This is a genomic window from Burkholderia sp. IO2, from assembly GCF_029522185.1.
Taxonomy (GTDB): domain Bacteria; phylum Pseudomonadota; class Gammaproteobacteria; order Burkholderiales; family Burkholderiaceae; genus Burkholderia; species Burkholderia cenocepacia.
Genome location: NZ_JAKWFH010000036.1, coordinates 1 through 57,671 on the forward strand (window position 1 = coordinate 1; position 57,671 = coordinate 57,671).

Annotated in this window: 45 protein-coding genes (1 of these 45 running past the window's edge); 14 read left to right on the plus strand and 31 right to left on the minus strand. The window is 67.6% G+C overall.

All coding sequences use genetic code 11. The features are described 5' to 3' along the window. Positions 1-280 precede the first annotated feature (280 nt). Positions 281-1,264 carry a FecR domain-containing protein gene (locus tag MMB92_RS22330; protein WP_077056255.1) on the minus strand — a complete coding sequence of 328 codons (984 nt, stop codon included), beginning with the start codon at positions 1,262-1,264 and terminating at the stop codon, positions 281-283. A 3-nt stretch (positions 1,265-1,267) separates the two neighbouring features. Beyond that, positions 1,268-1,777: a sigma-70 family RNA polymerase sigma factor gene (locus MMB92_RS22335; protein ID WP_077056254.1), complete on the minus strand. Its 510-nt coding sequence runs from the start codon at positions 1,775-1,777 to the stop codon at positions 1,268-1,270. 487 nt (positions 1,778-2,264) lie between these two features. On the opposite strand from MMB92_RS22335, the gene MMB92_RS22340 reads away from it, so the two are divergent. The 3 genes from MMB92_RS22340 to MMB92_RS22350 all read left to right on the plus strand — a co-directional run bounded on the left by MMB92_RS22340 (position 2,265) and on the right by MMB92_RS22350 (position 5,067). After that, entirely contained in the window at positions 2,265-3,425 is a 1,161-nt protein-coding gene (locus MMB92_RS22340; protein WP_034200718.1) for a porin, read from the plus strand. A 22-nt stretch (positions 3,426-3,447) separates the two neighbouring features. After that, the gene (locus MMB92_RS22345) at positions 3,448-3,750 is read left to right on the plus strand and encodes a hypothetical protein (protein WP_156908309.1); all 303 of its coding nucleotides are present in this window, start codon (positions 3,448-3,450) and stop codon (positions 3,748-3,750) included. Between the two features lie 87 nt (positions 3,751-3,837). Continuing rightward, on the plus strand, positions 3,838-5,067 hold the full coding sequence (locus MMB92_RS22350) for a transglycosylase SLT domain-containing protein (protein WP_006490616.1): 1,230 nt from the start codon (positions 3,838-3,840) through the stop codon (positions 5,065-5,067). 65 nt (positions 5,068-5,132) lie between these two features. Here the strand turns inward: MMB92_RS22350 and MMB92_RS22355 are convergent, their stop codons facing one another. From MMB92_RS22355 to MMB92_RS22410, 12 genes are all read right to left on the minus strand, one after another. Next, complete coding sequence (locus MMB92_RS22355; RefSeq protein WP_048989005.1) at positions 5,133-7,256, minus strand: DUF2235 domain-containing protein; 2,124 nt, start codon at positions 7,254-7,256, stop codon at positions 5,133-5,135. Between the two features lie 5 nt (positions 7,257-7,261). Then, on the minus strand, positions 7,262-7,741 hold the full coding sequence (locus MMB92_RS22360; RefSeq protein ID WP_048989006.1) for a DUF3304 domain-containing protein: 480 nt from the start codon (positions 7,739-7,741) through the stop codon (positions 7,262-7,264). An 8-nt stretch (positions 7,742-7,749) separates the two neighbouring features. Beyond that, entirely contained in the window at positions 7,750-8,124 is a 375-nt protein-coding gene (locus tag MMB92_RS22365) for a DUF805 domain-containing protein (protein ID WP_006497556.1), read from the minus strand. After that, positions 8,121-9,011, minus strand: coding sequence for a DUF4123 domain-containing protein (locus tag MMB92_RS22370; RefSeq protein WP_206532957.1), 891 nt, complete (start codon positions 9,009-9,011; stop codon positions 8,121-8,123). Before MMB92_RS22370 ends, MMB92_RS22365 begins: the two co-directional genes overlap by 4 nt. A 5-nt stretch (positions 9,012-9,016) precedes the next feature. Continuing rightward, positions 9,017-11,821 (minus strand): type VI secretion system tip protein VgrG, encoded by a 2,805-nt coding sequence (tssI, locus tag MMB92_RS22375; protein ID WP_196445982.1) that lies wholly within the window; start codon positions 11,819-11,821, stop codon positions 9,017-9,019. Positions 11,822-11,890: 69 nt separating this feature from the next. After that, entirely contained in the window at positions 11,891-12,907 is a 1,017-nt protein-coding gene (locus MMB92_RS22380) for a hypothetical protein (RefSeq protein ID WP_230205680.1), read from the minus strand. Between the two features lies 1 nt (position 12,908). Continuing rightward, entirely contained in the window at positions 12,909-13,880 is a 972-nt protein-coding gene (locus MMB92_RS22385; protein ID WP_277562932.1) for a hypothetical protein, read from the minus strand. Then, positions 13,835-17,569, minus strand: coding sequence for a type VI secretion system tip protein TssI/VgrG (tssI, locus tag MMB92_RS22390; RefSeq protein ID WP_277562934.1), 3,735 nt, complete (start codon positions 17,567-17,569; stop codon positions 13,835-13,837). The genes MMB92_RS22385 and tssI (MMB92_RS22390) overlap by 46 nt, the downstream gene beginning before the upstream one ends. Before the next feature lie 61 nt (positions 17,570-17,630). Continuing rightward, positions 17,631-20,030, minus strand: a complete 2,400-nt coding sequence (locus MMB92_RS22395) for a DUF2235 domain-containing protein (protein ID WP_034200727.1) — start codon at positions 20,028-20,030, stop codon at positions 17,631-17,633. Further along, a complete protein-coding gene (locus MMB92_RS22400) occupies positions 20,027-20,647 on the minus strand; it encodes a DUF3304 domain-containing protein (RefSeq protein WP_196445981.1) in 621 nt (206 codons plus the stop codon). Before MMB92_RS22400 ends, MMB92_RS22395 begins: the two co-directional genes overlap by 4 nt. Positions 20,648-20,731: 84 nt before the next feature. Further along, a complete protein-coding gene (locus MMB92_RS22405; RefSeq protein ID WP_034200729.1) occupies positions 20,732-21,586 on the minus strand; it encodes a DUF4123 domain-containing protein in 855 nt (284 codons plus the stop codon). Positions 21,587-21,588: 2 nt separating this feature from the next. Then, positions 21,589-24,384, minus strand: a complete 2,796-nt coding sequence (locus tag MMB92_RS22410) for a type VI secretion system Vgr family protein (protein WP_080331228.1) — start codon at positions 24,382-24,384, stop codon at positions 21,589-21,591. A gap of 477 nt (positions 24,385-24,861) precedes the next feature. On the opposite strand from MMB92_RS22410, the gene MMB92_RS22415 reads away from it, so the two are divergent. Next, positions 24,862-25,125, plus strand: coding sequence for a PAAR domain-containing protein (locus MMB92_RS22415; RefSeq protein WP_006497567.1), 264 nt, complete (start codon positions 24,862-24,864; stop codon positions 25,123-25,125). Between the two features lie 36 nt (positions 25,126-25,161). Continuing rightward, positions 25,162-26,559 (plus strand): hypothetical protein, encoded by a 1,398-nt coding sequence (locus MMB92_RS22420; RefSeq protein WP_200062606.1) that lies wholly within the window; start codon positions 25,162-25,164, stop codon positions 26,557-26,559. A 222-nt stretch (positions 26,560-26,781) separates the two neighbouring features. Here MMB92_RS22420 and MMB92_RS22425 read toward each other — a convergent pair whose 3' ends face one another. Together MMB92_RS22425 and MMB92_RS22430 are read right to left on the minus strand one after the other, a co-directional pair. Next, entirely contained in the window at positions 26,782-27,117 is a 336-nt protein-coding gene (locus MMB92_RS22425; RefSeq protein ID WP_012492516.1) for a hypothetical protein, read from the minus strand. Between the two features lie 273 nt (positions 27,118-27,390). Then, complete coding sequence (locus MMB92_RS22430; protein ID WP_069351984.1) at positions 27,391-28,137, minus strand: MipA/OmpV family protein; 747 nt, start codon at positions 28,135-28,137, stop codon at positions 27,391-27,393. Positions 28,138-28,379: 242 nt separating this feature from the next. On the opposite strand from MMB92_RS22430, the gene MMB92_RS22435 reads away from it, so the two are divergent. Further along, positions 28,380-29,105, plus strand: coding sequence for a response regulator (locus MMB92_RS22435; RefSeq protein ID WP_006490542.1), 726 nt, complete (start codon positions 28,380-28,382; stop codon positions 29,103-29,105). Further along, positions 29,106-30,491, plus strand: a complete 1,386-nt coding sequence (locus MMB92_RS22440) for an ATP-binding protein (RefSeq protein ID WP_200062608.1) — start codon at positions 29,106-29,108, stop codon at positions 30,489-30,491. Between the two features lie 46 nt (positions 30,492-30,537). Here MMB92_RS22440 and MMB92_RS22445 read toward each other — a convergent pair whose 3' ends face one another. From MMB92_RS22445 to MMB92_RS22470, 6 genes are all read right to left on the minus strand, one after another. After that, positions 30,538-31,578 carry an iron ABC transporter permease gene (locus MMB92_RS22445; protein ID WP_196445978.1) on the minus strand — a complete coding sequence of 347 codons (1,041 nt, stop codon included), beginning with the start codon at positions 31,576-31,578 and terminating at the stop codon, positions 30,538-30,540. Then, a complete protein-coding gene (locus tag MMB92_RS22450; RefSeq protein ID WP_006497573.1) occupies positions 31,575-32,555 on the minus strand; it encodes an ABC transporter substrate-binding protein in 981 nt (326 codons plus the stop codon). Before MMB92_RS22450 ends, MMB92_RS22445 begins: the two co-directional genes overlap by 4 nt. Positions 32,556-32,560: 5 nt before the next feature. After that, positions 32,561-33,346 carry an ABC transporter ATP-binding protein gene (locus MMB92_RS22455; RefSeq protein WP_043205766.1) on the minus strand — a complete coding sequence of 262 codons (786 nt, stop codon included), beginning with the start codon at positions 33,344-33,346 and terminating at the stop codon, positions 32,561-32,563. An 11-nt stretch (positions 33,347-33,357) separates the two neighbouring features. Beyond that, entirely contained in the window at positions 33,358-35,448 is a 2,091-nt protein-coding gene (locus MMB92_RS22460; RefSeq protein WP_196446010.1) for a TonB-dependent receptor, read from the minus strand. Positions 35,449-35,706: 258 nt separating this feature from the next. Beyond that, complete coding sequence (locus MMB92_RS22465) at positions 35,707-36,615, minus strand: transporter (RefSeq protein WP_006497575.1); 909 nt, start codon at positions 36,613-36,615, stop codon at positions 35,707-35,709. A 161-nt stretch (positions 36,616-36,776) separates the two neighbouring features. Further along, positions 36,777-37,700: a LysR family transcriptional regulator gene (locus MMB92_RS22470; RefSeq protein ID WP_006490514.1), complete on the minus strand. Its 924-nt coding sequence runs from the start codon at positions 37,698-37,700 to the stop codon at positions 36,777-36,779. A 119-nt stretch (positions 37,701-37,819) separates the two neighbouring features. Here MMB92_RS22470 and MMB92_RS22475 point away from each other — a divergent pair, with 119 nt between their 5' ends. Genes MMB92_RS22475 through MMB92_RS22495 form a run of 5 tightly spaced genes read left to right on the plus strand, consistent with a single transcriptional unit; the run spans position 37,820 to position 42,866 of the window. Then, positions 37,820-38,701, plus strand: coding sequence for an intradiol ring-cleavage dioxygenase (locus tag MMB92_RS22475; protein WP_006490560.1), 882 nt, complete (start codon positions 37,820-37,822; stop codon positions 38,699-38,701). Next, entirely contained in the window at positions 38,698-39,000 is a 303-nt protein-coding gene (locus MMB92_RS22480) for a Dabb family protein (protein WP_034200735.1), read from the plus strand. The genes MMB92_RS22475 and MMB92_RS22480 overlap by 4 nt, the downstream gene beginning before the upstream one ends. A 7-nt stretch (positions 39,001-39,007) precedes the next feature. Continuing rightward, complete coding sequence (locus MMB92_RS22485; protein ID WP_062884613.1) at positions 39,008-40,075, plus strand: maleylacetate reductase; 1,068 nt, start codon at positions 39,008-39,010, stop codon at positions 40,073-40,075. 36 nt (positions 40,076-40,111) lie between these two features. Next, a complete protein-coding gene (locus tag MMB92_RS22490) occupies positions 40,112-41,785 on the plus strand; it encodes a bifunctional 3-(3-hydroxy-phenyl)propionate/3-hydroxycinnamic acid hydroxylase (protein WP_277562933.1) in 1,674 nt (557 codons plus the stop codon). Positions 41,786-41,798: 13 nt separating this feature from the next. Further along, positions 41,799-42,866, plus strand: a complete 1,068-nt coding sequence (locus tag MMB92_RS22495) for an alpha/beta fold hydrolase (protein WP_034200738.1) — start codon at positions 41,799-41,801, stop codon at positions 42,864-42,866. A gap of 45 nt (positions 42,867-42,911) precedes the next feature. Here the strand turns inward: MMB92_RS22495 and MMB92_RS22500 are convergent, their stop codons facing one another. Both MMB92_RS22500 and MMB92_RS22505 read right to left on the minus strand, forming a co-directional pair. Continuing rightward, positions 42,912-43,352, minus strand: a complete 441-nt coding sequence (locus MMB92_RS22500) for a nuclear transport factor 2 family protein (RefSeq protein ID WP_034200739.1) — start codon at positions 43,350-43,352, stop codon at positions 42,912-42,914. A 47-nt stretch (positions 43,353-43,399) separates the two neighbouring features. Next, a complete protein-coding gene (locus MMB92_RS22505) occupies positions 43,400-45,424 on the minus strand; it encodes an NADPH-dependent 2,4-dienoyl-CoA reductase (RefSeq protein WP_196445977.1) in 2,025 nt (674 codons plus the stop codon). Between the two features lie 150 nt (positions 45,425-45,574). On the opposite strand from MMB92_RS22505, the gene MMB92_RS22510 reads away from it, so the two are divergent. Beyond that, positions 45,575-46,126 (plus strand): PadR family transcriptional regulator, encoded by a 552-nt coding sequence (locus MMB92_RS22510; RefSeq protein WP_181365717.1) that lies wholly within the window; start codon positions 45,575-45,577, stop codon positions 46,124-46,126. Positions 46,127-46,285: 159 nt separating this feature from the next. Here MMB92_RS22510 and MMB92_RS22515 read toward each other — a convergent pair whose 3' ends face one another. From MMB92_RS22515 to wecB, 7 genes are all read right to left on the minus strand, one after another. Beyond that, positions 46,286-47,266, minus strand: a complete 981-nt coding sequence (locus MMB92_RS22515; RefSeq protein ID WP_006490601.1) for an NADPH:quinone oxidoreductase family protein — start codon at positions 47,264-47,266, stop codon at positions 46,286-46,288. A gap of 139 nt (positions 47,267-47,405) precedes the next feature. Beyond that, on the minus strand, positions 47,406-49,235 hold the full coding sequence (locus MMB92_RS22520; protein ID WP_196445976.1) for an acyl-CoA dehydrogenase: 1,830 nt from the start codon (positions 49,233-49,235) through the stop codon (positions 47,406-47,408). Positions 49,236-49,344: 109 nt separating this feature from the next. Next, positions 49,345-50,112 (minus strand): class II aldolase/adducin family protein, encoded by a 768-nt coding sequence (locus MMB92_RS22525; RefSeq protein WP_006490608.1) that lies wholly within the window; start codon positions 50,110-50,112, stop codon positions 49,345-49,347. 73 nt (positions 50,113-50,185) lie between these two features. Next, positions 50,186-52,510 (minus strand): xanthine dehydrogenase family protein molybdopterin-binding subunit, encoded by a 2,325-nt coding sequence (locus tag MMB92_RS22530; protein WP_196445975.1) that lies wholly within the window; start codon positions 52,508-52,510, stop codon positions 50,186-50,188. Then, positions 52,507-52,968, minus strand: a complete 462-nt coding sequence (locus tag MMB92_RS22535) for a (2Fe-2S)-binding protein (protein WP_200062611.1) — start codon at positions 52,966-52,968, stop codon at positions 52,507-52,509. Before MMB92_RS22535 ends, MMB92_RS22530 begins: the two co-directional genes overlap by 4 nt. A 350-nt stretch (positions 52,969-53,318) precedes the next feature. Continuing rightward, a complete protein-coding gene (locus MMB92_RS22540; RefSeq protein ID WP_230878159.1) occupies positions 53,319-54,329 on the minus strand; it encodes a zinc-binding dehydrogenase in 1,011 nt (336 codons plus the stop codon). A 299-nt stretch (positions 54,330-54,628) separates the two neighbouring features. Then, the gene (gene wecB, locus MMB92_RS22545) at positions 54,629-55,846 is read right to left on the minus strand and encodes a UDP-N-acetylglucosamine 2-epimerase (non-hydrolyzing) (RefSeq protein WP_196445973.1); all 1,218 of its coding nucleotides are present in this window, start codon (positions 55,844-55,846) and stop codon (positions 54,629-54,631) included. Between the two features lie 1,178 nt (positions 55,847-57,024). Between wecB and MMB92_RS22550 the strand changes: the two genes are divergently transcribed. Next, positions 57,025-57,671: the beginning of a glycosyltransferase gene (locus MMB92_RS22550; RefSeq protein ID WP_058901331.1), read on the plus strand. It continues 916 nt past the right edge of the window; the window shows 647 of its 1,563 coding nt (coding positions 1-647); it begins with the start codon at positions 57,025-57,027; its stop codon lies beyond the right edge, outside the window.

The window sequence follows — 57,671 nt, forward strand, 5'->3', positions numbered from 1 at the left end:
CCGCGGGCGCCGCATCGGCGTCGGTGTCGGCCAGCGCGGGCAGCGGCAGCAGTGCCGACAGCAGGACCGCGCCGGCGAGCCGGCGGGCAAGACGGCCCGGCGCGGCCGGGCGCGACGCGCGCGGCAGATGACGGGCGGGCGCCGGACGGCGCCGATACGTGAGACGGATGGAAGCCATGATCGGAGAGTCGGTGGACGATGGGCCAGTGCTGCTTTCATGACCCATGTCACGCGAACATCGAGAAACAGCTCAGGTCGGCGAAAAAATTTTCCGGCGCGCTCACGAACGGGCCGGCACGACGGTCGCCCAGTAACGCGTCAGGTAGTGGACGTCGATCGGCAGCGTCGCCGCCAGCGTATCGAGCACGCGCTGCGGATCGTCGAGCGGATAGGTGCCCGACACGCGCAGCTCGGCCACGGCCGGATCGCAGCGCAGGCTGCCGCGGCGATGGCGGTCGAGCTCGGCGACGAGATCGGCCAGCCGCATGCGCGACGCGACGAGCATGCCGTTCGTCCATGCGGCGGCATACGGATCGAGCGGCGCCGGCGCGTCGATCGCATCGCGCGTGAAATCCGCGCCCTCCCCGGCCGCGATCACGCGCATGCCGGCCGACGCATCGACCGGCTGCACCTGGACGGCGCCGGCGAACACCTCGACGCGCGTCGCGCCGTCGCGCTGCCGCACCGCGAAGCGCGTGCCGAGCGGCCGCAGCTCGCCTTGCGCGGTCTCGACGACGAGCGGCCGCGCGGGCAGACGATCGTCGTGGCCGCTGGTCACCATGATCGTGCCGCGCAGCAGGCGCAGGCGGCGCGCCGCATCGTCGAAGCGCACGTCGAGCGCCGTGTCGGTATCGAGCACGACGACCGTGCGATCCGCGAGCGTCACCGTGCGCCGCTCGCCGACCGCCGTGCGCAGGTCGGCCGGCCAGATCGCCGCGCGCCGCGCGGGTTCGGCCATCCATGCGGCGCCGCCCGCGAACAGCAGCACGGCCAGCGCCTTCGCGGCCGCGCGGCGGCCTGCCCGCTTCGGCAACAGCGCCGCGTGCGCGGCCTGCGCATCGAGCCCGGCCGCCAGCCGGCCGAACCGGCCCTGCATCGCTTCGATGTGACGCCACGCCGCGTCGTGCGCCGGATCTTCCGCGCGCCAGCGCGCGAGCGCGGCGACGAATGCGTCGTCGGTACGGCCGGATTGCCGGTCGACCCACCATTCGACCGCGCGACGTGCAACGTGCGGCGGCACCGCCGGCGCTCCCGGGGCGGCCATCGGTCAGGCCGCCATCGCGAAAAAGCACTGCGTGCCGGCCTTCACGAGATAGCGCTTCACCGTCGCGAGCGATACGCCGAGTTCGCGCGCGATCTCGGCCTGCGTGAGCCCGTCGAGCTGCGCGAGCAGGAACGCGCGCTTCGCCGCGAGCGGCAGGCCGTCGAGCAGCCGGTCGATCTCGAGCAGCGTCTCGACGACGACGGCCCGCTCTTCCGGCGACGGCGCCACTGCTTCCGGGCGCTGCGCGAGCACGTCGAGATACGCGCGCTCGATCTGCTCGCGCCGCCAGTGGTTGCTCAGCACCCGCTGCGCGACGGTCGTCAGGAACGCGCGCGGCTCGTCGGCGCCGATCGGCTCGTCGCGCGCGAGCAAGCGTACGAACGTGTCATGCGCGAGGTCGGCGGCGCGGTGCGCGCACCCGAGCTTGCGGGCCAGCCAGCCGCGCAACCACGCGTGGTGGTCGGCATAGAGGGCGTCGATTTCTCGATGGAGGGACAGCTTGTCAGCGGACATGGCCGGGTTCCGGGGTGCGCGAGCATCAACCACTTTGTAAATGAGAATGATTATTATATACAAAAGTGAGATAGCGACCCCGGTTTCGGCACGAGGGTGACGCCGACGCCGCGACGCCTGGCGCAACCGCGATACCGCCGCCGGATGCGAACCGCCCGTTCGGTTATCACATTCGCTCCGGCCGGGCCAATTCGATTCGTTAAATAGTAATTTGACGGATCGATAACAATATTGGGATTGCGGTAAATCGCCCGACAATCACGCCGAATTATCACGGCACACGCAAAATGCAATGAAAAACCGATGGAATGACAACCCATTGATACGCGTCTATCAATAATGCAAATCCCTCAATGGTGAATTTCCAGGAACGTCCCTGTCTGCATCAGACCACAACGAAGAATTTCATTTTTGCCGTTTTAGTGCGGCTCTGTAGTCTCCTGCCATTCCGGATCACGAACCCACACCAATGCGCCAAGGAGATGACATGAAACGCACGACCCTCTCGCTGATTTCGCTCGCGTCGTTCGCGGCGATGCCCGTCGCGCATGCGCAGTCGAGCGTCACGCTGTATGGCGTGATCGACACGTCGATCACCTATGTGAACCATGAACAAGGCAAGGACAACGCGTGGATGCTCGGTAACAGCAGCGCGGGCAACCTCGCCGGCAGCCGCTGGGGCGTGAAAGGCACCGAGGATCTCGGCGGCGGGCTGAAGGCGCTGTTCCAGCTGGAGAACGGCTTCGATCCGAGCAACGGCCGGCAGGGTCAGGGCGGCCGCCTGTTCGGCCGGCAAGCGTTCGTCGGCCTGACGAGCGACCGCTACGGCACGCTCACGTTCGGCCGCCAGTACGACCCGCTCGTCGATCTCGTGCAGGGCATCACCGCCGACAACTATCTGGGCAGCGTGTTCGCGACGCCGGGCGACGTCGACAACTACGACAACAGCTTCCGCGTCGACAACGCGGTGAAGTACACGTCGGCCGTCTATTCGGGCCTGCAGTTCTCGGCGATGTATTCGTTCGGCGGCATCGCCGGCAGCACCGGCGCCGCGCAGTCGTACTCGGCCGCCGTGTCGTACAACAACGGGCCGTTCAGCGTCGCCGGCGGCTACTTTCACGCGACCAACAGCCCCGCGTCGGGCGGCCTGCGCACCGGCTGGACCAGCTCGTCGGACGGCACGTTCGACGGCCCGATCAACAACGGCTACGCGAGCGCGCACTCGATCGGCATCGGCCGCATCGCGGGCCAGTACGTCGCCGGCCCGTTCACGTTCGGCCTCGGCTACAGCAACGCGCAGTACCGCCGCGACGCCAGCTCGGTGTTCGGCTCGAACGAGCACTACAACACCGGGCAAGGCTTCGTGAACTACCAGGCGACGAATGCGCTGCTCGTCGGCGTCGGTTACAGCTACACGCGCTCGGGCGGCGACACGTCGGCAACCTATCACCAGGTCTCGGCCGGCGCCGACTACAGCCTGTCGAAGCGCACCGACGTCTACCTGACCGCCGCGTACCAGCACGCCAGCGGCCAGACCGGCGACGGCAAGGGCGGCTCGATGGCCGCGCAGGCGTCGATCGGTTCGTACGGCTATGCGGGCACGAGCTCGCAAACGATGGTCAACCTCGGCCTGCGTCACCGCTTCTGATCGCGCATCGCGATACCGGGAAATGGCTGGCCGCGCGCCGCGCGGCCGGTCGACTTCGGATTTCTCAGACGGCGGCTTCGGCCGCCAATTTTTTGTCGCTTTCTTTCGCTTCGGTGAACGGCCGACAAGCGATTTTCCCTTTCGCTCGCTCGATCTCCGGTTTCATCGCGCGAGTGACGTAATACGTCAGGTTTGGGACGCCACCATTGCAACGCTATTTGCGCAAATGCCGGCCGTTTTTACCGATCACGCATCGCCGCGGGCCGTGATCCGGCGCGATAAAAATGCGCGGCGAACGCGCCGGCAAATGCAAAGGAAAGTTTGACGCGAGCCATTTGCCCGCCCGCTATGGCACACTTCGCGTCTGCGTAATTTCCTTGCACCGGGCGGCCGGATTCCGCCCCAACCTGCCATGCCGCGTCATACTACTCGCCCGCTCAGCCGCGACACGCTGACCCTCGCCTCGACGATCGCGCTGTCGTGCGCGCTCTGCGGCGTCGCGCGGGCCGATTGCCTGGACGACGCGGCCGCGTTCCAGCACGTGAGCGTCAGTCTGATGCGCGGCATCGCGCAAGTCGAATCGGGGATGAATCCGAACGCGGTGAACACGAATACCAACGGCACGGTCGACATCGGGCTGATGCAGATCAACAGCACGTGGCTGCCGACGCTGGCGCGCGAAGGCATCACGCGGGAAAGCCTGTTCGATGCGTGCACGAACGCGTACGTCGGCGCGTGGATCCTGTCGCAGAACATCCGCCAGCTCGGCCCCAACTGGAACGCGATCGGCGCGTACAACTCCGCGTCGCCCGACAAGCGCCTCGCGTATGCGCGCAAGGTCTATGATGCAATCCGGACCATGCCGGATTCGCCGGATACTCCCATGCCCATCCTGCCACCGTCCTTTACGCCGCCGCAACAGGCGCAGACATACAACCCGTTCGCGAGCCTGAGCGTGTCGGCGCCGCCCGTCACGCGTGCGCGCACCGTATCGCCGGCCCCGCCGCCCCCGCCGCAGGGCGGCCCCGCCGGTCCGGCCGGCACGTACAACTTCGGCTGGACGGTCACCGGCGCCGACCAGGCCAAGCCGACCCAGGTGTTCGACGACGGCGCGCGAATCTATGTGCAGTTCAGCGACATGAAGCACGTGCCGGCGATCTTCACCGAGACGTCGGCCGGGCGCGTGCTGATGTCGTGGGAGCTGCAGTTTCCGTATGCCGTCGTGACGCGTCCCGCGCAAACGTTAATCTTCCAGCTCGGGCCGTTCGAAGCGCGCGCGCAGCGCGGCGCGGCAGCCGCGGGCATGACCGCGCAGGCCGGAACGGCGGGTGCGGCGACAGCCGGCGCATCGGCATCGGCATCGGCATCGAAGAAGTCGGCCGGTACGGCGGCGAATACGACGACGAACGCGGCAGCCAATACGGCCGCGAAACGCACGGCCTCGGCCGATGCGCTGTGGTACGTGAATACGCCGTCGACGTCGGGCACCGCGACGGCGTCGCCGTCGACCGCGAATGTTCCGGCCACGCTGCCGACGGCCGTCACGTCGAACACGCCGCCGCCCGCGCCGGCCCAAGCACCGGCCGCGGCCGCGCAGCCGTCGCGTGTCAGCGCGGATGCGCTGTGGTACATCTCGAAGTAGCGCGCGGGCCCGGCTGCCTTTAGGCAGCCGGCGTCGGCGAGCGGCGGACTGCCGGACGATCGGGCCTATCGAACGGCCGTCGTGCCGGACGGTGCCGATACGGTCGATACCAGCGACTGATACATGTCTGCGACGCGGTCCAGGAACGACTTGTCGGGTGCGGTCGCGATTTTCTGCATCGCCCTCGTGTTCAGGTAGTTCTTGATCGACACGAGGTGGCTCCACACCGCCTCGACATCGCTCTCGGCCATGCTGTCGTGCACGTGCTTCACGAACAGCGGATACATCGCCTCCACCTGGGGCAGGCGCTCGCCCGGATTGTTCCAGAGCCAGAACAGCGCCTGCGCCTGCGGATCGGTGTTGAATATCGACGGTGGCAACTCGCCGCCGAGCTGCTTCATTGCCTGCTTGCCATCGAACCCATATCCCGGGCGCGTACCGTGCTGCTTCTGGAAATCGATCTCGCGCACCAGCTTCTCGTAACGTCCGTACGCTAGCGGATTGGCCGCGCCGCCGAGCCAGCCCGGCTTGCGCTGCGCCGCGGCCGCGCGATTCTCGGCCTGGTCGTACCACATGCGCAGCCACTGGATATACACGACCATGTGGCCCTTGAGTTCGCCCTGGATGTCCTTCGGCAGATCGGTCACGACGATCGGGCGCGGCGGCGCCGGATCGGGCACGCGGCAACCGTCCGTCATGTCAGGCACGGGCTTCGGATTGAGGAAATCGAGCGGCCCGATCGACTGCTTGAGCGTCGCCGACGGATAGCCGATACCTGTGCCCAGCGGCGTGAGCGGCGGAATCTCGCGTGTCGTCGCCACGAGCTTCTTGACTGCCAGCCGGTAGTCGAGCTGGAAATTCTGGATCTCGGGCGGCGCGACGATCTGCTGATACAGCGCACCGTCCTCGTTGGCCAGCGCGGTCAGGCTGGGCATCGGAATGCCGGCGCCGTACGCGCGGTGGTACATCATCTCGAGCGGCACGCGCGCCAGCTTGTCGGAAATGCCGTCCTCGCCTTCGATCGCGCCGCCGCCCACGTCCACCTGCGCGCCGGGAAACAGGCGCTCCTGCCGCCGACCGCGCATGTCGGACGGGTCGACGCCGAGCATCGTCAGCGGCTTGTACACGCGCAGTTCGTGGGCGGCCGCGTAGTGCACGCATTTCTCGATGTCCGGCGACAGGATCAGGTCCGACGACACCGCGTTGCTCAGCGGGATGTAGCCCGTCAGCAGGTTGTCGTCGAAGCGGTTCGTCACGCAATCGAACAGCCCCATGAACTTGATCTTGACCGAAACGCCATCGTATTTCCCCCCCTTGGCCACCTCGTCGAGCAATTGCCTGGCAAAGGCGAGCGCAAGGCCGCCGCCCATGTCGTAGCCGAAGATCGCGACATGGATCTTGTTCACCGTGCCGGCTTGCTTCGCGCCGGCCACCGCCGCCTTGAAATCCTCTACCGCCGCCTTCAGGCGCGTATCCACGCCCGTATTGAATAGCGCGGCGCCCAGCTTCGTATCGCGCGTGAGCTGGAACGACTCGGCCGCCGCGCCCAGCGATTCCTTGCCGACCTCCTTCAGCACGGTTTTCGGAATCCGGTACGGATACTTGACGACATCGCGCCAGAAGCCCTTCCATTCGTGCCGCAGATAGCGCAGCGCACGATTCTTTTCCGACCCGGGCCGCTCGATCGCGCGCTCGATCCGCTTGCGCGCGTCGCCCAAGCCGTCTTTCGTCTTGCCGACCAGCGTGTCGAACGTGTCGCTCACGCGATTTCCGAACGTAGGATCACTGATCTTTCCACTCTGCTTCCACGCGTCCTCGGCGGCCTTCTGCGCCTTTTCCTTGACCTTGTCGACCGTCTGCTCCTTGAGCTTGTCGCCGGCTTTCTCGCTGACCGTATCCGTCGCCTTGTCCTTCAGGACCTCGCGCAGCACACCGGCCTCGGGGTCGAAATCCGCGCCGAGTCCCGGATAGTAGAAGCGCCGCATGTTCTTGTTCTTCTTGTCGTACGCGGCGTTGAACAGCTTCAGGATATTGGTTCGCGGACCGTCCTTCTCGCCGAAGCCGAATCCGTCGAAATAGAAGCTGACCCACAGCATGTGTTCGCATGCGGGACACATTTGCTCGGCCTCCGCCTTGACGCGGTCCGTCTCTGCGGAGACGGCGTCCTTCTTCAGATTGATTTCGGCCATGGCACTTACTTCTCCTGCGTCGGCTTGAGTTCAGGCGCGTTCATGTCGTCGACCCACTGCAGCTCGGCCGTGCCGTTCTTGCGGAAATACACACGCAGATAGCGCGACGTCGGCGATTCCGGCTGTGGAATGGTCACGTCGATCGTCTTGCGCTCGGGCTGGATGCCGCGCTGAATGTCGTCCAGCGGCTGCGCAAATTCCCAGAACAGCTTCACCTTCTGTCCCGGCGTTACCTTGCAACCACAGGCAAAGCCGCCGCCGCCGCCGAATGCCTCGCCGTCCTCGCGCGCCGACGGATTGCCGAAGCATCCCGACTTGTGCTCGTTGTCGAGCCAGAATTCGTGGAGCTTGCGCCCGTACTCGTTGTACCCGGTGACGCACACGTTATGCGGCTCCGCCGATACGTCGACACCGTGCTTGCTGCATGCGGCAAGCACGCCAAGCCCGACCAGCGCCACAACGTGCATCCCTGCTCTGAATTTCATCGATACCCTCACAAACTTGCGTCGTTGTTGCCTGCATCCGGCGATGGCGGACCGAACCGGTTGCGCGCGTCGTCCCCGCGATAGAACCCGTTCATCGCAATGGTGATGAACGCGCCTCCGACCGGGATCGCATGAAGAAGCGTCCACCATCCGGACTTGCCGATGTCGTGCCAGCGCCGCACCGACACCGCGACGAGCATCCAGATCATCACGATCGCGAATGCCCAGCCGACGACATCGACGAACGTCGCGATACGTTGCGCTGCAGGCAGGTCGGCGAGCACGTCGAACACGGAGCCCGCAATCAGCCACGGCACGGTCACGCCCCACCACTCGATGCGCCCGGCCCGGCCGCGGAACGAAAACAGGGCGGCCGCGTTCATTGCCGCGCCTCCTGTTTCGTCTCGGCATTCGCGGCATCGATCTCGATCAGGCGATCGAGCAATGCGTCGCACAACGCGTCGTGATCATGCCGATACGCAGCAATGCACTCGGCAACGACGCGCTCGTCGTCGAGCTCCACGTGGCCGACCATCGCCAGTGTCGCACCGATCCGGTAGGCAAGGCGGTCGTCACCCAATCCCTGCGCATCCAGCACGCCGATCAGACGACGCATGCGCGCGTAAGTATCGAACGGATCCGCGTCGACGGGGATCCGGCCGTTGCGTCGCAATTCGGCGAGCACGGCGTCCGGCCGGCTGCCGCGCCGCAAAGCGTCGAGCTCGCGTGCATCCACGCATGCGTAGAAGATTCGTTCGTGCCGGCGCGGATGTCGCACCGTACCGACGGTGCCATCGCGACGCACCCAGGTCCATGACACGCACGGCGACAACAGCGCCTGATAACGCGACTCGGACAGCGCGCCCGCCAGTGTCTGAAACACCGCCGCGTCGTAGAACCGCAGCAGTCCGTCGCGATCGTCGGGCAGCGTCACGCGCGTCCTGACGCCGAGTTTCGGCACGAGTTCATCGAGCGGATAGACGCTGACCAGCGACAGAAACGCGAACGGCCGCCGCGCGAGCTGCCGTTCGAGCAACGCCGGCACGTGCGGTGCACGATAGTCGCACACCAGCGCACAGACCTCCGGATTGCTCGCCTCGGGCTGGCCAGCCAGCACGTTGTGAACCTGTCCCGCCGCAATCAACTCGCGCCAGGGCGCCGCGTTGATCGGCAACTGCGACGCATCGGCCAACAGGTAGCGATGGGCATCCGGAAACGCTGCATGCTCGGCGGCCGCCGTCGTTTCCCATGTCTGGAGCAGCGCAGTCATCGTCGTCACCCGCGCGTGGCGATCGCTTCGTGGCGATGCGCGAGATCCCGCATGCATTCGACACATGCGGGCTTGTTCATCGACGGCAACTGGACGTTCGCGGATCGCGGGCCAGTCAGCGTGTGCTGGGCCGCATGGAACGTCGCTTTGCCCGGCGCGCCGATCACGATGTCGTTGCCTTCCATCTTCAGGAACGCGTTGGCCGCCGTCAGCAGCAGCCGCTTCGGCGACTGCAGCGCGACACTTGCCTTCGCGCTCGATACAGTCACCGCACGCTGCGCACTGGCGTCGAGCGTGCCGCCGTTCTGCGCCTGCACGGTGACGGCGCCCGTCGCAGCATGAAGCGCGATCCCGGCCGCCGGCACGGGACGGCTGCCGCCCGGGGTGCCGTGCGTGTATAGCGCGATGCCTTCCTTCGCGACGATGCTCGACTTGCCCTGGACCGTGACCTGCACGTCGCGTCCGGCGCTCAGTACGGTTTGCGTGCCCGACGTCCACACGTGGCTTTGCGCCGTCAGCGCGGCGACGCCGGCCGCGCCGTGCGCGACGAGATGCGGATGCTGCCACGCAACCGCACCGCCGCCGGCACCGCCCGCGCCACTGCCTTCGCGCGTTGCGCCGAGCGACACCTGGCTTTGCTGCAGGCCCTCGATCGCCACGAGCGGCGATGTCGTGTCGCCGACAGACGCGACACCATCGGGCTGCGCCGTGCTCGCGCCCGGCTCCGCACCCTGCTTGCGCGCGAATTTCGCGAGCCCCTGCAGCATCTCGCGTTGCTGCGCGAGCACCTGGCTCGCTGCACTCGCGTCCATCTGGTTCACGCCGGGCGCCGTGCTGATCAACAAGCCGGCGCCGGCGCGCAGCGCGGCGGCTGCCTGCGTCGACAGTTCGGCGCCGTAGCCGCGATCGGCCAGACGCCGGTTGTCCTGCACCTGCTTGATGTGCCCGAGCGTCAGGCCGCTGCCGTGATCGGTCGTATAAAGGCGCGCACTCGACTGCCCAGCCGTATCGTCAAGCATGAATTGTCGCGAGCCACCCGCGCCGGTCTGACTCGCATTCAGGTCCTGCGTCTTGAACCCGGTCAGCACGGCTGCGTGGTCGTTGCCGGCAAACCAGGCCGCCGCATTGGCCGTGCTGCCGCTCGGGCCGCCCGCCAGCGCATTGTGCTGCGCGTCCGCGTTGCCTTGCCCGTTGTACAGCGCGGCGACCGCGACCGGCCGGTCGGGCTGGCCTTCCAGCCATTCGGTCCAGACTTCCTGACCGACGCGTGGCACGCTCACGCCGCCCCAGTTGTCGCCGCCGACCGATGTCACCATGCGCGTCCAGGTGCCCGCGCCACGATCGGCCGGCGCGTTCGCCGCGCGCGGATGTTCGTCGCGACTCGCGGAATTCTGCCCGCGCTGCGCATGATGCTGGATCCGGATCCGGTGATCGCGTTCGGTATGAACCGGATCGCCCGCGCCAACCACGATGCTCGTCTGGGCGCCCGGCATCACCGCGACCGGATGCACGCGTGCGCCATGCCCGCTCGGCGCCAACGGCCGGTAAGCCTGGTCGAACGGCAGCGCGGCGAAGCGGTTCCGGTACACCTCGTCGCCGTCTACCAGCGCGCCGCCGGCGTGCGTCGTGGCGTCGAATGCCGCGTGCAGCGCCTGCGCGTCGTCCTGCTCGCCGGGCGCGATATCGAGTCCCGGCGGAATCGCGCCGAGCCGTTGCGCGATCGCGCCGTGCACGTCGGCGCTCACGTTCGCACGCGCGTCGTGCTCGACGCGCAGGCACACGAACGCGCGCGATGGATCGAGCGACGGATGCCGCGACATCGCGAAACGCAGCCCGGGCCGCAAATCGCGACGCGTGCCGCTGCCTTCGGTTTGCAGCGCCGGCACACGCTGCGCGTCGAGTTGCTGCTGCGCGCGCTGGTCGCCGATCGCGGCGGTCTGGAACGCGTACGGGCCTGCGACATCGCGATCCTCGCCCGGCGCGACCGCACCGCTCGCACGCACGCTGGACGGACGGGTCGACAGGCTTCGGTGATCCCAGCTTGCGCGTGCGACGCTGCCGATGCGCCAGCGGCGCGCATTCACGAATTGCCGAATGCCACCGCGCGGGTCGCCGTCGCTCGTCTGATGGAAACCGATGACTTCGGGTTCAGCCGGGGCGAAACGCTGGTTCGTATCGGCCAGCACGAGCGTGTGTTTGCCCAGGTCAGTCGAGTGCGCGTCGCCCTGGTGTTCGAACCAGTAGAAGATGCCCTCTTCCGCCCACAATCGTTCGAGAAACGCGAAATCCGATTCGCCGGCCTGTGCGGTCAGGCTGCGGTTCGCATATTTCGCCGGGTCGGCCAGCGCCCAGCGCCATGCCGGCGCGATCGCGCCACGCGCATAGTGCGCAAAGATCTGCTCGCTGATCTCGACCACGCTCGCGTTCACGAAGTTGTAGCTGTCGACGCGCTGATGCAGCAGCGCGAGCCACGGTTCGACGACGAGCCGCACACGCGCGAGCCCGCCGTTGTAGCCGACGCGTTCCGCGGCCGTCACATGGCCGTGGAACGGGCGTCGTGCGCCCTGCCCGTCCGCGACCTGCCATTCGATGAGGACCGACGCGCCGATCAGTTTGTCGAGCGGCAGGTCGGGCCGCTCGGTCAGCGCGGTGAGCTGAAACCGGAAGCCGCCGCGATCGAGCGACTCCCATCCTTGCAGGCTCTCGGCGACAAGCTTGTCCGCGCCGAGCGGCGTGGTCAGCCACAGAAACCGGTCATGCTGCGACCAGCCGCGGAAGAATGCCTGGATGAGATCGGATTGGGTCGACATGATGTTTGGCTCGGGGTTCGCTGGGAACGGTGTTTCTGATCAAGGCTTTCGGGATGCCCGAAGCCCGCATTAACGCTCGGTCAGTTCGACGGCCGGCAGCAGGTCCATCTGCGTAAACACCTTGCCCTTCATTTCGTCGGGCGACTCAATGTTGAAGTTGGCTGTGCCTACGAACCGGTACGTGCCCGAATGAATCCGTTGCGCGGACGAACCCGGATCGAATGTGAGCGCCGTGTAGGGCACGAGGAATGTGACCTTTACCGGCACTCCTGGTTTGACTGCAATCGTCGACGCATAAGGTCGGGAAGCGGCGCTCAGATACTTCTCATCCAGCCGGACCTCGAAGCCGACGCCGGAGTCGCTAAGCCCGCCGATCTGGACGTATTGCACGGTCGGGAGGGCAAGTAGCGGCGACCAATTCTCGACACCGTCAATGACAACGTCCTGTACGCCATCATTCTCGAACACGAGGTCAACCACCAGATTTCCCGACTCGGAATGCACTGCAAACACCGGATGCAGATTGATTTCCGGCGTGCCGTGGTCAAGCAGATCCTGCGCAAGGTCATAAAGAAACGCCAGCTTGCCGCTGATTTCGTCGCTGGATCGATACTGAAGGTCGCCCTGATAACGCCTTCCATTCAGATCGAACGAATACGCGAGGACCGATCCAATATTGCGGCCCGGCACCGAGGTGATCTCGTGATTGGCCAGCATCCGCTTCACCTGATCGATCTCCGTTCGATAGTGCCCGCTGAGCTTCGCCGAGTATTTTCCGACGCCCATATACTTCGCCGGCGGCATGATGTCCAGCTCTCGTCCGCGCGAATAGTAGGCAACGCGATCGCCGTCGAACGCGAAAGCCAGTGGAGGCGATGGTGCGATCTGGCCGGGGCTGCTCCGTATTTCGAAGTAGCCTCGGCCCGCTTCTGCCAAGGCGGCTTCCGTCACGCCGAACAGAAACACCGCCGCCAGAAAATATGGCGCACGTCGCCCGATTCCGCCCGTACGGCTTCCCGCTCGACGAACAACTTTTCGCTTCCCGATCATCGGTATCGCGCGTAGCGTGCGTTCAGTCCGGATCATGTCACTCCCGCGTCAAACCGATCGACGGCACCGGGTCCGTCCACGTCAAGAACCTGCCGGACATCTCGTCCGGTTTGTCGACATTGCCCTGCATGCGCCCGACAAAATCGTAGGTGCCTGTTTCCATGCGCTGAATGGGAGAGTCGCTGTCGAACGACAAAGCATCGTAGGGAACCGCGAACCCGAGCCGGGTCACGTCACCCGGCCTGACGGTGATCTCCCTGGCATAGCGGCGCGACGCGTCGATTAGATACTTGCTCCCCAGGCGGACCTTGAAGTCGGCACCTGCGCTGTTGCTTCCCCTCACTTCGACGTATTGCCGAGTCGGGATCGCAAGATTGTCCGTCCAGGTATCCGGACCATCGATGATGACCTCGTGCCGGCCCTCGTTCCGGAATTCGACTTCGACCAGCAAACGATTCGAGTCGGAACGAATCGACAACGCCGGATGAAGATTGATCTCGGGCTTTCCATGGCTCAGCAGTTCCTTCGCGAGCGAATACAATGCGATGATTTTGTCCTGTACCGGCTTTTCCGCCTGGTAGTTGAACGCACCTTCGTAGTGGTGTCCATCCATGTCGAACGAATAGGACAAAACCGGTCCCGCATTGACCGCGTCCCGGACCGCCGCATCGCGTTGGCTCAGCACGTGCCGGATTTCCGCGAGCTGCCCGGCATAGGCGTCGCTCGATTCGACCGTATATTTCCCGATGCCCAGATAGCGGCCCTGCGAACTGTGATCGAGATCCCTTCCGCGCGAATAGTAGGAAAGCGTCTTGCCGTCATCCTTGATCACCATCGTCGGCGCGGGATTGGTCTGTCCGGACCCGCTGCGGATTTCGAAATAGCCGCGCTCGTTTTTCGCAGACGCCATGTCCGTCACTCCAAGAATCAATGTCATCGCCATCAGGACCCGTGTAAAGCGCATCATTTCAGGACTTCCCACTCGATATTGGTTTTCTTCTGGAACCAATCGCGAAATCCGTACATGTAGTACTTCGGAATCTCGGGATTCGGCAGAAACATCCCCTCGCCCATCAGATTCGTCGAAGACGTACGCTGCCAATTATCCTGGAGCTGCGGCATCGCGACGTCGACGAGTTTCTGTGCATTGATATAGGCGCCGTAGACGGCCCCTTGATTCTCGAAGTACTCGTCCGGCCACCCATAGTGGTGTCCTGCCTCGTGAATAATGGCGTTTTGCGTAGCCTCACGCGTTGCCTTCTTCTTCACGGGATCCCACGTGACCTGCACCTCGCCCCAGTTCTCCGAATTTGCCCGCGCCTCCATCGGGTACAGACTGATGGTGCTGTGAAACCGTCCGGTCGTCGTGACGAATTCGATCTCCTGCTTCAACTTCACCTTGCAGGTGCAGTTCTTGCCGAGTGGGCATTTCTTCGGCTGCATGTAGTAGTGGTTTCGGTTCAGGCCGTTTTCGATCCGCCGCTTGAAACCCGCGAGATCGGCCGAACTCGCGGGCCGCTCGACCTTCTGCCAGACGACCTCGTCATCCCCCGGCCCATCGCCGTCGTACGGTATCGAAACCGGCTTACCGGTTTTCCTGTCCACCAGCAACCGGCCATTCGTAAACTCATGCTGATCCACGAGCACGACCCGAAGGCGAACCGTTGCGGTCAACGTGGCCGTTGCCGGCGTGTATTCGATGTCGTACATGCCGGTCGACCCGGAAAAGCGAAGCAGAATCGGATGCTGATCTTCGAGCACTGCACGGCCGTTCGCGTCAGTCTGATAGTAGTCGACAAGTCCCATATCCGGCCGATATTCAAGCTGCTTGAGCGGCGGCACATGAAGATTGCATGGGGCGATCGACGCGGCGGGGCCGCTCTTCGGTAGTCCCTCGAGTTCGTCCGACACCGGCACGGGAGCCGAATGTCCGAGTTGCGGCTCCCGCGACAACGTGGAGCCTGCTGAGCCAGGACCAACTGACACAGCCGGCTGAGCGGGGAGTGTCCGGGTCGAGATCGGCTGGCTCGATGCACTCTCGAACGTCTGCGCCGCGAGCGCGGCGCCACCCGCTCCCGATGCCGTCGCACCGACGATCGAACTCGCCGCACCCACCGAACTTCCGCCCCCCGCCACCGCCCCTCTCCCCGCCGGACTCGCCGCCAGCGCCTGCACGAGAAAGTCGCACGGATCGCCTTGCGGCAACACCGGCAGCGCCGGCAGCTTCACGCTCGTCGCCCGCGGCCCCGGGAACGGATGCCCGCCCGCCTTCACCGCGAATTGCCCCGGCGTCTCGACGACGATATCGCCACCCTTCAACGTGATCCGGTTCGGCCCCTGCTGCAGCACGATCGCGTCCTGCGCGAGCACGTCGACGCGCTCGTCGGTCGACGTCACGCGCACGGTCTGGTCCGCGAGAATCTCCATCGTCGACGCATGCGCCTCGACGCTCACCGGCCCTTCGCCCGCGATTGCCTTGAGCCCGCCCGCCACGCTGTACAAGCTCATCGCATCGCCCGTCGCCGCGGCCACGGTGGCACCGGCGCCCACATGCGCATCGCCTTGCGACGTCAGATGAACGTGCTGCGCCGCATACGACACCGCACTCTCCGGCGTCGTCACCACGATGTTCTCCGGCGACTCCATCAGCACCACGGGCGTCGCGAATCGCTCGACGGGATCGCCGCCGTCGCGCTGCGTCCCGGTCGGCTTGGTCGCGCTCTGACCATCCACGCTGCCCGCGTACTTGCCGTCCTGCGCAGGATCGATCGCCTTGAGGAAATCAGTCTGCGCCTTGTTCGCGCTCAGGCCGACCGCCTGCGCACCGGTCGCCGCCGTGTCGAGTTCCTGCGCCGTTTTCGCCGCGTCCTTCAATTGCTCCACGCGTTCGGCGACATCCATCTGCGTCGACGCGCCGAGCCGGCGCGCAGTACTCGACATCAGCACGCCCGCGCCGGCCCGCACGACACCCCATCCCTGCGTCGCCAGTTCGAAGCCTTCACCGCGATAGGCGCCGCGCATCGTGCCCTGCTGGTCGATCAGATAGCCCTGCGCGAGGCGCGTGTCGGCAGTCGAATTGCTCAGCTCGTGACGCAATTGTCCGGCCGCATCGTCCATTACCCAGCGACTGCCGGGTTGCCCATCGAGGGCTTGCGTCTGCAGGCCCGTCAGTGTTCCTGAATGATTCGCGTCGCTGCCTTCGCCCGCGGAGAACGGCGGACGCACACGCCCGCCGTATACCTGGCCGAGCACGACCGGCGCATCGATGTTGCCCGACTCGAAGCCGACCACCACTTCCGCCCCCACGCGCGGTACAAACGCATGACCGAAATTCGGCCCGGCCGCCTGTTCGGCGACGCGAACCAGAATGCCCGAACGGTGATCGCCCGGCGCGTGGCCGGTCGGATTGGACCGGCTTGCCGTATCCGTCAACCCGCCCGGCAGCGGCGCGACACCGCGCATCCACGGAAACTGGATGCGGACCTGGTGATCGCGCGTGCTGCTGACGCGCCCACCCGGCTCACCGACGACGATCGCAGTCTGCACCCCGTACACCGTCGGCCGGTCGCGGAACGGCGGCACGATCGGCGTGCCCTCCGGCACCGCGACGAAGCGGTTGCGATACAGCCCCTTGTCGAGCTCGCCGCGTCCGAACAGCTGGCCGATCTGCGCGCCGAGGTTGTTGACGGCCTCGTGCTCGATCGACAGCGGTACGAATCGCACGGTGCCGCCCAGATAGTCGTTCAGCGTATGGACCTTGCCGGTCTCGAGCGTGCGCGACGACCCGCCGCCACGGTAGACCCGTTTCGCGAGCTGCAGCGCGTCGAGACGCTGTTCGGCGTAACGCTGCGCATCGCCGCTCGTGTCGAAGCGGCCTGCGCGCTGGCCGTCGTAGATCTCCCGCACCGGCAGCAACGGCGCGTCGGCATCGGCGGGCTGTTGCGCATGGCCGGCAAGCGCATGAAGTTCGCTGGCTTTCCAGCTCGTCGCCACCACGCGATCCGGCACCAGCTGACGCCGATCGGAGAATTGCGTCATCACGCCGTCCGGATCGCCGACGTCCTGCGCATTGAATGCGATGGCGCTGCCGTCGGGCAGCCGCGCATGGCGGTCGAACACAACGACGGTATGGTCGCCCGACGGCGCCTTCCCCGCGTCCTGTCCGTGCTCGATGCGAAACGACAACCCGGCCTCGGACAACTGCCGCGACACGAAATCGAGATCGGTTTCGCGATACTGGCCGCGCAAGCGAAACGATCGCAGCGGCTCGACGAGTTCATAGCGCCAGTGCGCTTCCGGATAGTCGCCGAACACACGCTCGCAGATCCCCTCGGCATCGAGGTCGACGAAATAGAGGCAATTGCGGCGCAGCTTCAGCAGCGCGAGCCACGATTCCATCGTGAGCCGATAGCGCGTGAACTCGCCGTCGCTCTCCGCATAAGCGGCATGCGTGACGTAGCCGTTCCAGCATCGTTCGCCCGCCGCCGTCGCGAGACGCAGCCGCACGGCGCTGCCGATCAGCGGCGCGAGATCGAGAAACGGCTCGCTCGACAGCACGTCGATCTCGAACCGGAACGATTCGCTGATCCCTTCACGACCGTGAAAGCGCTCTACGACGAATGCGTCCGGCATCGCGGTATCGATCTGGATATGACGGGTCGCTTGCCCGTACCCCGTTAATGCGGCAACTAGATCCATGTCGTTTCTCGGCAATCGCGCGCGAATGCGTGTCGCGCCGGCTGGTTCGTATCCAATCGGTTCATCGGAACAGCTTGCTCATGTCGACGTTGCGCTGCATCTGCTGACGCATCGCCTCCATGTCTTCCTGCACGCTCGGCACATGGGGCGCGTCCCAGCGCACGCCGTTCACGTAGACGGTGCGCCAGCGCAGGTAGCCCCAGACGAACGAAAACTCGCGCCCTGAATCCTGCAGCGCGAGACCACCGGTGACTTTCGGGTCGGTCAGCACGGCGCTGTCGGTCGGCGCAGTGGCATCCCGGGCCGCGCGGGCTTTCTGTGCAGCCTGCTGCGCGGCGTCGTAACGTTTCAGGATGCCGGCCTGCTGCGCGGTCAGCGGCGAACGCGGTTCGGGCTCCGACGCGACGTTGGCGGCCGGCCCGAGCCCGAGCGCACCCGCCCCCATCATCTGCATGATCTGCGACGGTCCCGGCACGCCAAGTTGCTGGCGCTTCTTCCACTCGGCGTGCTTGCGCTCGAACTCGGCCTGGCGCGTTTTCAGCGCTTTGATCTGGTTGTGGTTCCACACGTCGTCGTCGTCGCCCAGCGGCTTGAACCATGCGCGCGAGTCATGCATGAAGTTGTCGTACAGCGCGCTGATCGGCGCTTCCGGCGGCCCCATGTTCCAGTCGCCGCGCACCTCGAGCCACTGCTTCCATTTCTCTTCGAGCTGCAGCTGGAAGAAATCCTCGGCGCGCTTGGCGCTCGCGCGCACGAGCGGGCCCACGAATGGAATCGCGGACTGCAGGCCCGCGGCGATCGGCAGGACGGCCGGCGAAATGACGGCCGCCGCCTTCGGGTTCTGGGTGATCTTCCGGCTGACCGTGTTGCCCGCGTACCGGCTCACGGTCGGTCCGCCTTCTTTCTCGCATTCGAGCAGGTCGCGCCATTCGAGCCGCAGTTCCTCGTTCGCGCTGTCGAGATCGACGGCATCCTGCGGATAGGCAGCCTTGGCGGCGAGAAACGACGGTTGCGAACGCAAATTGTCGAGCCGCATCTTGCGCCAGCGCAGGTAAAGCCCGTAGTGCGCGCGCATCAGGCCCGGCGTGCCGTGCTCCTTCGCGTAGTAATAGTCGGCGCTCGTGCTCACATAGGCGGAAAAGGCGCGCTTGAGCGCGGGAGAAATCGCGAATGCCGCCGCGGCTTCGGCAGCGACACCGGGCCCCTTGATATCGAGTGGAACACCGGCCTTGCGCGCTTCGCGATACATGTCGAGCAGCGGCACCTGCGACAGCTTGTCCGCGTCGCCGGTGCCGCGCCCCTGCTCGCCTGGCCCGTAACCGCCGCCGACATCCGAATGCACGCCCGGATAGACGATTTCTTCGTGCCCGTCCCGCGACGCATCGATCAGGTCGAGCGGGAACGATCCGCGCGGCTCGTGGGCGGCGACCATATGGACGCAGCGGCGCACGTAGCGCGGCACGCCCATCAGTTCCTTGCGCCCCCAGCCGCCGTGCCCGTCGAACAGCGTCGCGGCCGTGCTTTGCGCGATGCCGACCGACGCGACCGTATCGAAGATGCCGAGAAAGTCGTAAGACACGGGCACGCCGCACAGGCTGAAATCGGGGTCCAGCGCATCGGCCAGCCAGTTCGAGAACGTGCGGGCCTCGGCCGCCCCGCGCGAAAAACCGAACACGTACAGCCGAATGCGCTGCAGTTTCGGCTTGCCCTTCACCAGCAGATCGCCGACGCGCGCCTTCAGCTGCGCGCACCGGGCCCGCAATGCGACGCGGCGTTTCTCGTCCCATGCGCGCATCGTCGCGGTCCAGTTTGCCGTATCGACTTCGCCCTTGAGCTGCGCCCAGATCGTGTCGCGATCCCAGGTCAGTTCGATCCCGTTCTGCTCGGCGGCCATCAGCTTGAGCGCACCGACGCTCGAACTGCCGCGCGCGTTGATGTCGCCGAGACTGCCCGGCTTGGGCGGAGTGCCGCCGAGATCGATGCCCTTGAAATTCAGGTCGACGCTGACGGCCTTCGCGAGTTCCTTGTCGCTCTTGCCGAGCGCCGCGGACAGCGAATTGCCGAACGCGTGCGCATGCACGACGTTGTGGATCTGCAGCAGCGCCCAGTTGATGCGCCCCTCGCCGGCCCATCCCGTCGCCGCGCCGGCCGCGGCCTGCAGTCCGACGCCCTGGTCGCCGATCTCGTCGACGAACGGCGTGCCGACGCCGGCCACGTAAATGGCACTGTGATACTTGTCGCGCGGAAACACGTCGAACAGCCGCGCGACGTTGCTGTGCTTGCCGCCCGTGCGATCGCGATCGGCGTTGTTGCGCGTGCCGTCGAAGAAGATGCCGACATGCAGCGTCTTGCAGCAACTCATCCCGTCGTCGTCGTGCAGCCGACGCATGATCGCGTCCTGCTCCTCCCGGGTGACGACGCCGACGTCAGGCCGGTCGGCGCTCGCGAAGCGGAAACTCATTGCATGATCCTCTTGTCGGGATTCGGGCACTGCGGGTCGCTGTTGCGCAACGTGAAGTTCCCCGGGCACGCTTCATCGGGCGCCTGGAGATTTTCGGGGAAGCCCCGGTAGCCGGGCATCCACTGAGACGCATAGACCTTGATTCGATCGTGCGGAAAGAACAGGACCCACAGGAAGCCGTCCGAGAATGTGTCGTAGCGCTCAACCGGTACGACCCGGCTCGCAAGCGCCTTCGGATCCTTCCTGTACAGGTTGTCGTCCCGCCACTGCAGGTTGACGGTCAGTCCCGGATGCCATTGTTTCGGCAACGCGACGCAGCAGATGATCGCGCCGCCGCCACTGCCGATGCGCGCCGGCACCATCCCGCCCCAGGTGCCGTCGACGTAGAACGCGCCGATCGGAACGTCGGTGTAGTTGAGGGCATTCAGCTTCAGCCCCATCGTGCCGGATGCGGCCGCCGCACCTGCGCCGCTCGACGCGCCGCCCGACGCCCCGGCCGCAGTCGACGCGGCAGGCGACACGTCGGTCGCACGCGAGCATCCGGCCGTCCCGAGCAGGATGGCCATGAACATCAGCAGCCGAGCGACAAACGTCGTGGAACCGGCATTCAAACTCATCTTTTCATCCTCTTGTCCGACGCCGTGCGGCGTGGATCGCTATCAACCACGTGCGCTGTCGCATGCACGCAAACCCGTGTCGCTCTATGCGGACGACGTCGCCGGCGCGAGCTCCGTCACCAGATACCCGGCTGCCACGAGCGCATCGAGCGCGGCTCGCGACGCCGCCGCAGGGGGACCGTCGTGCCGCGCCCACGCCGCACTCACACACGCATGGGCTTGCGACGGCGTGGCCACCAGACGGCCGAAACTCTCCGGACGCTGGCGAACATGAAAAATCAGCGTGTCGATCTTCGCGGCCTGTCGAAGCCATTCGATCTGTTCGTCGTCGAGCACGTAGGGCTCGCCGCTGCGCCCGGCGTCCGCTTCATCGCCGGCCGCCTCGTCCACGGTGTCGAAATCGAGCGGGACGAGCGCGCCGGTGCGATCGAACACATGCCACGCGTCGATGCCATTCGTGAAGCGGCGGCGCTGTGCGGGCGTCAGCGCCGCGAGCCACGCGGGCAGGCAACGCGTATCGGCGAGACGCACCAGAAATGCTTCGCCGTCGGATGCCGCACTCGCCTCCATCTGTCCGCGCAGATGCGCGGCGAGCGCGGCCGTATCGCGCGCGCCATGCAGCAGGCTCACCATCGGTCGTCCGGACGTCTCGCGCAGCACGGTCTCCAGCATCGCCCGGCGCACCGCCGCGTCCGCCGGCAGCGGTACGAGGCACGGCGAAATCGCCAGCAAGTCGTCGCCGTCGTACACCCCTTCGTACAACACGACGGCATCGTTGCGCTCGACCGCGGGCATCCGGTCACGCAACGCCGGCGCGAAACTCATGTCGAGCAGCAGGTGCCAACGGCCGTCGGCCGGCACGCGCTCGAAGAGCGCATTCAGCCGGTCCGGCGTGTCGTCGGGATAGCGGTCGATCCAGTCGGTCGTTTCGATCGTCATGCTCAGATCGCCTTGCCCGCGAGTGCGCTGCCCGACTGCATCGCGTGCAGCAGGCATTCGACACAGACCTTTTCGGGAAACTGCGGCAACGGCGTATTCAGTTGAGCGGGCCCCACGAATGCATGCTGCGCGGCATACACGACGAATTTTCCCGGGCAACCGAACGTGACGTCGCCACCTTCGATCGTCACGTGCGCCCCTCCGCTCACCGCGAGATGCACGGTCTTCTTCGCGGCGATCTCGACGTCCGCGCTCGCGGACGCGAGCGTCAGATCGTCGCGCGCGTGCAGGCCCAGCACATCGCGCTGCGCCTGCAGCGTCAGTCCGTCCTTGCCGGCGATCATGCCGATGCCGACACGCTCCGCATGGCTCGCGCCGGCCAGCCAGCCGATGCCTTGCCCGCTGTGAATGCGCAGCTGCTGCGCAGCGGCGAGATTGAAGTCGCCACCGCTGCCGAGCGACAGCGTTTCGCCGGCCGCCCATTGCAGGGCCTGGCCGGCAACCAGCCCGTGCCCGCCCCGTGCCTCGATGCCGAGCACGGCGTCGCCCGTGTGCGGCAGTGCGTTGCCGGTCGACCGCTGGGCGGCGTCGGCCGACGCCTGCGTGTAGCCGTTCGCGCCGACCGTCGTCGCGAAGCTCTGCGCAAGCGCATCCAGCGGCGCGGCGCTGCCGTTCAACGACGACTGGCCCGCCTGCTCCACGCCGCGCTGTGCGGCGAACGGCAGCGTCCCATGCGTATCGGCCGTCTGGTCGAATCGCCGAACCAATGCGGTGTGCCGCGCGAGCAGCGCCTGCAGCGCGGACGCATCGCCCGCCGGCTGGGCGGCGCCGGCAGGCGCGTAGCTCGACACCAGCAGGCCGCGCGTCGCACGCATTGCACCGTACGCATCCGAGCGCAATTCGACGCCCTGGCCACGAAAACTGCCGAGATAGTTGTCCGCCTGATGGCGCAGATGACCGAGGTTCAGTTGCGTGGCCGCGTGCGTAGTCGCCATCTGCAGGCGTCCCATGCCGTCCGAATCATCGGCGACGAGCTGGTTGTGGCCATGCCCGTCGAAACCCTGGCTCTTGAAGCCCGACAGCGCGCCGGCGTGATTGTGACGATCGGTGCCGCCGCCGGCGCCATGCCACGCGGGGCTCAGCCCGCTTGCCAGATTGCCCTGCGCACTCGGCGCATGATCGCCCGCCTGCGTGTAGATCGACGCGTCGAGCGGCTTGCCGGCCGCCCCGCCCGGCGACGGCGACTCGCCGCCTTCGCCGCGGCCATTGAACAGGCCGCCGAGCACGATCGGCCGGTGGATCAGCCCATGGTGAAACTGCACGAGGACTTCATGACCGATGCGCGGCAGCTGCTGAAGGCCGTGCCCGTCGCTCGCGAGCCGTTGTATGGCGCGCGTCGGATACGTACCCGCATCGTCTTGCGCCTGCCAGTGGAAACGAACGCGCAACCGCCCCTGCGCATCGGCGTGCACGGGCCCCGTCGAACCGGGCCGCGCGTCGCCTGCCGGCCCGACGACGATCGCCGTCTGCGCACCCAGCGCCGTCGGAACCGGATTGAGTCGCTGCCCGGTTCCGTCGGCCAGCGTGGGCCGCCAGACCTGCGTTCGCGGCACCGCATCGAACCGGTTTGCATAACCGCCGATCTTCGCTTGCCGGACCACGCGCGGATCGAGCGCCGCCGCCGGCAACGGCCCGAGTTGCCGTTCGATGGCCTCCATGACGGTCGCCGGCAGATTGTTGATCCCGACGTGCTCGACGCGCGTCAGCAGAAAATCCTCGGGCGCCGCGGCGCCGCGCACGGGCTGCCAGCCGGCATCGACGAGTTTCAGCGCGCGTCCTGCGCGCGCCGTGCGCAGCGTGCCGTAGCCGGTCCAGAAACTGGCGCGCGACACGATCGCATCGGCCTGGCGCCGTACCGTATCTTCCGCTTCGCGCAAGCTGTCGAACGCCTCCGGCCCGACGTCGTCGTAGAGTTCGCGCGCGCCCGCCGGCCGGCCGAGCGTCGTACTCGCGGTAGTCGCCCGGTTCACGCGATAATCGCTGCTGATGAGTGTGATGCGATCGGCCGTCAGCGACAGCGACTGCCCGATCCCGAGGATCACGTCGTCGGCGCCGGTCGCCGTCCCGCTCGAGCGGCGCGGCACCCCGCCGCGTCGCGCGGACGTATCGTCCTCGGCCAGTTGCGCGCTGTCGTCGAAGACCAGCATCGTATGCCCGGCAGGCGCGTCCTCGTCTTCGACGAAGCAGAACCCGAGGCCAGCCTCGGCCAGCAGATGCTGCACGAATTCGTAGTGCGTATGGGTTCGGTACTGCACGCGATACGCAGTAGGGCCCAGCGCATCGAGCCGCCGGCCAGCATCCGGCGTGAGGCGCCACCGCGCGATCCCGGCGTACGGCGCGAACACCGTGTCGAGCACGTCGGCAAGCGTCTGGTTCACAAAGGTTCGCTCGTCGCGCGCATGCGCGAGTGCGGCGAGCCACGGCACCATCCGGAGATGGTAGCGAGCGAGGCCTGCGTCGTAGCCCCTGCACTCGGCCTCGGCGACGAGGCCGCTGCGCAGCGTCGTCGTGCCGTTCGCGAGCGTGGTGCGAATCGCGACACGCTGCCCGAGCATCGCGTCGAGATCCAGTGCAGGATCCGTCGACAGCGCATCGACGCTCCATTCAAAGAGATCGGAGAGCGATTCGCGGCCGGTCCAGCGCTCGATTTGAAATGCCGCAAGCGCGCCCGATCCGTCCAGCGAATACAGGCGATTGAATGCGCCAAAAAGAGACGCAAATTCCGTGATGACGCTCATGCGATCCCGCTCTCTCAGGATTTGACGTTTTTAAATAGATATTGCTGCGACGAACACGGGATGATGCACGATTGCCGGCATCGCGCGATCGACATGCCGATCCGGCGGGAAATGCGCGGGCTCCCCCGCAACACCGCCCGCTGTCTGGCTGTACGCACGCCAATCGGATCAGATGATGCGACCCCTATTGAAGCTTACTATTTTAGATTACGTCGCGGGGCTTCGCCATAAGCAAACAGACCCGGATTTAAAAATGCCGGCCTTGACGTGCGGCCATCACGCACGATAATGACGGCCTTCGGCTCGAAAGCTACATTACGGCTCAATTGAAACAGGCAATTATTGCCGAAAGGTAATAAATACCCGATTCAGCCGAAATCGATTCGAAAAACGTTGCCGATGACGCGCGCGCCCTCCCGCACCGGCCGGCGAAGCCGCGCTGCATCGTCGATGATTCCAGCCAGGAGGCCTATCCGGATGACCCAACCCTTCATCGTCCTCGGGGACAAGCACAGCCATGGCGGCACCGTGACAAGCGCGTCCACGCTGTCGTCGGTCGACGGCCGCGGCATCGCGCGCCGCAACGACACGGTGACGTGTCCGATCCATGGCCCGAATTACATCGTCGACGGCGACGACACAATGATCGTGCAGGGCGAAGGCGTCGCGCGCGACGGCTACAAGACGGCCTGCGGCGCCGTACTGGTCGCGAGCCGGACGGCGGGCAGCGACGGCAACTGATACACGACGCCGCAAGTCGTGGGGGAATCGACGGAAATGATCACGCGATTGCGCAAGACGGCATTCGTCGCCGCGCTGTTCGTCGCGGTGTGGATCGCCGTGTTCGTCTGGTGGAAAACGACCCGGCATGCCCCCACCGCCAGGGAGTTGCTGCTGTGCGGGCTCGTGCTGCCGGCGGCCCTCGCCGTCTGCGCGGCATGGCTGCGCCGGGCGCTCGGCCCGCATCCGGCGCTCGCGGCCGTCGCACCGCCGAGTTCGTCCGCATCGACGGACGCCGCTGCCACGCAAGATCCGACGTCGCACACGTGGTCGGCCCTGCTGCTCGACAGCAGCGTGAGGCTGCCGACGGGGGCGACGACGGCAGACATCGATGCGGCGGCCCGGGAAGAGCGTTCCGTCGCGCTTCATCCCGAACTGCAACGCCCGGACGGAACCGGCGTATTCGCGAGCACGGTCGACTCGGTGTCGCTCGACCGGCTCGATACCAGCCTGCTTGCAACCGACGCGCGGGAAACGCTGCAGGACGAGCATTGGCGCGGGCTGCTGCTGGCCGCCGATGCACTCGACGAATTGCGCGAGCGTCATGCCGTGTTGTCCGGCGCGGCCGCCGACGCGCCGCCGCTCAGGCTCCATCTGCTGATGCCGGAGCGCTGGCGACCGGTCGCCGCCACGCTCGCCGCATGGCTCGATGCGCACGCGGCGCGGGAAGCCGTCGCACCGGGCATCGTCCGTGCGCAATTGCGCACGGTCGCCGATCCCGTACAAGCATGGGCGGTCGTCGACGAACTGATCCAGGCGTTGCACCTGCAACCGTCCGGCGAACTGCACGTCGTCCTCGCGTTCGATTCCACCGCCAGTCAGGACGCAGTCGACGCGCTGGATCGCGCAGGCCGGCTCTACGGTCGCGATCGGCCGAACGGCATGATGCCCGGTGAAGGCGCATGTGCATTGCTGCTCGGCCATCCCGACACACCGCATGCGATGTCCGTCCCGTCGATCCACCGGCTCGCGGCCGCGCGCCGCGCGGTTTCCGCCGATCACGGCAAGGCCGAAGCGACGACACTCGAACAGTTGCTGGCGGCGACGCGTACGCGCTTGTCGACGTTACGTCCCGATCTGTCGGCACCCGGATTCGTCACCGACGCCGATCAACGCAGCAGTCGCCGCACCGAAGTCGTGACGGTCAGCGAGCAGATCTGGGGCGATGATGCCGCCGAGCGCAGCCGCCACCTCGGGCTCGCCAACGGGGCGGGCGGCGCGGCGCTCGCGCTCGCTGCACTGGCCGTCGCCGCCGATCACGCGACAGAGGAAGGGCAAGCGGTATTGGCGGCATCGGTCAGCGACCCGCTCGCACGTGGCGTGATGCTCGTCACGCCGGCGATGACGGTCGACACCACGGCATCGGTGCCGCAATCCGGAACGGTCGCGGCGTGACATGACGCGCCGGTCAGCGCGGCGCGTCACGCGTCGTGCGAGCCCCGGTCGACGACGGTATCGAGGCGCCTGACCGCCGCGGACACCTATGCCGCTACCCGCGGCGATGAATCGCGACGCGTGCGGCCGACCGATCGGCCGCGCGCGACGTGCATGCCGGCGATAGCCGCACTCGCAAAAGCGACATCGGCCGCAACCGATTTTCGTCGGCGGCTGAATCCGTCACCCTCGCCGCACCCAGATCACTTTCCCGTCGCGAATGCCGAGATTGCGACGCTCCTCCCGGTAATCCATCGTACCCGGCAACGACTTGCCGTCGCGCTCGAGCACGCGCCACAGGCAGCCGTCGAGCAGCGCGGTCGCATCGGCTTCGGTCTTGCCGACCAGCGCATCGTCGGGCGCGGCATCCGCCTTGCATACCTGCGCGGCGCCCGGCTGCAAAGGGGCCCTGGCCGCGCCGCCGGCGGTGGCGTTGGGGTGTTTCGTGTCCATGTCCGCACATCCTGCAAAGGTTGCGCTCGCAACGAGTGCAACGAGCATCGCGATCGTGTTCTTCATCGGTTTCTCCCTGTCGCGGCCCGGCGGTCCCTGTGCGGCATTCGTGCACGACCGGGCGTCGCATGCGTGATCGGTTCCGCACGCCGCCGGCCGTTTCCTGACGAAGCCGGCCGGCGAATGGCGGCCTTTCGCGACCCGGCCGAGCCGGCTCGGCGCACCTGCGTCGCAGGCCCGGCCTGACGCCGAACCCGCCCGCATGTTACCGCACGCGGTTCGCGGCGACGGCGCGACGCCGAGGGTTCGTGTGCGCGCTGCGCACACCGGGCCATCCGCTCAGAACTTGTACGTCACGCCCGCGATGCCGTAATAGTTATTGCGCGACTGGACGATCGGGCTGTCGCCCGCGCGACCGAGCAGCCGCGTCACGCCGCCGGTCGCGAGCACCGACCAGTGCCGCGACAGCGACCAGGTCCACGCGACCGCCATCGCGGCGCTGTCGATTCCGCCGCTCACCGAATACGGCCGGAACCGGCTCGTCATCGACTGTGCGTCGGTCACGCCGTAGAAAGTCTGCATGTAGCGTCCCGAGCCCGCGTGCACGGTGCCCGTCACGACGATCTCGTGCTGCGACGTCTTGAGCACCGGCACCGCGAGATCCACGTGCCCCGACACACCGCGCGACGTGTGCGTGACGGGCGTATCGATCGTGACGCTCAGCTCCGCCGCATCGAAAAGCGTCACCCCGGCACGCACGCCGACGAGCACCGAGCCCGGAATCCGGCCCATCCCCTTCAGGTAGTCGGAGCCCGGCAGGTCGAAGCGGTTCTCGTCCGCGCGGCCCGCGTCGTAGCTCACCGCCGCCGACACGAACGCCCCGTGCGGCAGGTTCAGCCGATAACCGGCGCCCTCCGTGCTGTCGATGAAGAAGCCGTTGCCGAACGTGGCGGAAAACGACGGCGCAACGACGCCGCGATACTGGTTGCTGCCCGGGTAGCGCGGTGCGAACCCGCCGCCGAGCGACAACGAATACTGGTTTTCCGCGTGAGCGGCGGCGGCGAGGGTCAGGCCGGCGAGCGGCATGCAATAGCGGTAGCGGCGAAGTAATGGGCGCACAATATTGAGATAAGAGTGACGAAGCCCGCAGTCTAGGTGCCGCCCCGCGCCGAGACTGTCCTGAATGTGCGGCGAATCTGTGCTCAATTGTGTTCGATTGTTCGAGATTGTCGCCCCGCTGCCCCGGCCGCCGGTCCGCCGGATAGAATTCGCGTGCCGCGCCGCGCATCGGCCTGCGTGTGAGCTGGCGCGTGCATCCTGAGGAGACCATGAACGAAGTTCCGCTCAAATACCGTGTGCTGCTGATCGAGGACGACGATCGCCTCGCGCAGCTCGTCCGCGAATACCTCGACGGCTATGAATTCGCGGTGACGGTCGTGCGGCGCGGCGACCTCGCCGTCGCGGCGGTGCGCGAGCATCAGCCGGCCCTCGTGATACTCGACCTGATGCTGCCGAATCTCGACGGCATGGAAGTCTGCCGCCGCATCCGCGCGTTCACCAACGTCCCCGTGCTGATCCTGACCGCGCGTGCAGACGTGTACGACCAGGTCGCCGGGCTCGAGACGGGCGCCGACGACTACGTGACGAAGCCGATCGAGCCGCGCGTGCTGGTCGCCCGTGCCCGCGCGCTGTTGCGTCGCGCGCAGCCGGCCGCGGCGGACACGCCCGCAGTCGCGCCCGACGCGCTGGTATTCGGTGAACTCACGATCTCGCCGCCGAACCGCACCGTCACGTGGCGCGGCGAGCCGGTCGAGTTGAAGACCGCCGAATTCAACCTGCTGCTGATCCTCGCGCGCGCGGCCGGCACCGTGCTGAGCCGCGACGACATCCTGAAGCAGTTGCGCGGGATCGAATTCGACGGGCTCGACCGCTCGGTCGATTCCGGCATCTCGAAGCTGCGCCGCCGCTTCGAGGATGCGTCGTCGGAGCCGCACAAGATCAAGACGATCTGGGGTCGCGGCTACCTGTTCAGCCCTTCTGCGTGGGACGAATAAATGCTGCGCCCGTTGCTCCGGTTGTACCTCGTCGTGATCCTGTTCGTCGGCGCGTCGATCATCTTCATCCAGTTGTCGTTCGACCGGATCTTCTACGAGCGCGGCGCGCAGGCGCAGCGCGACTCGCTGACGACCTACTCGTTCGTGCTGAACGATTACCTCGAACGCCATCCGGGCGCGCAGCGCGAGCTCGCCTTGCGCGAATTGGCGCTGCACGGCCGCGAAGGATTCGGCTTCATGTCGATGGCCGGCGCGCGTGCGCAGCTGAGCGGCGCGCCGCTGCGCGATCTCGATGCCGGCAAAATCGCGATCAGCTACAACGGCAAGGATTACTACATGCCGCTCGCGGACGGCTCGGTGCTGCATGCGCGCCCGATCGAGGCGCCGGACCTCGACATCCGCATCTATGCGTACATGCTGCTCGCGCTCGCGACGCTGTTCGCGGTGGTGCTGTGGATTCACTATCACTGGCGCGACATTCGCCGGCTGCAGGACGCCGCGCGCGCATTCGGCGCCGGTACGCTGTCGACGCGCGTGAAGCTGTCGGGAAAATCGAACATCTACGAGCTGTCGCAGCAGTTCAACGACATGGCCGCGCGCATCGAGGCATCGATCAAGCAGCAGCGTGAAATGATGCACGGCATCTCGCATGAACTGAAAACGCCGCTCGCCCGGCTCGAATTCGGCCTCGCGCTGCTCGCCGATCCCGACGAAACGGGCCGGATGCGCGAGCGTCGCGACGCGCTGCGGCGCGACGTGCGCGAACTCGACGAGCTCGTCACCGAGTTGCTGACGATCGGCCGGCTCGAACAGGGGGCGAGCGAACTCGCGCCGATGGAAGTCGTCGTCGACGCGCTGATCGACAGCGTCGCCGGCAACGTCGCGGACGACATCGCCGATCGCGGCATCGCGCTCGACGTGTCGACGCTCGACGCACCCGCGACCCACGTCTGCGACCCGAAGCTCGTCGCCCGCGCCCTGCTGAACCTGATCCGCAACGGCGCCCGCTATGCGTCGCGCAAGGTATTGCTGGCCGCCACCCGCGACCGGTCCGGCGCCCTCGTGCTGAGCGTCGACGACGACGGCCCCGGCATTCCGGCCGCCGAACGCGCCCGCGTGTTCGAGCCGTTCCAGCGGCTGGACTCGAGCCGCGACCGGCAGACCGGCGGCTTCGGGCTCGGGCTCGCGATCGTACGGCGCGTCGCGCAGGTACACGGCGGCGACGTGCGGCTCGAGGATTCGCCGCTCGGCGGCGCGCGCTTCGTGATCACGCTCCCCGCGCGTGCGCTGCCGGACAGTCTCTTCGACGTCGCGCAGCACGTGGAAAGCACGCATGTCGATGCGCGCCGCCGCAGCGGCACGGGCACGGTCGTCCCGCTGCGATGAAACAGGCGGCGGGTGTCCACCCGCCGCTGCCTGCCCGCCCCTTCGCTCAGCGCCGGCGCAACAGCGCGACGAAGAACAGGCTGCCGAACAGTGCGGTCACGATGCCGATCGGCAGATCCTCCGGCGCCGCGAGCGTGCGCGCGGCGACATCGGCCCACACGAGCAGGATCGCGCCGGCCAGCGCGGCGACCGACAGCAGCCGGCCGTGCTCGGCCCCGACGACGCGACGGCACAGATGCGGCGTCACGAGCCCGACGAAGCCGATCGCGCCGCTCACCGCGACCATCGCGCCCGTCGCGAACGACGCGACGACGAACACCTCGCGCCGCATCCGCGCGCTCGGCACGCCGAGCGACGCGGCGGCGACATCGCCCGACATCAGCGCATTCAGTTCGCGTCGACGCGCATAGAGCGCGCCGCCGGCGAGCACCGCGCACACGGCCGGCACCGGCAGCAGATCCCAGCGCGCGAGCCCGACGCCGCCGAGCATCCAGAACAGCACCGACGACGCGGCGCGCTGGTCGCCGAGATACAGCAGCAGATTGCCGAACGCGGCCATCATGAACGACACCGACACGCCCGCGAGCAGCAGCCGGTCCGATTCGAGCCGGCCGCCGCGGTAAGCGAGCGCGACCACGCAGCCGGTCGCCGCGAGCGCACCCGCGAACGCGGCGACCGACAGCGTGAACGGGCCGAACGCCGCGCCGGCCACCACCGTGACCGCGATCGCGCCGAGCATCGCGCCCGCGCTCACGCCGAGCAGGTGCGGATCGGCCAGGCGGTTCGCGGTCGCCGCCTGCAACGCGACGCCGACCGTCGCCAGCGTCGCGCCGACGAGCGCCGCCAGCAGCGCACGCGGCATCCGGATCAGCCATACGATGCTGTCGTCGCCCGATACCGCCGCGAACGCGTCGGCACCACCGAACGCCGACGCGGCGTGCGCGGCGACGATTCGTACGGCATCCGGCATCGCAATCGGCGCCGGACCGAACGCGGCCGACACGACGATCGACACGACCAACAGCACGGCCAGCATCGGCAGCACCACGCGCATGCGGGGCCGCGCCACCTGCCCGCGCACGCTCATCGTGCCGCGCCGGCGAATGCGGCCGGATACAGCGCGCGGGCGAGCGTCTCGACGGCCGCGACGTTCTCGGGGCCCGGCGTCGCCGCATCGTACGGAATCACAACGAAGCGCCGGTCGCGAATCGCGGCCACGCGCGCGAGCGCCGGCTGGCTCGACAGGAACTGCTGCTTCTGCGCGGCCGTGACCGCCGAATAGTCGACGATCACGATCACCTGCGGATCGCGCGCGACCACGCTTTCCCAACTCACCTGCGTCCAGCTGCGCGGCAGGTCGTCCATCACGTTGCGCGCGCCCGCCGCCGTGAGCAGCGCGGTCGGCATCGCGAGCCCGCCTGCCGTCATCGGCTTGTCGGTGCCGCTGTCGTACACGAACACGCGCAGCGGCGCCGGGCGCCCGATCGCGCGCGACACCGCCGCAAGCCGCGCGCGCATTCCGGCGACGACCTGCGCGGCGCGCGCATCGACGCCGAAGATACGGCCGAGATTGTTCAGGTCGCGGAACACGTCGTCGAACGACGCGGCCGACTGCTTCATCACGTGCGAACACGATTCGGTCAGTTCGTACGTGCGAATGCCGAACGGCGCGAGCGTCGCGGGCGTGACCGGCCCGCCGACGTGCATTCCGTAGTTCCAGCCCGCGAGATAGAAGTCGGCGCGCGCGGCGGCCAGCACTTCCAGCGACGGATACTGGCTCGCCAGTTCGGGCACGCCCCGCAACGCGTCACGCACGCGCGCGGTGCCCGTCTTCCAGCCGCCGATGCCCGTATAGCCGACGAGTCGATCCTTCAGGCCGAGCACGAGCATCATCTCGGTCAGGTTCACGTCGTTGCTCACCGCGCGCGTCGGCGCACGCTCGAACGTCACGTCGCGATCGCAACTGCGCACGGTCACGGGATAGGCCCCCGCATGACCGGCCGCGCAGCCGAGCACGGCAGCGGCAACCAGCCGGCGGGAGATGGAGGACAAGGCAGCAAGCATGGCGGTCATTCCGGATGAAGCGGCGTGATGCGCGGCCGGCCCGTGACGGGGTGGCGATCGACGAGCGCGGCGACGCCGAACACGTCGCGCAGCAGCGCTTCGGTCAGCACGTCGTCCGGCGCGCCGGACGCGACGACGCGGCCATGCGCGAGCACATGGAGCCGGTCGCAGTACGCGGCCGCGAGATTGAGGTCATGAATCGTCGCGAGCGTCGCGATGCCGAGGCGGCGCACGCGCGCGAGCAGTTCGAGCTGATGACGCAGGTCGAGATGGTTGGTCGGTTCGTCGAGCAACAGCAGTTCGGGCTGCTGCGCGAGCGCGCGGGCCAGCAGCGCGCGCTGCTTCTCGCCGCCCGACAGCGACGCGAAACGTTGCGCGCGACGCTCGACGAGACCGACATCGTGCAGCGCGGCGTCGACGATCCGGCGATCGTCGGCCGACTCCGCATCGAACGGCCGCTTGTGCGGCGTGCGGCCCATGCCGACCAGTTCGTCGACCGTCAGCCCGAAATCGTCCGGCGTTTCCTGCTGCAGCACCGCGATGCGCTGCGCGACCGCACGCGGCCGCATGCGCCACACGTCCTGCGTGTCGAGCGCGACGCGGCCGGCGTCGGGCCGCGCGTAGCGGAACACGCAGCGCAGCAGGCTCGTCTTGCCGCTGCCGTTCGGGCCGACCAGCCCGACGAACTCGCCGTCGGCGACCGTCAGCGTCACCGCATCGAGGACGTCGGGCGCGCCGCCGGGCGACCAGCGCACGCGTTCGATGTCGAGCATGTGGGTCACGGAGCGCATGTCGTGCCGCTTCAGAAGCGCATCGTCGCGACGAGCTCCGCCGAGCGCGACGGGCCGAGCAGCCATTGCTCGCCGCCGTTCGACGTCGTCACCGCGTACGTGCGGTTCGCGAGATTGCGCAGATACAGCGCGAGTTCGGTGCGCGACGTCGGCTGCCAGCGCAGCGACGCATCGAACACCGTATACGACGGCACCTGCACGCGATTCGCGTCGTCGCCGTAGGTCGCGCCGACGTAACGCACGCCCGCGTTCGCTTGCCAGCGCTCGGCGAACGCCCAGCCGACCCACAGGTTCGCGGTCTGCTGCGGCACGCCGGACGGCACGTTGCCGGCTCGCGACACCGTCGCGCCGCCAACCGTCTGGTTGAATGCGTCGTAGCGCGCACGCAGCAGCGCGACGTTCGCATCGATCGTCCAGCCGTGCGGCAGCCGCGCGCCGCCGGTCAGCTCGACGCCGCGCGACGACTGCCGGCCGACCTGCTGGCGCAGCGCCGGATTGAACGGGTCGGTGCTGAGCAGGTTGCGCTTCGTGATGTCGTACACCGCGACCGTCCAGTACGCGCGACCGTCGAGCAGCGTCTGCTTGAGCCCGGCTTCCCACTGTGCGCCGGTCGCAAGCCGGTCGTTCATCTGCGACGCGGACAGCGTCACGAGCGAGCCGACGCCCTCCGCGCCCGTCGTGTACTGCGCATACGCGCTGAACGTCGGCGCGATGTCGAACACGAAACCGGTGCGCCAGCCGATGTTCGCGAACCGCTTGTCCAAGCCCGCGCCGGTCGCCGCCTGCTCGCGGCTGAACGCGATGTGGTCGTAGCGCAGGCCGCTCACCCACGCGAGCCGCGGCAGCACCTCGAGCCGGTTCTCCGCGAATACCGCGGCCTGCCGCGCGCGCGTGCTGAACTGCGGCACGGTCGGGTCGGGGCTCGTGAAGACGCCGGGATCGAAGCCGTGCACGGGTACCGTCGTTTCGCCGCCGTACGGCGAATTGTTGGTACCGCTGAACGTGGTCTGGCTGAATTCCGTGCCGACGACGAAACGGTTCGCCCGGCCGAACAGCATCCCGTCGAAGCGTGCGCTGAGCCGGTCGCCGATCTGCCGCTGGTGGTGACCGATGTCGAGATAGTCGCCGCGCGTGACGCGCGCGGTCGCCGGGTCGAGCACGTACGATTCGGCGTTGCGCCAGTGGCGGTTGGACGTCAGATAGTAAAGCTGGTTGTCGATCGTCACGCCGGCCGTGGGCCGGTAGCTGGCCGACAGGCGCGTCCATTGGTCGTAGTAGGAAATCGTCGCGTCGCCGACCGTGTAGTTCAGCTTGCGCAGCGACGGATCGAGCACGCCGTTCGGCGCGGGCACGCCATAGTACGTCGCCGGCATCTGGCGCCCGTAGTCGTAGTCGAGCGTCAGCGTAAGCCGCGGGCTCACGTCGAATGTCAGCGCGCCGCCGATCGCCGTCGTATGCGTATCGGCCCGCTCGGCGAGACCGTTCGCGCGCGCATCGCTCGCGTAAAAGCGGTACGACAGCCGCGGGCCGAGCGCGCCCGTCGTATCGAACGCGAAGCGCTTCGCGCCGTCCGGACCGACGCCGACCTGCAGCGTCGTCTCGCGCGTGCGCTGCGGCCGCTTCGGCACCACGTTCACGACCCCGCCGATCGCCCCTTCGCCGTACAGCACCGATGCCGGGCCGCGCAGCACCTCGATGCGCGCGACCGACCACGTGTCGAACGGAAACGTGATCGTGCCGGCCGCCGGCATCAGCCGCACGCCGTCGAGCAGCGTCATCACCGACTCCTGTCCGCTGAAGCCGCGCACGCTCAGCGCGGTGCCGCCGGTGCCCGGCGCGATCGCACTCGCAAAGCCGGCCGTGCGCGTGACCGCGTCGAGCACCGTGCGATCGCCGCGCGCCTCGATCGTATCGGCCGTGACGGTTTCGACGCTCGCGGGCGTGTCGAGGCTCGCGAGCCCGAGCCGCGAGCCCGTTTCGAGCGGTTGCGTCAGCGGGTCGGCCGACGCGGACGATGCGGTGACGTTGATCGCCGGCAGCGCGTGCCGGTCGTCCTGCGCCGAGGCGGCGGCTTCGGCGGCCAGCGCGCCGGTGGTGGCCATCGCGCAGCCCAGCAAGGTCGTGCAACTGCGTGCCGCGCGTGCGCGCCAGGCGCCCGTGTTCCGGCGCGGCGCGGCATGGCGCCGCTCCCCGCGCGCCGGGGTATGTCCGGTTCTCGTCACGTCGTATCGATCTTCGTTGGTGTCGTCGCACGCGGCCGGCCCGGCAACCCGGCCGGCCGGCGACGAAAACGTCAGATGATACAATATATCAACTTGATCCGTCAGGGTTTCGACAGCCTGGGTTCACGCCCCGCGCGTCTACAGCGGGAAACTGAACTGCACCCACAGCTTGTCGCCCTGCGGCCGGTTGCGCACCGCGAACTCGTGCTGGTACTTCACGACCACGCCCGACGCCGGCCCCCACATGACGCGCAACTGCGGACCGATCGCGACCGTTTGCCCGCGAAAGCCGTCCGCGCCGACCTTCACGCCGTCCTGCGTATCGTCCGTGAACTGCTTCAGGAACGTGCCCTGCACGCCGACCTGCACGCGCCGGTCGAGCGAATAGCCGATCAGGTAGTCGAGCACGGCGAGTGCGCCCGAGTGATAGCGCGTCGCGTGGTTCGGCGAATTCAGCTCCAGCAGCGTGGTCGTCGAAATCTCCCAGTCGCGGCCCGGAAACCACGTCGTGCTGAGATACGGCAGGAACGCATAGGTGTTCAGCCCCGGGTTCGCGATCCGGTTCACCGCATACGCGCCGGTCGGCACCGCGAACGACGGCGAGAAGAAGGCGAAGAACGTCTGCGACGCACTCGCGTAGTCGATCATGAACGGCTCGAGGATCACATCGCCCAGCGACATGCGGTTGCCGGTGCCGCCGGGCGTCGACAGATGCAGGCGCACGATCGGCACGATCGCGCTGCTCGACAGCGAGAACGGCCCGAGCGTCGCGCCCCAGGTGTGGACGACTCGCGGCGTCTCGGCGACCACGCTCAGGTGAAATCCCGGCACCGCGCCGCCGCCGTCCGGTCCGGCAAAGCGGTTCGCCGTGTAGTAAAGCGAATAGTTGAAGTACTGCGTGTGGCCGGGCGGCGGCAGCAGACCGTTCAGCACCGTGTTGACGCCAAACGGATAGCTGATCTGCCCGCTCTCGGCAGCCGACGCCGGAACGTGCACGGCTCCGGCGATCAGGAGTGCCAACGGCACCCGTCGCAATGCGTATTTCATGTCGTCTCCAGACCGATTGTTATCGTGTAATCGCGAGCCGGGCACCGCCGGCCCGGGGAGACGCAATGTAAAACGCACGACAGCGGCGAAAAAGACGACGATCGGGAGAACAGTTCTCCGTCACACGGAGAAATGCGCGACGGCGCGGCGCCCGCGGGTACTCAGCGGCCGACTTCCTTCCATTTGCGCGCGAGTCCGAGTCGTTCGAAACGCTCGATCAGGAACTCGGTGAAGACGCGGATCTTCGCCGGCTGGTGTCGGCGGCTCTGGTACGCGATATTGACGGTGAGCGCGGGCAGTTGCCAGTCGGTCAGCACGGGCACCAGCTTCCCGGCGACGATATCGTCGTGAATGATGTAAAGCGGCTGGATCAGGATGCCGAGCCCGGCGAGCGCCGCCGCGCGGATCACCTGCCCTTCGTTCGCATCGAGCACGCTCTTGATCGTGACCGACTGCTTCTTCGCACCATGGCGGAAATGCAGCACGTACGGATCGTTCGCGAGGTTGTAGACGAGCAGCCGGTGATCGCCCAGCGCGTCGGGCGTCGCCGGCGCGCCGTGTTTCGCCAGATACCCGGGCGACGCGGCCAGCACGCGCCGTGTCTCGGCGAGCTTGCGCACGGTGATGCCCGAATCCGCTTCGTGTTCGCGCGTGCGGATCGCCACGTCGATGCCGGCCTCGATGAAATCCGGGTAACGGTTCGCCGCGACGATCTGCACGTTCAGGTTCGGGTAGCGCCGGTGAAATTCGGGCAGCGCGGGCGCGATGTAGATCGACGCGAACGACACCGACGCGGTCACGCGCAGCGTACCGGCCGGAATGACGCTCGCTTCGTTGACGGCCGCGTCCGCTTCCGACAGCTCGTTCAGGATCGCGACACAACGCCGGTGGTACTCGTGCCCGGCGTCGGTCAGCCACAGCCGGCGCGTGGTCCGCTCGACGAGCCGGGCGCCCAGCCGCTCTTCCAGCGCGTTCAGGCAGCGGCTCGCCGCCGCGCTCGACATGCCGAGCCGCTCGGCGGCCTTCGACAGGCTGCCGAGCTCCGCCACCTGTACGAAAAACTCGATCTGCGTCCACTTGTCCATGCGTTCGATTCTTCCACCTGGCGGAGAACAAAACTCCTCCAAACCCACTTTTTTACGATTCGGGGAGGAATTAATGTTACGTCAACGCGCCATCGAACGACATCAGGAGACAAACCCCAATGCGCAATCTCAACGAAGACACCATCACGCAGGCCGTGATCGCGTCGCTCTCCGGCTGTCGCGACGAGCGGCTGCGCACGGTGATGACGAGCCTCGTCCAGCACCTGCATTCGTTCGCCCGCGAAACGAAGCTCACCGAGGCCGAGTGGCAGGCCGCGATCGGCTTCCTGACGGCCGTCGGCCGCATCACCGACGACAAGCGCCAGGAGTTCATCCTGCTGTCCGACGTGCTCGGGCTGTCGACGCTCGTGACCGCGCAGAACCATGCAAAGCCGGCCGGCTGCACGGAGGCGACCGTGTTCGGGCCGTTCTACGTCGACGGCAGCCCCGAATTCGGGATGTTCGACGACATCGCGAACGGCGCATGCGGCGAGCCGTGCTTCGTGTCAGGCCAGGTACGCGGCATCGACGGCACGCCGGTCGCGCATGCGTCGCTGGAAGTGTGGCAAGCCGACGAGGACGGCCACTACGACGTGCAGTTGCCTGGCGACGACGGGTCGGTCACGCATCGCGCGCGCGGCCGGCTGCGCAGCGGCGCCGACGGCCGCTATGCGTTCCGCTCGATCCTCGCCGAGCCGTATCCGATTCCGCACGACGGCCCCGTCGGCGCGATGCTCGATGCGCTCGGCCGCCATCCGTGGCGCCCCGCCCACCTGCATTTCATGATCGAAGCGCGCGGCTACGAAACGCTGATCACGCACGTGTTCCGCGACGGCGACCGCTATCTCGACTCCGATGCGGTGTTCGGCGTGCGTTCGACGCTGGTCGCCGACTGGGTCCGGCATGCGCCCGGCATCGCGCCCGACGGCTCGCGCATGGACACGCCGTTCTACACGCTCGACTACGACTTCGTGCTGAATCGCGCGGAGCGTGCCGCATGATCCGGCACGTCGTGATGTGGAAGGTTGCCGGCGCAACCGACCACGAACGCAGCGTCGCGCGCACCACCGTGAAGACGGCCTTCGAAAGCTTGCGCGGCCGGATTCCGGGCATGACGCACCTCGAGATCGGCGCGGATTTCAGCGCAGCCGATTACGCATGCGACCTGATCCTCGTCGCCGAATTCGAGTCGCGCGAAGCGCTCGACGGCTATGCGACGCATCCCGAACACGCCCGCGTGCGCAACGCGCTGACCGGGCTGCGCATCGCGCGCCACCAGGTCGACTACGCAACGGAGTAACGAGCACATGGACTTCCTCTACCAGGCGCGCGCCGCCCGCGTGATCTTCGGCGCGGGCAGCCTCGCGCATCTCGAACGCGAAGTGCCGGCACTCGGCGCGCAGCGCGCGATCGTGCTGTGCACGCCGGAGCAGCGCGACCTCGCCGAGCACATCGTCGAGCGGCTCGGTGCGCGCGCCGCCGGGCTGTACGACCGCGCGACGATGCACGTGCCGATGGAGATCGCCCGCGATGCGCAGGCGTTCGCCCGCTCCCGCGACGCCGATTGCGCGGTCGCGATCGGCGGCGGCTCGACGATCGGCCTCGGCAAGGCCATCGCGCTCGAAAGCGGCCTGCCGATCCTCGCGATCCCGACGACCTACGCCGGCAGCGAAATGACGCCGATCTACGGTCTCACCGAAGGCGGCATGAAGCGTACGGGCAACGACGCGCGCGTGCTGCCGAAGACGGTGATCTACGATCCCGCGCTCACGGTCACGCTGCCGGTCGAACTGTCGGTGACGAGCGGCCTCAACGCGATCGCGCATGCGGCGGAAGGGCTCTACGCGAACAACGCGAATCCGGTCATGAGCCTCGTGGCCGAGGAAGGCATTCGCGCGCTGGCGCGCGGCCTGCCCGGCGTGCGCCGCGACCCGGCCGATCTCGACGCGCGCGGCCAGGCGCTCTACGGCGCGTGGCTGTGCGGGATGGTGCTCGGCAACGTCGGCATGGCGCTGCACCACAAGCTCTGCCATACGCTCGGCGGCAGCTTCGATCTGCCGCACGCACCGACCCACACGGTCGTGCTGCCGCATGCGCTCGCATACAACGCGGCGCACGCGCCGGACGCGATGCAGCGGATCGCCCGCGCGATCGGCACGGACGACGCCGCGCGCGGCCTCTACGCGCTGGCACGCGACAACGGCGCGCCGATCTCATTGAAGGCGATCGGCATGCGGGAAGCCGACCTCGACCGCGCCGCCGACCTCGCGGCCGCGAATCCGTACTGGAACCCGCGCCCGATCGAACGCGACGGCCTGCGCGCGCTGCTGCAGGATGCGTTCGACGGCAACCTGCCCGGCTCGACGCTACGCTGAGCGCGAACACACGACAAACCAACAAACGAAACCGTCATGGAGACAACCCGCATGCATACCGAATCGAGCGCGCACGGCGAGCGCACCGTCGAACCCTGTGACGTCGCGATCGTCGGCTACGGCCCGACCGGCCTCGTCGCCGCATCGATGCTCGGCCGCGCCGGCCATCGCGTGATCGTCCTCGAACGCTGGCCGACGCCGTACGGCCTGCCGCGCCTCACGCACATCGACGGCGAAACCGCGCGGATCGTGCAGGCCAGCGCCGACGTCGATCACGCGCTGCGCAACGCGAAGGCGGTCGACACCTACCACTACCGCGACGCGAACGGCGACCTGCTGCTCGAACTGAACTGGACCGGCCGCGCGTGCGGCTATCCCGCGCACATCTCGATCTACCAGCCCGATATCGAGGATGCGATCGATGCACGCGCGAGCACGTTCCGCAACGTGACGATCCTGCGCGGCTGGGAAGTCGACACGCTGCAACAGGACGACGACGGCGTGACGCTCACCGCGCATCCGTGGCGCGGCGGCCAGGACGCGCAATGGACCGGCCAGCCGCGCACGATCCGCGCACGCTACCTGATCGGCGCGGACGGCACGAACAGCTTCGTGCGCCGCACGCTCGGCATCGAGCGGTCCGATTTCGGCTACAACGAGCGCTGGCTCAATCTCGACTCGGAGAACAAGCGCGATCTCGGCGATGGCTGCGCGCGCACGACGATCTACTGCGACCCGGCCCGCGCGTACATGCACATGCCGATCGGCACGAAGCGCACGCGTTTCGAGCTGCGCGTGCTGCCGAACGAATCGACGGCCGACTGGGAAACCGAAGCGGCCGGCTGGAAGTGGCTCGACGATCACTACGGTTACGGACCGGACGACCTGACGCTGCTGCGCCACGTCGTCTACACGTTCGAAACGCGCATGGCCGAACGCTGGCGCGCCGGCCGCGTGCTGCTCGCCGGCGACGCCGCGCACACGATGATGCCGTACATGGGACAAGGCGCGTGCTCCGGCATGCGCGACGGCATCAACCTCGCATGGAAGCTGGATCTCGTGCTGACCGGGCGCGCGCATGCCGATCTGCTCGACACCTACGAAGCCGAGCGCCGCCCGCACGTGAGCGCGATCACGCAGATGTCGCTGTTCCTCGGGCAGATCGTCAACGAGGACGATCCGCGCAAGGTCGCCGAGCGCGACGCGGCGTTCCGCTCCGGTGCCATGCCGCCGATGCCGCCGTTCCCGAAGCTCGAGCACGGCATCGTGCACGCCGAAGCCGACGGTACGCTGCTGCCGACGACCGGCGCGCCGGCGCCGCAAGGGCGCGTCCGCCGCGGCGCGGCCGAAGGCCGCTTCGACGACGTGGTCGGCCAGGGTTTTCAGCTCGTCACGCGCGAGCACCCCGCCCGCCATCTCGACGACGCGCAGCGCGCGTTCCTCGCGCAACTCGGTTGCCACGTTGCCGTGCTGGCCGATGACGTCTGCGCGCCGGATGCGGTGATCGACGTCGACGGCGAACAGCACGCGTTCCTGCAGGCGCACGGCATCGCCGCGTACATCAAGCGGCCCGATTTCATCGTGTTCGGTTCGGTGGCCGACCTGCGCGGCCTCGGCGCACTCGTCGACGCCCTGCGCGACACGCTGCACTGGTCGCCCCGTTCCACCACGCCGGCCGCGGTGTCGGCCCCAACCGCCCACGTTTCGTGAAGGAGACGCACGCATGACGACCGAACTGTCACCGTTCGCGCTGTCGCTGCAACGCGCGATGCCCGTCACGCGCCTGCTCGATTGCGGAATGGACTACGCGGACGCCGTGGCGCTGCACGCACGCACGTCGGCCGGCGAACCATGGGACGTCGCGGCCGAAGCGCTGGCGGACGCGCAGCTCGCGCGCGCCACCCAGGCGGCGGACGCCGGCCACCTCGTCACGGCCGCCGACGCGCAGGCAATGGCCATCGCCGATCTGCTGTTCGCGCAGATGGCGTTCAATCACGACGTGCCGCGCAAGCGCGCGCTGTATGCGCGGCTCGTCGACGCGTCGTACGGCCTCGCGCGCTGGTCCGACAAACGGATCGAACGCGTCGAAGTGCCGTTCGGCGATGCGCGCCTGATCGGCTGGCTGGTTCGTCCGACGACGGAGCCCATCCGCGGCACCGTGATCGTGTTCGGCGGCCAGAGCGGCTGGGGCTTCGCGTACTGGCCGATCGCCCGCGCGCTCGCCGCGCGCGGCGTCGCGACGCTGCTTGCCGAAGGGCCCGGCCAGGGCGAGACGCGGCTCGAACAGCGGATCTTCGTCGACGTCGACACGCGCGCCGCGTACCGACGCTTCGTCGATCACGTCGCCGCGCGCGTGCCCGGGCCGATCGGTATCTGGGGCAACAGCATCGGCGGGTTGTGGGCGGCGTCGACCGCCGCATCCGACGCACGGATCGCGGCCTGTTGCGTAAACGGCGCGCTCGCGGCACCCACGCTGCTGCCGTTCCGCACGTTCGTCGAACAGGCGGCGGCGATGCTCGGCAACGACGATCCCGAGGCGGTGTCGGCGAACTTCGCGCGCATGCGCTTTTCGTCCGAACGCGACCGCATCGCATGCCCACTGCTGGTGCTGCATGGCGGCGCGGACCCGCTGATCCGGCTCGACGATCAGCAGCCGTTTCTCGATGCGGCGACGTCCGGCGACGCGACGCTCAGGGTCTGGCCGGACGGCGAGCATACGATCTACAACCACGCATCCGAGCGCACCGCGTTCGCGTGCGACTGGTTCGTCGAGCGGCTCGCGCGGGCGTGACGACATGCGGCGGCGGACCGGGCTGCACGGCAGCCGCCGCACCGCTCAACCGCCGGTCTTGAATGCCGGCAACTGCTGCCCGAGCCGCGCGCCCATTTCCGCGCCGAGCGCCTGCAGCGCATTGAACGGCCGGACCATGACCTCGAATTCGACGATCCGGCCGTCGTCGTCGAAGCGGATCATGTCGATCCCCTTCAGCGCCTTGTCGCCGACGGTCGCACCGAACTCCAGCACGACGCTCTTGCCGTCGTCGGTCACGAACTGGCGGTGATACGTGAAGTTGTCGAGGATCGTGATCACCGTGCGCAGCGCCATCAGCAACGCGGGCGCCGGCCCGTACGGCTTGAACGCCATCGGCGAACGGAACACGGCGTCCAGATGGACGATCGATTCCAGCGCGCCGAAATCCTTGCGCTCGACCATCGCGTGCCACGCGTCGAGCGATTTCGCGACGGCGGGATGAACATTCAGCGGCGGGTGCGTCATCGCAATCTCCAGTAACGTTGTTGGACGGGGGAAGAAACGAATCGGTATCAAAGGGTCGCGGCCAGCGTCGTGCCCTGGTGAATCGCGCGCTTCGCATCGAGTTCGGCGGCCTCGTATGCGCCGCCGATCAGATGCACGCGGCATCCGGCTGCCTGCAGCTGTTCCGCCAGCTCGCGCGACGGCTCCTGCCCCGCGCAGATCACCACGTTGTCCACCGGCAGCGTCCGTTCGACGCCGTCGATCGTCACGTGAAAGCCGTCATCGTCGATGCGCCGGTACGTGACCGACGACGACATCCCCACGCCGCGCGCCTTCAGCGCCGTGCGGTGAATCCAGCCGGTGGTCTTGCCGAGCCCGTCGCCGACTTTCGACGCCTTGCGCTGCAGCAGGTGCACTTCCCGCGCGGCCGGTTCGGGCCGCGCGGCGCCCAGCCCGCCGGCATTCGCATACGATCGATCGACGCCCCATTCGCTGAAGAACCGGTCCGCGTCGCCATGCTCGCCGCGATCGCGATGAACGAGATATTCCGCGACGTCGAAGCCGATACCGCCCGCGCCGACGATCGCGACGGAGTTGCCGACGGCCTTGTCGTCGCGCAGCACGTCGAGATAGCCGAGCGCCTTCGGATGACCGACACCGTCGATCGGCGGCGTGCGCGGCACGATGCCGGTCGCGATCACCACTTCGTCGAATTCACCCTGCAACAGCATCTCGGCCGTCGCACGCGTATCGACGTGCAGCGCGATGCCGCGCAGTTCGATCTGCCGGCGGAAATAGCGCAGCGTCTCGTTGAACTCCTCCTTGCCGGGCACCTTCCTCGCGAGATTGAACTGACCGCCGATCTCGGCGCCCGCTTCGTACAGCGTGACCGCGTGACCGCGCTCGGCCACCGTGACCGCGAAGCCAAGGCCCGCCGGCCCGGCGCCGACCACCGCGATCCGCTTGCGGCGCGGCGCGGGCGCGATCACGAGCTCGGTTTCATGACACGCACGTGGATTCACGAGACACGACGTGATCCTGCCGCTGAACGTATGGTCGAGGCACGCCTGGTTGCAGCCGATGCACGTGTTGATTTCGTCCGCGCGCCCTTCCCGCGCCTTGCGGACGAATTCGGCATCGGCGAGGAACGGCCGCGCCATCGACACCATGTCGCAATAGCCGTCGGCGAGCAGTTGCTCGGCGACTTCCGGGGTATTGATCCGGTTGGTCGCGACGAGCGGAATGCCGATCTTGCCCATCAGTTGCCGCGTCACCCACGCATACGCGGCGCGCGGCACCTTGGTCGCGATGGTCGGGATGCGCGCCTCGTGCCAGCCGATGCCGGTATTGAGGATCGTCGCGCCGGCCGCCTCGATCGCCCGCGCGAGCCGGATCACCTCGTCGAGCGTGGAGCCGCCTTCAACGAGATCGAGCATCGACAGCCGATAGATGACGATGAAGTTCGCTCCCACACGCTCGCGCACGCGCCGCACGATCTCGACCGCGAAGCGGATGCGGTTGTCGTACGCGCCGCCCCACGCATCGTCGCGATGGTTCGTGCGCGCGGCGATGAATTCATTGATCAGGTAGCCCTCGGAGCCCATGATCTCGACCCCGTCGTAGCCCGCATGCTGCGCGAGCGCCGCGCATCGCACGAAATCGGCGATCGTCTCGTCGACCTCGTCGCTCGTCAACGCATGCGGCGTGAACGGGTTGATCGGCGCCTTCAGCGCGCTCGGCGCCGCGAGCGCCGGGTGATACGCATAACGCCCGAAATGCAGGATCTGCAACGCGATGCGGCCGCCCTCCGCCTGCACCGCGCGCGTCACGACGCGATGCCGTTCGGCGTCCGCTTCGGTCGTCAGCATCGCGCCGCCGGGCGCCGGACGGCCGCGCTCGTTCGGCGCGAAGCCGCCCGTGACGATCAGGCCAGCCTCGCCGCGCGCGCGCTCCGCATAGAACGCGGCCATCCGCTCGAAGCCGTTCGGCGCTTCCTCCAGGCCGACGTGCATCGACCCCATCAACACGCGGTTCCTGAGTGACGTGAAGCCGAGTTCGAGCGGAGTCGTCAAATGCGGATAACGGGAAGCCATCGGGTGTCTCCATGTTTATGCAACAAGTTGCATTGATGGTAGCCCGCCACCTTTGTTTATGCAACATGTTGCATAAACATGCGTTCACCATTTGTGCTGCGGCCCCGATATGGCAAGATGCGGTTCATTCCGCCGCTGCCTCGATCCGACATGTCCCTGCCGCACGCGCTTCTCACCGCCCTCGCCGAACGCCCCGGTTCGGGGTCCGAGCTCGCCGACCGTTTCGATCGCTCGATCGGCTACTTCTGGCAGGCGACGCACCAGCAGATCTATCGCGAACTCGGGCGTCTCGAGGAAATGGGCTGGATCGAATCGCTGCCCGCCGAGTCCGGTCGCGGCCGCAAGCGCGCGTACCGGATCCTGCCGGCCGGCAAGAAGGAATTGCGCCGCTGGATCGCCGAACCGGAAGATCCGACGCCGCTGCGCGAGGCGCTGATGGTGCGTCTGCGCGCGGAAGCCGTGCTCGGGCCGGCCGGCCTCGAGCACGAGATCCGGCGGCGCATCGCGCTTCATCAGGAAAAGCTGGATCTGTATCTGCAGATCGAGGCGCGCGACTTTGCGACGGCCGGCGATCCGGCGGCCGGCGATTCACGCACGAAGCGGCTGCAGCATCTGGTGCTGCAGGCCGGCATCGCGAACGAGCGGTTCTGGGTCGAGTTTTCGCAGCATGCGCTCGAGACGCTGCGCCTGCCGAAGGACTGAAGCCGCTGACGCAGGACGGGCGGCGTTCGTTTCAGCGCCGCGCGGCACCGCGTGCTCGCCTGCATAGTCCGGCGTGGTGGCAGCGGGTCGCGCCGCCCTTCGCCGTCATGAAGAAGCGGCCGCGCGGCCTGCATGGCGTCGCCGCGCGGCGAAACCGGATCACGCGTCCGGAAAAATCACGACCTTGCCCTTCACCTGCCGGTTCGCCATCCGCGCGATCGCGTCGGCCGCGCCGGCCAGCGACACGCGCTCGGTGATCGCGGGCCGCACCTTGCCGGCCGCGAACCATTCGGCGAGCAGCCGCATGTTCGCGGCATGCTGCGCCGGGTCGCGCCGCACCGCATCGCCCCAGAACACGCCGAGAATGTCGCGCTCCTTCAGCAGCGCGAGGTTCAGCGCGATCTTCGGGATCTCGCCGGCCGCGAAGCCGACCACGAGGAACCGGCCGCGCCATGCGGTCGCACGCAGCGCCGCTTCGCTGCTGGCGCCGCCCACCGGATCGTAGACGACGTCGGCGCCGCGCCCGCCGGTCAGCTCGTCGACGCGGCGGCGCAGGTCTTCGGTCGCATAGTCGATCGTCTCGTCGGCGCCGGCTTCACGGCACAGCGCGAGCTTGTCCGCGCTCGACGCCGCCGCGATCACGCGCGCACCGAGCGCTTTCGCGATCTCGATCGCGGCGATCCCGACGCCGCCCGCCGCGCCCAGCACGAGCAGCGTCTCGCCCGCCTGCAGGCGCGCACGCTGCTGCAACGCGTGCAGCGACGTGCCGTACGCGAGCACGAGCGCCGCGCCCTGCTCGAACGTCATCCCCGGCGGCAGCGCGGCGAGCTGGTGCGCGTCGGCCACGCAGTATTCCGCGAACCCGCCGTGCCCGGTGAACGCCATCACCGAATCGCCGGGCCGCCACGCGGTGACGCCATCGCCGACCGCGTCGATCACGCCGGCAAACTCGGCGCCCGGCGAGAACGGCAGCGCCGGTTTCACCTGATACAGCCCCTGGACGATCAGCGCGTCGGGGAAATTGAGCGATGCCGCCTTCACCTGGATCCGGACCTGCCCGGCCGCCGGTTCGGGAATCGCGACATCTTCGATACGCAAGCGGTCGATCGGGCCGAATGCGGTACACAACAGGGCTTTCATGCGCTTCTCTCCTTGCCCGGCGTGGCCGGGCATCGGTATGGTCCGCGGGCGCCCCCGCGCGGCCGGTTCACGACGCGCGCGCGATGGCCGTCGGCATCCGCGCGCTCGTCGATATTCCGGAATGTCGTTGAAGCCACGTTCAGAACCACGCGTCGCGCATGTCGAGCGTGGTCGTGTCGACGCTCGACAGCAGGTCGAGCTGTGCATCCACCTTCGGCAGTTCCCAGCGGAAGAAGTAGCGGGCCGCCGCGCGCTTGCCGTCGTGGAAATCGCCGTCGTGCCCGTGCGCGGCGAGCGTCACGTCGAGCCACAGCCAGGCGACGACGAGATGGCCGAACGCTTCGAGATACACGCTCGCGTTCGCGAGCCGCGTCTGCGGATCGCCGATCGCGCTCAACTGGCGTGTCACGTCGCCCAGCCGCGCCCAGCGCCGGGCCAATGCCTCGGCCTGCTCGCGCATGCCGGCATCCAGCGCTCGCGCACGCTCGACGGTCGCGCCGATCCGTGCATCGAGCGCGCGCAGCGACGCGCCGTCGTCCTGGCTCACCTTGCGGCCCAGCAGATCGAGCGCCTGGATGCCGTGCGTGCCTTCGTGAATCGGATTCAGGCGGTTGTCGCGATAGAGCCGTTCGACCGCGTAGTCGCGCGTATAGCCGTAACCGCCGTGCACCTGGATCGCGAGATCGTTCGCGGCAACGCACCACTGCGACGGCCAGCTTTTCGCGATCGGCGTCAGGATGTCGAGCAGGCGCGCGGCATCGGCGCGCACCGCCGCATCGTCGTGCGCGCGCGCTTCGTCGACAAGTTTCGCGCAGTACAGGATCAACGCGAGCCCGCCTTCGACGTAAGCCTTCTGCGCGAGCAGCATGCGCCGCACGTCCGGATGATCGACGATCGGCGCCTGCGGCGCGGCCGCATCCTTGCCGGCCGGCCCGAGCGGGCGCCCTTGCGGACGGTTGCGCGCATAGTCGAGCGCGTGCAGATAACCGGTGTAGCCGAGCGCCACCGCACCCGCGCCGACGCCGATGCGCGCCTCGTTCATCATGTGGAACATGTAGGCCAGCCCATGATTCGGCTGGCCGACCAGATAACCGATCGCGCCCGCACGCCCTGCCGGACGGTAACGCGTCCCTTCGCCGAAATTCAGCAGGCAGTTGGTCGTGCCGCGATAGCCCATCTTGTGGTTCAGCCCGGCGAGCACGACGTCGTTGTGCTCGCCGTTCGCATCGCCATCGGCGCCCGTCAGGAACTTCGGCACGATGAACAGCGAGATGCCGCGCGTGCCGGGTTGCAACCGACCATGTTCGTCGGGAATCTTCGCGAGCACGAGGTGGACGATGTTCTCCGCCAGCTCGTGCTCGCCGCCGGATATCCACATCTTGTTGCCGGTCAGCCGGTAGCGCGGGCCGAGCGGCGAATCGCATTCGAAATCGGCGCGCGTCGCGATGTCGGACAGCGACGAGCCGGCTTGCGGCTCGGACAGGCACATCGTGCCGAGGAAACGCCCTTCCAGCTCGGGGCGCGCGAACGCGTCGATCTGCGCGGCGCTGCCGTGCGCGACGAGCAGGTTCGCATTGGCGACGGTCAGGAACGGATACGCGGCCGTCGCGATGTTCGCGGCCTGGAAGAACAGGAACGACGCGGCTTCGACCAGCTTCGGCAAGCGCATGCCGCCGAGCGCTTCGTCATGCCCCGCGGCGATCAGCCCGGCGTCCGCGAACGCGCGCACGGCCGGTTCGACTTCCGGGATCAGCGTCACGCGTTCGCCGTCGAACCGCGGCTCGTCGCGATCGCCGCGCGCCGCATGCGGCGCGAACAGGTCTTCGGCGATCCGCTCGCTGGTGTCGAGCACCGCGTCGAAGGTCTCGCGACTATGCTCCGCGTAACGCGGCAGCGCGACGAGCGCTTCGGCGTCGAGCCAGTCGTACAGCAGGAACGCGAGATCGCGTCGCGACATCAACAGGCTCATCGTGCTGCCTCCCGGGGTGCCGGCCGTGTCAGCCGAATGAAGGGTTGCGTGGCTCCAAGTGCTGGCAGGAATTTAGCACGGTCGTTCGCAAACGACAACGACGAACACGCTAGTCCGCGTAGCCGGGATCGCGCCGATCGAGCCGGCGCAGCAGCCCGGGCCAGACGAGCGCCCCGGCGCCCATCCCGCGCGTGACCGCGGCGATCTGCTGTTTGATGCCGTCGAGAATCGGCTGCGCGATTGGCAGCAGCGCCGAGCCGCCCGCCTGCGCGCGGACCTGGATCATGCAGGCCGCTTCGAAGAAGTACATCGCGACGAACGCATCGGCCGGCGTCGCACCGACGGTCAGCAGCCCGTGATTGCGCAGCATCAGGTTCGTATTGCTGCCGAGGTCGCGCACGAGGCGCGCCTTCTCGCCCTCGTCGAGCGCGATGCCCTCGTAGTCGTGATAGCCGAGCGACGCGAGCACGCCGAGCGACTGCTGTGACAGCGGCAGCAAGCCCGCTTCCTGCGCCGAGACGGCCACACCGTTGATCGAATGCGTATGCATCACGCATTGGGCATCGTCGCGGGCCGCATGCACCGCGCTGTGGATCGTGAAGCCGGCCGGGTTGATCTCGTACGGCGATTCGGACACCTTGCGGCCGTCGAGATCCACCTTGACCAGCGACGACGCCGTGATCTCGTCGAACATCATCCCGTACGGGTTGATCAGGAAGTGGTGCTCCGGGCCGGGCACGCGCGCGGAAATATGGGTGAACACGAGATCGTCCCAGCCGAACAGCGCGGTGAGGCGATACGCGGCCGCCAGGTTGACGCGCGCCTCCCATTCGGCGGGGGAAACCGTCTGCTTCACACTGACATCGGATGAGGCCACGTCACACTCCTTGTTCAAGGGGTCGATGCAAACCGGGCCGCACGATGCGGCCCGGCGCGGGACAGAGGTTGCGTCAACCAGCCTGCGGTTTCGCGAGCTGATCGGCCACCGGCAGGCTGCGGATTCGCGTGCCGGTCGCCGCGAAGATCGCGTTGGTCAGCGCCGGCGCGACGGGCGGCAGGCCCGGTTCACCGACCCCGCCGAGCGGCGTCGCGAAGTCGTCGGGCGCCACCAGATGCACGCGGATTTCACGCGGCGCCTCGTTCATTCTCAACACCTGGAAGCCGTTGAAGTTGCTCTGCTCCGGGTGGCCGTCCTTGAACGTGATCTCGCCGTGCAGCGCAATGCCGAGCCCCATCACCACCGCGCCCTCGAGCTGCGAGCGCACCCGTTCCGGATTGACCTGCGGCCCGCAGTCGATCGCGATGTCGACGCGCGGCACCGAGATCTTGCCGTCCGCGTCGACCTGCACCTCGCACACCGCGGCCGTGTACGACACGAAGCTGCGATGCGCGGCGATCCCGAGCCCATGCCCGTTCGGCAGCGTGCGGCCCCAGCCGGCTTCGCGCGCGACCGTCTCGACCACGCGTCGCAGCCGCCCCGTATCGACCGGATACAGCGCGGGATCCTCGCCGTAGTTCACGTTCTTCACCGTGATGTGCGGCTCGAAACGCCGAGCGGGCCCGATCAGCTCGAGCAGGAAATCCTTCGGATCGCGGCCGGCCGCGTGCGCAAGCTCCGACACGAAACTCTGGATGCCGAACGCATGCGGGATGTTGTACACCGAGCGGAACCAGCCGATCCTCGTGTGCGCTTCCGCGGCCGGATTCTCGAGCCGCACGTTCGGAATCGCGAACGGCAGATCCGCGATGCCTTGCGCGAGCTCGCCCGGCTGCTCGTGCACGACGCCGGCCCGGAACGTCGACTGGATCGACGGCGCGACCGTGCGATGCTGCCACGCGACCACCTTCCCCGATGCATCGATCCCGCCGTCGAACGCTTCGAGCGACACCGCGTGGAAGTAGTCGTGCGCGATGTCGTCCTCGCGCGTGAAGGTCAGCTTCACGGGCGCGCCGACCGCCTTCGACAGCAGCGCGGCTTCCACCACGTAGTCGGGCTTCGACTTGCGGCCGAAGCCGCCGCCCAGCAGCGTCACGTTGACCGTCACGCGCTCCGCCGGCAAGCCGAGCGCCTTCGCGAGCTCGTCGCGCGTGGTCTGCGGCGCCTGCGTGCAGGTCCATACCTCGCAGCGGCCGTCGGCCACGCGCGCGACGGCCGCGGGCGGCTCCATCGTCGCGTGCGCGAGATGCGGGACGTAGTAGGTCGCGCGTACGCGTTTCGCGGCGCCGGCGAGTGCGGCCGCCACGTCGCCGTCGTTGCGGATCACGTCGCCCGGCTGCGCGGCAGCCGCTTCGAGCGTCTTGCGATATTCGGTCGAGTCGTAGCCCGCGTTGGGTCCGTGCTTCCAGTCGATCTTCAACTGCGCGCGCGCCTGGATGGCCGTCCACGTATCGCGCGCGATGACGGCCACGCCGCCGAGCGGCTGGAAGCCGGATGGCAGCGGCGTCGCCGCCAGTTGCACGACCTTGACGACGCCCGGCAGCTTCCCGGCGGCCGACGCGTCGAACGACGCCACCGTATCGCCGTAGGCCGGCGGCCGCGCGACGACCGCATACAGCATGCCGTCGAGCCGCGTATCGATTCCGTACTGCGCCCGGCCGCCGACGATGTCGCGTCCGTCGATCAGCGCCGTCTTGCCCTTGCCGATATAGCGGAATTCGGCCGGCGCCTTCAACGGCACGCTTTTCGTATCGGGCACCGGCAGCGCGGCCGCCTTCGCGGCCAGTTCGCCGAAGCCGAGCTTGCGCCCGCTCTTCGAGTCGACGACCTCGTGCACCGTCACCTTCACCTGGCGCACGTCGACGCCCCATTCGCCGGCGGCTGCCTGCGCGAGCATCGTGCGCGCGGCCGCCCCGGCACGGCGCAGCGCGGCGAAGCTCTGGCGCAGGCTGCGCGACCCGTCGGTGTTCTGGTTGCCGTAGCGCGGCTCGTCGCCGACCGCTTGCGCGACCTTCACGCGCGCCCAGTCCGCGCCCAGTTCGTCGGCCACCACGAGCGCCACGCTCGTGCGCACGCCCTGCCCCATCTCGGAGCGGATGCAGGTCACCGTGACGGTGCCGTCCGGTGCGATCGCAACGAACAGGTTCGGATCGTCGCGCAAGCCGTGCGGCATCCCGGCACCGCCATACTGCGGATTCGCGCTGATGGGCGGCTGCACCGGCGCGGCCGCCCGAGCGAGCGACGGCACGCCGAACGCGAGCAGCAGCCCGCCGGACGCGAAGCCGAACAGCAGCGCGCGGCGGCTTTCGTTGTGGACGGAGAGTTCGGGCGCGCTCATGCGGCACCTCCGCGGCGCACGGCCAGCCGGATCGCGGCACGAATGCGCGTATAGGTGCCGCAGCGGCAGATGTTGCCGGACATCGCATCGTCGATGTCGGCGTCGGTCGGATGGGGATTGGTCTTCAGCAGCGACGCGGCCTGCATGATCTGCCCGGACTGGCAGTAACCGCATTGCGCGACGTTCAGTTCCTGCCACGCCTGCTGCAGCGGATGCGTGAGATCCGCCGACAGCCCCTCGATCGTCGTCACGCGCTTGCCCGACGCCGCCGCGACGGGCGTGATGCACGCGCGGATCGCCACGCCGTCGAGATGCACGGTGCACGCACCGCACAGCGCCATCCCGCAGCCGAACTTGGTGCCGGTGTGGCCGAGCACATCGCGCAGATACCAGAGCAACGGCATGTCGGGATTGCCGTCGAAGTGCTGCTCGCTACCGTTGACGGTCAGCGTGATCATCGTTCACCTCCTGGTTGCGATGCCCGCCGGGCAGGCATCGAGTGGGGATTCGAACGGCGCGGCGCACATTCCGAACGACCAGGCAGGCGTGGCGCCGTTTCGTCGACCGTGTCGCGTGCAGGCACGGCCGGGCGGATGCTGCGAACGATGCCGTCGGCCGGTTGCCCGCGCAACCTTTCGACGCCATTCCGGCCAGCCGCTCGTCCGCATGAATCGCCGTCCGCATTATCGAGCCATTTCGGATTTGATGTCGGATCGGCGCGGTTCGAGCGTTTCAGGCAAACGGCACGGGAATTCGGCCGGAAACGGCATGCGTCGCCGGCCGATCGCGCCACGCGCCGACCGCTCCTTCAGTCGACCAGCACCACCGGCTTGCCCGAGAACCGCCGCTCCCGCAGCCCTTCCAGTTGCGCCGGCAACTTCCCGAAGTCGCCGGTGACGCGTGCTTCGGGTTGCATCCGGCCGTTCGCGATACCGGCGAGCAGCATGCTGCCCGCCGCGGTCGTCTCGAGCCACGCCGCATCGTCGCCATAGGTGTGCAACGCATTCAGCGCGACTTCATGAAGCGACGCGCTCGACGTGAACGGCGGTAGCGGCGGCGTGTCGAAGCGCCCCTGGATGCACACGATATGCCCGTTCGCGGCCACGGCAGGTGCCCAGCAGGCCGCATGCCGCGCATCGACGCTGTCAAACACCGCATAGAAACGCCGGGCCAGTTCGGGCATCGCGCCGATCGTTGCATCGACGGGACCCGGCAGGCAATGGCTTGCCCCGCGCTCGCGCAGGCGCTCCCAATGTCGTTCGTGGCTCGATACCGACACCACGAACCCGCGAGCGGCGGCGATCTGCACCAGGTAGTTGCCGACCGCGCCGCCTGCACCGCTCACGAGGATTTCCCTCGCCGCGCGGCACGGCACCTTCTCGAGCGCCTGCCATGCGGTCAGCGCCGGGCACGGAACGCTCGCCGCCGTTTCGAAATCGAGCGTGTCGGGCACCGTCAGCAGCACGCCGGCCGCAACCGGTGTGTATTCCGCGAAACTCCCGTGCTCGCCGAGCGCCTGATGATAGGCGACGCGGCGACCCAGCAGGTGGCGCATCGCGTCGTCCGCGGCCGCGACCACCGTGCCCGCGCCATCGACGCCGGGCACATGGCCGGGGCGCCAGTTCACGAGCGCGCCGCCGAGCACTTTCCAGTCGACCGGATTGAGGCCGATCGCGTGATTGCGGACCAGCACCTGGCCGGGTTTCAGTCCCGGCATTTCCCGTTGTTCGAGACGCAACTGCGCGGGATGCCCGCTGCCTTGCCAGGTCCACGCGCGATAGCGGGCCGGCAACGAGGCTTGATGAGTGGATTGAGTCATGGGGGAATGGCAGGGTGTGACACACGACGGGCGCTCGGCGATCGCGTGCAAGTGCAAGGAGCCCGCATCGGATTTCGTCGCGTCGATGCGATTTCCGGAAGATGCGGGTGGGATATCCGCTGAAGTATCCGTGCGCGGCGCCGTTTCGCGAAAGAGGCTTCCCGCGAAAACACTTTTGAATGCATCGGGAAAATGGGTTCCGGGTCGCGCACAGGCAAGCATCCGGCCGACCTCGCGGCCGGACCGGATGCTTGACGCCTGCGTCGAACGCGCCGGAAGGCGCTACCGCGCGCCCTTCCTCACGGCGACCGCAATGCCTGCAATCCGAGCGTGAGCGCGTTGAACGGCATTTCCGCAGCGCCCATCGAGAAACTCGTCGTCTTCGTCGGCACGCCGGGCGTGCGCATCAGCGCGTGAACGATCCGCTCGCTCGCATGGCCGTCACCGTACGGATTGCTCGCGCGCGACATTTCCTCGTAAGCGCTCTCGCTGTCGAACAGACGCGACGCCTCCCATACGATCCTGTCCTGATCGGTGCCGACGAGCCGCGCGGTGCCGGCCTGAATCGCCTCGGGCCGCTCGGTCGTCTCGCGCGTGACCAGCACCGGCTTGCCGAGCGCCGGCCCTTCTTCCTGAATGCCGCCCGAATCCGTGATGATGAAATAGGCGCGCGACATCAGGAAGACGAACGAAAGATATTCCTGCGGCTCGATCAGGTAGATATTGGGGACGTCGCCGAGCCGCGCGCGCGCCGGTTCCCTCACGTTCGGATTCAGGTGCAGTGGATAGACGAACTGCGCATCGCGATAGCGGTTCGCCAGCGTGCACAGGGCGTCGCAGAAATGCCGGAACGGTTCGCCGAAACTTTCGCGGCGATGGCCGGTGATCAGCACGACGCGTCGCGACGGTTCGAGAAACGGGAAGTACGCGGCGACCTTGTCCGACAGCGCGGTGGTGCGATCCAGCATGCGCTTGACCTCGTGCAACGCGTCGATCACGGTATTGCCGGTCAGCGAGACCGCGCCGCCCGGCACGCCTTCGCTCAGCAGGTTGTCGCGCGCCTGCCCGGTCGGGGCGAAATGCCAGGACGACACCGCATCGGTCACGCGGCGATTCAGTTCCTCCGGCCACGGCGACCAGATGTCGCCGCTGCGCAAGCCGGCCTCCACGTGCCCGACCGGCAGATAGCGATAGAACGCCGCGAGGCTGACCGCGAGCGTGGTCGTCGTATCGCCGTGCACCAGCACGACGTCCGGCCGCAGTTCGTCGAAGACCATGCCGATCGCCTGGAGAATGCCGGTCGTCACGTCGGTCAGCGTCTGGCTTTGCCGCATCAGGTTGAGATCGTAGTCGGGCTTGATGTCGAACAGCGTCAGCACCTGGTCGAGCATTTCGCGATGCTGCGCGGTCACGCATACGCGGGCGTCGACATCCGCTTGCGCCTTCAATGCGCGCACCAGCGGCGCCATCTTGATGGCCTCCGGCCGGGTCCCGAACACAAGCAAGATCTTCTTCATCGTTGTCCTCGTTTAGCCACTGCGCGCCTGGCGATCCTGCACGTGGCGCGAAGCATGTATTCGGGCGGCGCATCGCGTACTCGCACGCGCTCGACACGCGGCGATGCTGCGGGGCGAGCGCGCCACCTCGTCCGCGCGGTCCGGGCCGCGCGAATCGTCGTACTACCGGCGTCCCGTTGCACTGGATCGATCACGTCATGAGCGGTTCCTCGCTGTGTCGAGCATTACGTCCTCCCACTACAGCAATATTCAAACCAGCGGGCCCGCATCCCGGCCCGCTTCGCTCAGCGGCCGTCGCGTGCGGACGGCGTGTTGCGGAATGTTTCACAACTGCTACGGGCGCTCGCCTCGCCGGATCGACACGACAACGATAAACAGCCGGACGCTCAACCGATCCGTCTGACGACGTCGTCCGACGAATCGTGCACGCATGTCGAACCACCGAGACGCAGCGAATCTGCGGCATCTTTCGACGCGCGTTGCGTCATCTCGATTCGCCACTTTCGTCTGTGCACTGTGCGGCGCGCACGCGAGCGTCGGCCACCTACGCACGCGCAGGATTTCTCCGACACGCGACGGCGCTTGCGTCACACGAATCGGTGCGCGGGAAATGTTGCGTATGTGTAACGCGGCCAAAAACCGGAAAATACATCGGAGTCCGGTCTATTTGTCTCACATGAAACCGGCGTCGGTTTCGATCACCACACCAACGCGCGTGCGACGAATGAAGCGCGACGATCAGTCATGCAAGCTTCACCCGGCAAGGCGCCACCGATGGATGCGAAGCCCCCCGCCGTGCGAGGTGCTCTACGCACGCAACCGACCGTATGGGGTCGAATGCGACGCGTGCACACTGATTCGTCAGTGAATCAAAACCCGCCGCCCGCGCGACTTCCGCATTCGCTTCCTTCGCGTCGATCCTTGCTGCGCGCGGCATCCCGACAGATGGCTCACGCCTTGCTTAATGTCAGACAGGTGCGTCCCGAAGCACTCGCACGGCAGCAGACAGACGGGGACGCCAAAGCAACGAAGCCGGGAGGCGACGCGACGCGTTCGTCCGGGGCGACCGACAATCGCCCGCCACGACCCACGCGCCACGGCTTCCCATTGACGTCCGCGCGATCCACGGAGCGCCTTCAGCTCTCATCGGTCGTCGTCGCGGGCACGGGGACCAGGACATGAAGAAAACGCGGGCGGCGTCACTCTGCGAACAAGGCATCCTGCTGCTGATCGTGCTTGCCTGCTCGCTGATCGTCCGCGACACCGCATCGCAGGCGATCGCCGAACCGGTCCGGTTCGGCGTGCCCGCCGTCAACGCCGCCAACGCGGCAAACACCGGGCTCGCAATGGAACGCACCGCGCTCGACAGCGTGACGTTCTCGCTCGCCGCACCGGCCTCGCCCGATCCGGATGCGTCGCTCGAACCGCCGCCGGCCGGCACGCCGAGCATCACGTTCGATCCCGAGCTGCTGCTGATGCCGTGCGTGGCGTACCTGTGGCTGTTCACGCTGTTGACGTGCGGGTATGCCGCGCGGCACTACCTGTTCAGCCTCGACCGCCTGTTCAAGCCGCAGCACGCGCCCTACCGCGCGATGACCCACGGCGATTGGCCGCGGCTCACGGTCTTCGTCGCCGCCCACAACGAGGAAACCGTCATCGTCGATTGCCTGATGGCGCTGCTGGCCACGACCTACCCGCGCGACCGGCTGACGATCATCCCGGTCAACGACCGCTCGACCGACAACACGCGCGTGCTGATCGACGAAGTCCGCGCACTCGCGCCCGAACTGATCCAGCCGTTTCATCGCGAGACCGGCAAGCCGGG

Excerpts from the sequence above, each read along its gene's own strand:
- tssI (WP_196445982.1), bottom strand. The coding sequence starts at position 11,821 with ATGTCGACCCAATCCGATCTCATCCAGGCATTCTTCCGCGGCTGGTCG.
- MMB92_RS22490 (WP_277562933.1), top strand. The coding sequence starts at position 40,112 with ATGGAGACAACCCGCATGCATACCGAATCGAGCGCGCACGGCGAGCGC.
- tssI (WP_277562934.1), bottom strand. The coding sequence starts at position 17,569 with ATGGATCTAGTTGCCGCATTAACGGGGTACGGGCAAGCGACCCGTCAT.
- MMB92_RS22495 (WP_034200738.1), top strand. The coding sequence starts at position 41,799 with ATGACGACCGAACTGTCACCGTTCGCGCTGTCGCTGCAACGCGCGATG.
- MMB92_RS22355 (WP_048989005.1), bottom strand. The coding sequence starts at position 7,256 with ATGGCCGAAATCAATCTGAAGAAGGACGCCGTCTCCGCAGAGACGGAC.
- MMB92_RS22340 (WP_034200718.1), top strand. The coding sequence starts at position 2,265 with ATGAAACGCACGACCCTCTCGCTGATTTCGCTCGCGTCGTTCGCGGCG.
- MMB92_RS22500 (WP_034200739.1), bottom strand. The coding sequence starts at position 43,352 with ATGACGCACCCGCCGCTGAATGTTCATCCCGCCGTCGCGAAATCGCTC.
- MMB92_RS22535 (WP_200062611.1), bottom strand. The coding sequence starts at position 52,968 with ATGATCACGCTGACCGTCAACGGTAGCGAGCAGCACTTCGACGGCAAT.
- MMB92_RS22380 (WP_230205680.1), bottom strand. The coding sequence starts at position 12,907 with ATGATCCGGACTGAACGCACGCTACGCGCGATACCGATGATCGGGAAG.
- MMB92_RS22415 (WP_006497567.1), top strand. The coding sequence starts at position 24,862 with ATGACCCAACCCTTCATCGTCCTCGGGGACAAGCACAGCCATGGCGGC.
- MMB92_RS22405 (WP_034200729.1), bottom strand. The coding sequence starts at position 21,586 with ATGACGATCGAAACGACCGACTGGATCGACCGCTATCCCGACGACACG.
- MMB92_RS22485 (WP_062884613.1), top strand. The coding sequence starts at position 39,008 with ATGGACTTCCTCTACCAGGCGCGCGCCGCCCGCGTGATCTTCGGCGCG.
- wecB (WP_196445973.1), bottom strand. The coding sequence starts at position 55,846 with ATGAAGAAGATCTTGCTTGTGTTCGGGACCCGGCCGGAGGCCATCAAG.
- MMB92_RS22530 (WP_196445975.1), bottom strand. The coding sequence starts at position 52,510 with ATGAGCGCGCCCGAACTCTCCGTCCACAACGAAAGCCGCCGCGCGCTG.
- MMB92_RS22425 (WP_012492516.1), bottom strand. The coding sequence starts at position 27,117 with ATGAAGAACACGATCGCGATGCTCGTTGCACTCGTTGCGAGCGCAACC.
- MMB92_RS22515 (WP_006490601.1), bottom strand. The coding sequence starts at position 47,266 with ATGAAAGCCCTGTTGTGTACCGCATTCGGCCCGATCGACCGCTTGCGT.
- MMB92_RS22400 (WP_196445981.1), bottom strand. The coding sequence starts at position 20,647 with ATGAGTTTGAATGCCGGTTCCACGACGTTTGTCGCTCGGCTGCTGATG.
- MMB92_RS22370 (WP_206532957.1), bottom strand. The coding sequence starts at position 9,011 with ATGACTGCGCTGCTCCAGACATGGGAAACGACGGCGGCCGCCGAGCAT.
- MMB92_RS22350 (WP_006490616.1), top strand. The coding sequence starts at position 3,838 with ATGCCGCGTCATACTACTCGCCCGCTCAGCCGCGACACGCTGACCCTC.
- MMB92_RS22520 (WP_196445976.1), bottom strand. The coding sequence starts at position 49,235 with ATGAGCCTGTTGATGTCGCGACGCGATCTCGCGTTCCTGCTGTACGAC.
- MMB92_RS22335 (WP_077056254.1), bottom strand. The coding sequence starts at position 1,777 with ATGTCCGCTGACAAGCTGTCCCTCCATCGAGAAATCGACGCCCTCTAT.
- MMB92_RS22450 (WP_006497573.1), bottom strand. The coding sequence starts at position 32,555 with ATGCTTGCTGCCTTGTCCTCCATCTCCCGCCGGCTGGTTGCCGCTGCC.
- MMB92_RS22435 (WP_006490542.1), top strand. The coding sequence starts at position 28,380 with ATGAACGAAGTTCCGCTCAAATACCGTGTGCTGCTGATCGAGGACGAC.
- MMB92_RS22445 (WP_196445978.1), bottom strand. The coding sequence starts at position 31,578 with ATGAGCGTGCGCGGGCAGGTGGCGCGGCCCCGCATGCGCGTGGTGCTG.
- MMB92_RS22410 (WP_080331228.1), bottom strand. The coding sequence starts at position 24,384 with ATGAGCGTCATCACGGAATTTGCGTCTCTTTTTGGCGCATTCAATCGC.
- MMB92_RS22465 (WP_006497575.1), bottom strand. The coding sequence starts at position 36,615 with ATGAAATACGCATTGCGACGGGTGCCGTTGGCACTCCTGATCGCCGGA.
- MMB92_RS22540 (WP_230878159.1), bottom strand. The coding sequence starts at position 54,329 with ATGACTCAATCCACTCATCAAGCCTCGTTGCCGGCCCGCTATCGCGCG.
- MMB92_RS22420 (WP_200062606.1), top strand. The coding sequence starts at position 25,162 with ATGATCACGCGATTGCGCAAGACGGCATTCGTCGCCGCGCTGTTCGTC.
- MMB92_RS22475 (WP_006490560.1), top strand. The coding sequence starts at position 37,820 with ATGCGCAATCTCAACGAAGACACCATCACGCAGGCCGTGATCGCGTCG.
- MMB92_RS22460 (WP_196446010.1), bottom strand. The coding sequence starts at position 35,448 with ATGGCCACCACCGGCGCGCTGGCCGCCGAAGCCGCCGCCTCGGCGCAG.
- MMB92_RS22470 (WP_006490514.1), bottom strand. The coding sequence starts at position 37,700 with ATGGACAAGTGGACGCAGATCGAGTTTTTCGTACAGGTGGCGGAGCTC.
- MMB92_RS22395 (WP_034200727.1), bottom strand. The coding sequence starts at position 20,030 with ATGAGTTTCCGCTTCGCGAGCGCCGACCGGCCTGACGTCGGCGTCGTC.
- MMB92_RS22505 (WP_196445977.1), bottom strand. The coding sequence starts at position 45,424 with ATGGCTTCCCGTTATCCGCATTTGACGACTCCGCTCGAACTCGGCTTC.
- MMB92_RS22345 (WP_156908309.1), top strand. The coding sequence starts at position 3,448 with ATGGCTGGCCGCGCGCCGCGCGGCCGGTCGACTTCGGATTTCTCAGAC.
- MMB92_RS22360 (WP_048989006.1), bottom strand. The coding sequence starts at position 7,741 with ATGAAATTCAGAGCAGGGATGCACGTTGTGGCGCTGGTCGGGCTTGGC.
- MMB92_RS22510 (WP_181365717.1), top strand. The coding sequence starts at position 45,575 with ATGTCCCTGCCGCACGCGCTTCTCACCGCCCTCGCCGAACGCCCCGGT.
- MMB92_RS22440 (WP_200062608.1), top strand. The coding sequence starts at position 29,106 with ATGCTGCGCCCGTTGCTCCGGTTGTACCTCGTCGTGATCCTGTTCGTC.
- MMB92_RS22365 (WP_006497556.1), bottom strand. The coding sequence starts at position 8,124 with ATGAACGCGGCCGCCCTGTTTTCGTTCCGCGGCCGGGCCGGGCGCATC.
- MMB92_RS22430 (WP_069351984.1), bottom strand. The coding sequence starts at position 28,137 with ATGCCGCTCGCCGGCCTGACCCTCGCCGCCGCCGCTCACGCGGAAAAC.
- MMB92_RS22480 (WP_034200735.1), top strand. The coding sequence starts at position 38,698 with ATGATCCGGCACGTCGTGATGTGGAAGGTTGCCGGCGCAACCGACCAC.
- MMB92_RS22330 (WP_077056255.1), bottom strand. The coding sequence starts at position 1,264 with ATGGCCGCCCCGGGAGCGCCGGCGGTGCCGCCGCACGTTGCACGTCGC.
- MMB92_RS22455 (WP_043205766.1), bottom strand. The coding sequence starts at position 33,346 with ATGCGCTCCGTGACCCACATGCTCGACATCGAACGCGTGCGCTGGTCG.